Origin of the sequence: Pseudoalteromonas sp. PS5, assembly GCF_004103255.1 — a bacterium.
Classification (GTDB): domain Bacteria; phylum Pseudomonadota; class Gammaproteobacteria; order Enterobacterales; family Alteromonadaceae; genus Pseudoalteromonas; species Pseudoalteromonas peptidolytica.
The window spans coordinates 1-57,671 of sequence record NZ_RCSQ01000087.1; the positions used below are offsets into that span (position 1 = coordinate 1).

General features: G+C 41.4%; 49 protein-coding genes and 1 pseudogene (1 of these 50 running past the window's edge). 32 read left to right on the forward strand and 18 right to left on the reverse strand.

The window, feature by feature from the left end; translation table 11 throughout:
* A pseudogene (locus tag D9603_RS12130) lies at window positions 1–202 on the forward strand (hemolysin-type calcium-binding protein); the annotation flags it as partial.
* A gap of 738 nt (window positions 203–940) precedes the next feature.
* Window positions 941–2,149 (forward strand): site-specific integrase, encoded by a 1,209-nt coding sequence (locus tag D9603_RS12135; protein WP_128731512.1) that lies wholly within the window; start codon window positions 941–943, stop codon window positions 2,147–2,149.
* Between the two features lie 192 nt (window positions 2,150–2,341).
* On the opposite strand, the gene D9603_RS12140 is transcribed toward D9603_RS12135, so the two are convergent.
* Complete coding sequence (locus tag D9603_RS12140) at window positions 2,342–3,895, reverse strand: PAS domain-containing methyl-accepting chemotaxis protein (protein ID WP_128731513.1); 1,554 nt, start codon at window positions 3,893–3,895, stop codon at window positions 2,342–2,344.
* Between the two features lie 234 nt (window positions 3,896–4,129).
* Between D9603_RS12140 and hemH the strand changes: the two genes are divergently transcribed.
* Window positions 4,130–5,149: a ferrochelatase gene (gene hemH, locus D9603_RS12145; protein WP_125252947.1), complete on the forward strand. Its 1,020-nt coding sequence runs from the start codon at window positions 4,130–4,132 to the stop codon at window positions 5,147–5,149.
* A gap of 194 nt (window positions 5,150–5,343) precedes the next feature.
* Here hemH and D9603_RS12150 read toward each other — a convergent pair whose 3' ends face one another.
* The 3 genes from D9603_RS12150 to D9603_RS12160 all read right to left on the reverse strand — a co-directional run bounded on the left by D9603_RS12150 (window position 5,344) and on the right by D9603_RS12160 (window position 11,558).
* Entirely contained in the window at window positions 5,344–7,902 is a 2,559-nt protein-coding gene (locus tag D9603_RS12150; protein WP_128731514.1) for an EAL domain-containing protein, read from the reverse strand.
* A gap of 564 nt (window positions 7,903–8,466) precedes the next feature.
* Window positions 8,467–9,876: a TIGR00366 family protein gene (locus D9603_RS12155; protein WP_128731515.1), complete on the reverse strand. Its 1,410-nt coding sequence runs from the start codon at window positions 9,874–9,876 to the stop codon at window positions 8,467–8,469.
* A 92-nt stretch (window positions 9,877–9,968) separates the two neighbouring features.
* Window positions 9,969–11,558, reverse strand: coding sequence for a sensor domain-containing diguanylate cyclase (locus tag D9603_RS12160; protein WP_128731516.1), 1,590 nt, complete (start codon window positions 11,556–11,558; stop codon window positions 9,969–9,971).
* A gap of 227 nt (window positions 11,559–11,785) precedes the next feature.
* Between D9603_RS12160 and D9603_RS12165 the strand changes: the two genes are divergently transcribed.
* Window positions 11,786–11,995 carry a hypothetical protein gene (locus D9603_RS12165; RefSeq protein ID WP_128731517.1) on the forward strand — a complete coding sequence of 70 codons (210 nt, stop codon included), beginning with the start codon at window positions 11,786–11,788 and terminating at the stop codon, window positions 11,993–11,995.
* A gap of 402 nt (window positions 11,996–12,397) precedes the next feature.
* Here the strand turns inward: D9603_RS12165 and D9603_RS12170 are convergent, their stop codons facing one another.
* Entirely contained in the window at window positions 12,398–13,582 is a 1,185-nt protein-coding gene (locus D9603_RS12170) for an ectonucleotide pyrophosphatase/phosphodiesterase (protein WP_128731518.1), read from the reverse strand.
* Window positions 13,583–13,824: 242 nt separating this feature from the next.
* Here D9603_RS12170 and D9603_RS12175 point away from each other — a divergent pair, with 242 nt between their 5' ends.
* The 3 genes from D9603_RS12175 to D9603_RS12185 are packed head-to-tail and all read left to right on the forward strand — an operon-like array spanning window position 13,825 to window position 16,724.
* Window positions 13,825–14,370 carry a MarR family transcriptional regulator gene (locus D9603_RS12175; protein ID WP_125252941.1) on the forward strand — a complete coding sequence of 182 codons (546 nt, stop codon included), beginning with the start codon at window positions 13,825–13,827 and terminating at the stop codon, window positions 14,368–14,370.
* A 16-nt stretch (window positions 14,371–14,386) separates the two neighbouring features.
* A complete protein-coding gene (locus tag D9603_RS12180; RefSeq protein WP_125252940.1) occupies window positions 14,387–15,733 on the forward strand; it encodes a cytochrome ubiquinol oxidase subunit I in 1,347 nt (448 codons plus the stop codon).
* The gene (locus D9603_RS12185) at window positions 15,726–16,724 is read left to right on the forward strand and encodes a cytochrome d ubiquinol oxidase subunit II (protein WP_128731519.1); all 999 of its coding nucleotides are present in this window, start codon (window positions 15,726–15,728) and stop codon (window positions 16,722–16,724) included. The genes D9603_RS12180 and D9603_RS12185 overlap by 8 nt, the downstream gene beginning before the upstream one ends.
* Window positions 16,725–16,801: 77 nt before the next feature.
* On the opposite strand, the gene D9603_RS12190 is transcribed toward D9603_RS12185, so the two are convergent.
* Together D9603_RS12190 and D9603_RS12195 are read right to left on the reverse strand one after the other, a co-directional pair.
* Window positions 16,802–17,806 carry a lytic murein transglycosylase gene (locus D9603_RS12190; RefSeq protein WP_128731520.1) on the reverse strand — a complete coding sequence of 335 codons (1,005 nt, stop codon included), beginning with the start codon at window positions 17,804–17,806 and terminating at the stop codon, window positions 16,802–16,804.
* Window positions 17,807–17,815: 9 nt separating this feature from the next.
* The gene (locus D9603_RS12195; RefSeq protein WP_125252937.1) at window positions 17,816–18,097 is read right to left on the reverse strand and encodes a YcgL domain-containing protein; all 282 of its coding nucleotides are present in this window, start codon (window positions 18,095–18,097) and stop codon (window positions 17,816–17,818) included.
* Window positions 18,098–18,232: 135 nt separating this feature from the next.
* On the opposite strand from D9603_RS12195, the gene minC reads away from it, so the two are divergent.
* The 3 genes from minC to minE are packed head-to-tail and all read left to right on the forward strand — an operon-like array spanning window position 18,233 to window position 20,014.
* Window positions 18,233–18,937 carry a septum site-determining protein MinC gene (gene minC, locus D9603_RS12200; RefSeq protein WP_128731521.1) on the forward strand — a complete coding sequence of 235 codons (705 nt, stop codon included), beginning with the start codon at window positions 18,233–18,235 and terminating at the stop codon, window positions 18,935–18,937.
* 5 nt (window positions 18,938–18,942) lie between these two features.
* The gene (gene minD / locus D9603_RS12205) at window positions 18,943–19,752 is read left to right on the forward strand and encodes a septum site-determining protein MinD (RefSeq protein WP_128731522.1); all 810 of its coding nucleotides are present in this window, start codon (window positions 18,943–18,945) and stop codon (window positions 19,750–19,752) included.
* A gap of 1 nt (window position 19,753) precedes the next feature.
* Window positions 19,754–20,014 carry a cell division topological specificity factor MinE gene (minE, locus tag D9603_RS12210; protein ID WP_128731523.1) on the forward strand — a complete coding sequence of 87 codons (261 nt, stop codon included), beginning with the start codon at window positions 19,754–19,756 and terminating at the stop codon, window positions 20,012–20,014.
* A 195-nt stretch (window positions 20,015–20,209) separates the two neighbouring features.
* Here the strand turns inward: minE and rnd are convergent, their stop codons facing one another.
* The 3 genes from rnd to D9603_RS12230 all read right to left on the reverse strand — a co-directional run bounded on the left by rnd (window position 20,210) and on the right by D9603_RS12230 (window position 24,169).
* Window positions 20,210–21,337 (reverse strand): ribonuclease D, encoded by a 1,128-nt coding sequence (rnd, locus tag D9603_RS12220; protein WP_128731525.1) that lies wholly within the window; start codon window positions 21,335–21,337, stop codon window positions 20,210–20,212.
* Between the two features lie 79 nt (window positions 21,338–21,416).
* Window positions 21,417–23,069 carry a long-chain-fatty-acid--CoA ligase FadD gene (gene fadD / locus D9603_RS12225; RefSeq protein ID WP_128731526.1) on the reverse strand — a complete coding sequence of 551 codons (1,653 nt, stop codon included), beginning with the start codon at window positions 23,067–23,069 and terminating at the stop codon, window positions 21,417–21,419.
* 245 nt (window positions 23,070–23,314) lie between these two features.
* The gene (locus D9603_RS12230) at window positions 23,315–24,169 is read right to left on the reverse strand and encodes an alpha/beta hydrolase (RefSeq protein WP_128731527.1); all 855 of its coding nucleotides are present in this window, start codon (window positions 24,167–24,169) and stop codon (window positions 23,315–23,317) included.
* Window positions 24,170–24,343: 174 nt separating this feature from the next.
* Here D9603_RS12230 and D9603_RS12235 point away from each other — a divergent pair, with 174 nt between their 5' ends.
* Entirely contained in the window at window positions 24,344–25,636 is a 1,293-nt protein-coding gene (locus D9603_RS12235; protein WP_128731528.1) for an alkaline phosphatase, read from the forward strand.
* A 142-nt stretch (window positions 25,637–25,778) separates the two neighbouring features.
* Here the strand turns inward: D9603_RS12235 and D9603_RS12240 are convergent, their stop codons facing one another.
* From D9603_RS12240 to D9603_RS12260, 5 genes are all read right to left on the reverse strand, one after another.
* Window positions 25,779–26,075: a hypothetical protein gene (locus D9603_RS12240; protein WP_125252930.1), complete on the reverse strand. Its 297-nt coding sequence runs from the start codon at window positions 26,073–26,075 to the stop codon at window positions 25,779–25,781.
* A gap of 43 nt (window positions 26,076–26,118) precedes the next feature.
* A complete protein-coding gene (gene tsaB, locus D9603_RS12245; protein ID WP_125252929.1) occupies window positions 26,119–26,805 on the reverse strand; it encodes a tRNA (adenosine(37)-N6)-threonylcarbamoyltransferase complex dimerization subunit type 1 TsaB in 687 nt (228 codons plus the stop codon).
* Window positions 26,795–28,633 (reverse strand): ATP-dependent DNA helicase, encoded by a 1,839-nt coding sequence (locus D9603_RS12250; RefSeq protein WP_128731529.1) that lies wholly within the window; start codon window positions 28,631–28,633, stop codon window positions 26,795–26,797. Before D9603_RS12250 ends, tsaB begins: the two co-directional genes overlap by 11 nt.
* 182 nt (window positions 28,634–28,815) lie before the next feature.
* A complete protein-coding gene (locus D9603_RS12255) occupies window positions 28,816–29,160 on the reverse strand; it encodes a hypothetical protein (protein ID WP_128731530.1) in 345 nt (114 codons plus the stop codon).
* A 154-nt stretch (window positions 29,161–29,314) separates the two neighbouring features.
* Entirely contained in the window at window positions 29,315–29,560 is a 246-nt protein-coding gene (locus D9603_RS12260; RefSeq protein ID WP_128731531.1) for a hypothetical protein, read from the reverse strand.
* Window positions 29,561–29,896: 336 nt separating this feature from the next.
* Between D9603_RS12260 and hisG the strand changes: the two genes are divergently transcribed.
* The 12 genes from hisG to D9603_RS12320 all read left to right on the forward strand — a co-directional run bounded on the left by hisG (window position 29,897) and on the right by D9603_RS12320 (window position 40,434).
* Window positions 29,897–30,796, forward strand: a complete 900-nt coding sequence (gene hisG / locus D9603_RS12265; RefSeq protein ID WP_128731532.1) for an ATP phosphoribosyltransferase — start codon at window positions 29,897–29,899, stop codon at window positions 30,794–30,796.
* 4 nt (window positions 30,797–30,800) lie between these two features.
* The gene (gene hisD, locus D9603_RS12270; protein WP_128731533.1) at window positions 30,801–32,096 is read left to right on the forward strand and encodes a histidinol dehydrogenase; all 1,296 of its coding nucleotides are present in this window, start codon (window positions 30,801–30,803) and stop codon (window positions 32,094–32,096) included.
* Complete coding sequence (gene hisC, locus D9603_RS12275) at window positions 32,089–33,156, forward strand: histidinol-phosphate transaminase (protein WP_128731534.1); 1,068 nt, start codon at window positions 32,089–32,091, stop codon at window positions 33,154–33,156. Before hisD ends, hisC begins: the two co-directional genes overlap by 8 nt.
* Window positions 33,153–34,214, forward strand: coding sequence for a bifunctional histidinol-phosphatase/imidazoleglycerol-phosphate dehydratase HisB (gene hisB, locus D9603_RS12280; RefSeq protein WP_128731535.1), 1,062 nt, complete (start codon window positions 33,153–33,155; stop codon window positions 34,212–34,214). Before hisC ends, hisB begins: the two co-directional genes overlap by 4 nt.
* Window positions 34,211–34,801 carry an imidazole glycerol phosphate synthase subunit HisH gene (gene hisH, locus D9603_RS12285; protein WP_128731536.1) on the forward strand — a complete coding sequence of 197 codons (591 nt, stop codon included), beginning with the start codon at window positions 34,211–34,213 and terminating at the stop codon, window positions 34,799–34,801. The genes hisB and hisH overlap by 4 nt, the downstream gene beginning before the upstream one ends.
* Window positions 34,802–34,812: 11 nt before the next feature.
* Window positions 34,813–35,547 carry a 1-(5-phosphoribosyl)-5-[(5-phosphoribosylamino)methylideneamino] imidazole-4-carboxamide isomerase gene (locus D9603_RS12290; RefSeq protein ID WP_128731537.1) on the forward strand — a complete coding sequence of 245 codons (735 nt, stop codon included), beginning with the start codon at window positions 34,813–34,815 and terminating at the stop codon, window positions 35,545–35,547.
* Window positions 35,529–36,302 (forward strand): imidazole glycerol phosphate synthase subunit HisF, encoded by a 774-nt coding sequence (gene hisF / locus D9603_RS12295; RefSeq protein WP_128731538.1) that lies wholly within the window; start codon window positions 35,529–35,531, stop codon window positions 36,300–36,302. Before D9603_RS12290 ends, hisF begins: the two co-directional genes overlap by 19 nt.
* Window positions 36,299–36,910, forward strand: a complete 612-nt coding sequence (hisIE, locus tag D9603_RS12300) for a bifunctional phosphoribosyl-AMP cyclohydrolase/phosphoribosyl-ATP diphosphatase HisIE (protein WP_128731539.1) — start codon at window positions 36,299–36,301, stop codon at window positions 36,908–36,910. The genes hisF and hisIE overlap by 4 nt, the downstream gene beginning before the upstream one ends.
* Window positions 36,911–37,129: 219 nt before the next feature.
* The gene (locus D9603_RS12305) at window positions 37,130–37,630 is read left to right on the forward strand and encodes a hypothetical protein (RefSeq protein WP_125252917.1); all 501 of its coding nucleotides are present in this window, start codon (window positions 37,130–37,132) and stop codon (window positions 37,628–37,630) included.
* A 391-nt stretch (window positions 37,631–38,021) separates the two neighbouring features.
* A complete protein-coding gene (locus D9603_RS12310) occupies window positions 38,022–38,813 on the forward strand; it encodes a dermatopontin-like protein (protein ID WP_128731540.1) in 792 nt (263 codons plus the stop codon).
* A gap of 115 nt (window positions 38,814–38,928) precedes the next feature.
* On the forward strand, window positions 38,929–39,690 hold the full coding sequence (locus D9603_RS12315; protein ID WP_125252915.1) for a glycosyltransferase family 25 protein: 762 nt from the start codon (window positions 38,929–38,931) through the stop codon (window positions 39,688–39,690).
* A gap of 195 nt (window positions 39,691–39,885) precedes the next feature.
* A complete protein-coding gene (locus tag D9603_RS12320; protein WP_125252914.1) occupies window positions 39,886–40,434 on the forward strand; it encodes a YkvA family protein in 549 nt (182 codons plus the stop codon).
* A 72-nt stretch (window positions 40,435–40,506) separates the two neighbouring features.
* Here D9603_RS12320 and D9603_RS12325 read toward each other — a convergent pair whose 3' ends face one another.
* On the reverse strand, window positions 40,507–42,285 hold the full coding sequence (locus D9603_RS12325; protein ID WP_128731541.1) for a PDZ domain-containing protein: 1,779 nt from the start codon (window positions 42,283–42,285) through the stop codon (window positions 40,507–40,509).
* Window positions 42,286–42,461: 176 nt separating this feature from the next.
* Here D9603_RS12325 and D9603_RS12330 point away from each other — a divergent pair, with 176 nt between their 5' ends.
* The 6 genes from D9603_RS12330 (at window position 42,462) to D9603_RS12355 (ending at window position 50,065) form a co-directional block, all read left to right on the forward strand.
* Entirely contained in the window at window positions 42,462–43,994 is a 1,533-nt protein-coding gene (locus D9603_RS12330) for a GGDEF domain-containing protein (protein ID WP_128731542.1), read from the forward strand.
* Window positions 43,995–44,098: 104 nt separating this feature from the next.
* Window positions 44,099–45,442: a nucleotide 5'-monophosphate nucleosidase PpnN gene (gene ppnN, locus D9603_RS12335; protein WP_128731543.1), complete on the forward strand. Its 1,344-nt coding sequence runs from the start codon at window positions 44,099–44,101 to the stop codon at window positions 45,440–45,442.
* Window positions 45,443–45,447: 5 nt separating this feature from the next.
* Window positions 45,448–46,218: a flap endonuclease Xni gene (gene xni / locus D9603_RS12340; protein ID WP_128731544.1), complete on the forward strand. Its 771-nt coding sequence runs from the start codon at window positions 45,448–45,450 to the stop codon at window positions 46,216–46,218.
* 562 nt (window positions 46,219–46,780) lie between these two features.
* A complete protein-coding gene (locus D9603_RS12345; protein WP_125252909.1) occupies window positions 46,781–47,164 on the forward strand; it encodes a DUF3192 domain-containing protein in 384 nt (127 codons plus the stop codon).
* Between the two features lie 5 nt (window positions 47,165–47,169).
* Window positions 47,170–48,861, forward strand: coding sequence for a hypothetical protein (locus D9603_RS12350; protein WP_128731545.1), 1,692 nt, complete (start codon window positions 47,170–47,172; stop codon window positions 48,859–48,861).
* A gap of 196 nt (window positions 48,862–49,057) precedes the next feature.
* Window positions 49,058–50,065 carry an isocitrate dehydrogenase gene (locus D9603_RS12355; protein WP_128731546.1) on the forward strand — a complete coding sequence of 336 codons (1,008 nt, stop codon included), beginning with the start codon at window positions 49,058–49,060 and terminating at the stop codon, window positions 50,063–50,065.
* Window positions 50,066–50,186: 121 nt separating this feature from the next.
* Here D9603_RS12355 and D9603_RS12360 read toward each other — a convergent pair whose 3' ends face one another.
* Window positions 50,187–53,174, reverse strand: a complete 2,988-nt coding sequence (locus tag D9603_RS12360; protein WP_128731547.1) for an immune inhibitor A domain-containing protein — start codon at window positions 53,172–53,174, stop codon at window positions 50,187–50,189.
* A 368-nt stretch (window positions 53,175–53,542) separates the two neighbouring features.
* Between D9603_RS12360 and D9603_RS12365 the strand changes: the two genes are divergently transcribed.
* The 3 genes from D9603_RS12365 to D9603_RS12375 all read left to right on the forward strand — a co-directional run bounded on the left by D9603_RS12365 (window position 53,543) and on the right by D9603_RS12375 (window position 56,373).
* On the forward strand, window positions 53,543–55,264 hold the full coding sequence (locus D9603_RS12365) for an acetolactate synthase 3 large subunit (protein WP_128731548.1): 1,722 nt from the start codon (window positions 53,543–53,545) through the stop codon (window positions 55,262–55,264).
* Window positions 55,264–55,761: an acetolactate synthase small subunit gene (gene ilvN, locus D9603_RS12370; RefSeq protein ID WP_125252904.1), complete on the forward strand. Its 498-nt coding sequence runs from the start codon at window positions 55,264–55,266 to the stop codon at window positions 55,759–55,761. The genes D9603_RS12365 and ilvN overlap by 1 nt, the downstream gene beginning before the upstream one ends.
* Window positions 55,762–55,872: 111 nt before the next feature.
* Window positions 55,873–56,373, forward strand: coding sequence for a DUF4240 domain-containing protein (locus D9603_RS12375; RefSeq protein WP_128731549.1), 501 nt, complete (start codon window positions 55,873–55,875; stop codon window positions 56,371–56,373).
* A 22-nt stretch (window positions 56,374–56,395) separates the two neighbouring features.
* On the opposite strand, the gene D9603_RS12380 is transcribed toward D9603_RS12375, so the two are convergent.
* Window positions 56,396–57,671 carry the 3' portion of a methyl-accepting chemotaxis protein gene (locus D9603_RS12380; protein WP_128731550.1) on the reverse strand. Its footprint extends 713 nt past the window's final position, so the window shows 1,276 of its 1,989 coding nt (coding positions 714–1,989); its start codon lies off the right edge, out of view; it ends in the stop codon at window positions 56,396–56,398.

Here is a 57,671-nt window from a genome sequence, read left to right on the forward strand (position 1 = left end):
GTTAGACTTAGTGGGTGAGCATAGCGTAAATTGGGCTTCGGGTCTTGCAGTGAGTAGCGATGGCACATTATATGTGTCTGGGCGTAACAAAGGTGAGGATGCAAAACTTTATACGCTAGATGCGAATACAGGCGAAGCGACTTATGTCATGGACGCACCGGAGCATATTAACGATTTAACCTATGTCGCTAATTGCCAATAACCATTAATGCAGCAGCGGTAACATAAAGGCGAGGAGAGTCCCTCGCTTTTTTATAAATGAACGTTCACTCTAAGGTGTTGAAATATATGGTAGCATTGAAACGTTGTGGCCACACAGTCCACTTCCCATAACATGTGTGATGTCTGACCGCGTAAGATTTGAAATATTTTAGCGAAAGCTCTTGCTAGAATGTTCAGCTTTTTCTTAGGTTCAAGCCAAGATTCAAAAAACAAAACCAACAGCTTGTTAAGCAAGTTTAAGCAGAGTGTTCATGCCTAGATTTTACCCCAGTATGGTCGACCCATTAAGTTTGATGAAGCCAATTTACATCTAAAGCAAATAATCCAAATTTCTACAAAATCACACAAGGATCTCGTGGGGCACATTCATACTCGGGTGTTTACAAAAGCAAGTGCAACAAAAACACAGCTTTTAGATGATTTATGTAGTTCAGTGGTAACCCCTATTGACCAAGGCGAGAAGATTATACCTGTTAGAAAATGTTTTGATGAAGTTGTAACTAAGAATGGGTGTTCGTACATTGGTAAACGAGGTGGGTGAACTCAAGTTATCTACCAAGATAATAAGAATACAGCGCACGTTGCGAACAGTAGAAGTCAAAATGTCTCATATTTATCTATTTAACATAACGTAAATTATGGGTTGTTTTGTTTGGGTTGCATTGTGCGCGTTATCGTTACTATAATATGTCCAATACTAACCAATATCGGACTTTTTATGGTTCTGCCTTTAGTCGATACTTTTAAGCAACTTAGGTATCAAATCGCGCATCTAGAAGATAATACGTTAGCACATGAATATCCAGAGTTGGCTAAATTCTTAGTCGTGCATAATAAATCTTTGCCTGTTGAAGCGGAACTGCAGTTTCTATTTCAGTTTTTATATGTTTACGGTCGTAAATCAGAGGCTACTTTTAATCGGTTCCGTAATGAGCTTGAGCGTTTTTATTTGTGGTCATGGCTGATAGCACAAAAGTCTGTATTTGATTTAAAACGTGAAGATGTTGAAGCATATGTTGATTTTGTTGTTGAGCCGGACCAAGCATGGACGCAAACTTCTGTTCAATGGCGCTACAAACAAGACCAAGGGAACCGTAGAGTTAATGAGAATTGGCGCCCTTTTGTCCTAAAAGAAAATGGTGCGAGCCAACAGACATTGGCCGCAATGTTTACGGCACTTAACGTGTTTTATAAGTTTGCAATTTTGGAGGAAAAATCATTCACCAATTTTGTTCCTGTGGTAAAGAAAAATAGTCCCTACTTGGTTGTACAGTCACAAATAAACCTTCCCGACACATTGAGTGATCTGCAGTGGGAATACGTATTCGGAGTCACCCGTGACTTATGTGAGCAACAACCGGATTTAGAGCGAAACCTTTTCGTTCTTGCGTGTTTAAAAGGTTTATATTTACGTATTTCTGAACTGTCAGATCGCCCTCATTGGTCTCCTGTTATGAGCCACTTTTGGCAAGATCAAGATGACTTTTGGTATCTCAGGATCATGGGTAAAGGTAATAAGTTGCGAGACGTGACATTAAGTGAAGATTTTATTGGTTACTTAAAACGCTATCGCCACTATCGAGGTTTAAGTGCCCTCCCACGTGTTGATGAGCCATATCCGATTATCCATAAGTTACGCGGACAAGGTGGTATGAATGTTCGCCAATTACGCCGTATAGTTCAGCAGAGCTTTGATTTGGCTGTAGATAAGTTAAAAGAGGATGGATTCACAGAAGAATCAGAGCAATTACAAGCCGCAACATCACATTGGTTGAGGCACACTGGTGCGACTCACGACGCACAGCATCGCCCGCTTAAGCACCTATCAGAAGATCTTGGGCATGCAAAAATTGCAACTACAGACCAAATTTATATTCAAACTAATATTAAAGAGCGAGCAAAATCTGGGCTAAAACGAAAAATATAGCCTAATCAATACAATTTAGAACTGCTGCTACAAAAAATTAAAAATGGTGTCTAACCTACTGTTTCTACGAGTGTTACAACAGGTATGGCTACGGGAAAAACGAAGAGGAATACTTACTCATAGGTTAAATTAGCGTAACAAAATGCCACACATTACTTAATGTGTGGCATATGGATGTTCATATTATCACGGCTAATTACGCTTGAATCGTACAATTAATTCGTGCATCTCTTTTGCAATTGACTCTAAATCTTTACTTTCTTGATGCACTTTATCTGCACTATCTAGACTATTATTTGCAAGTTGAGCAATATTGACTACCTGTTGGTTAATATCGTCTGATACGGTTGCTTGCTGTTCAACTGATGTTGCAATTTGCATGGACATATCACTTATCTGTATTACAGCTTGAGTAATTTGCTGAAGCATGTCAGTACTTTGGTTCAGCTGATCAATACCGTGAAGAGATTCTTCCTGACCTTGTTGAGCGATATTAACAGATGCTTGTGTGCTGCTAGTTAGCTCTTCGATGATAGCGTGGATCTCTTTTGTTGACTCTTGAGTACGCTGTGCTAGATGCCTTACCTCGTCTGCGACTACGGCAAAGCCCCTACCTTGCTCTCCTGCTCTTGCAGCTTCGATGGCGGCATTTAGTGCCAACAAATTCGTCTGCTCTGCAATTTGTTCGATAATTTGTGCGGCTGCCGCTATTTTATCAGTTTGTTTAGAAACGCCTTCAACGGAGCTGCGAATATCCGAGATTGTGTTACTCAGGTCGCTAAATGCGACTTTGGTTTTGTTGGCGATTTGCTCTGTCTGAGACGTCAACTCCAATGAATTTTGTGCATCTTTGGCGCTCAGCTGAACGCTATTTGAGACATCATTAATAGTTGTAGTCATTTCATTCATTGCTGTTGCTACAAGCTCGGTTTCAGATTGTTGCTTTTGTAGGTCTGCGTAGGTTGCTTGTGCTTCGTTACTGGCAGTATGTGCACCTTTTGAAACGTTTTGCGCGGCATGCTCTACTCTGGTAAGGATAGTGTCAAGATGGGCGCGTTCGCTTTTTAAGCGTACTTGGATAGACGCCATCGTGCCATCCCAAGTGGAATAAACTTGTTGTGAAATTTCGTCGCAAAAGCTATGAGCAAGCTCAGATTCTAAGCGCTTTAGTTGCTCTTTATCGCGCCAAGTTGCATAAGCCGAGTATCCGAGCATATTTGCCATTAGCCAGAAGAATCCGGCGGACTCGGAAACAAAATACCACAGCAATAATGATGAGATAATGTTGAAAACAGGCCAGATGATCCGTAGTTTCGGCAGGCCTATGCCACCGCTTTTGTTACTGTTTACGCTGCTATATAGCTGGCTTGCACGTTCAACAGTTGACCTATCAGGGCAGCTCCTCACTGACTCATAACCAACAATTTGGCCATTTTCAGTGATTGGAGTCACGTACGCGTCTACCCAATAATGATCGCCATTTTTACATCTGTTTTTTACGATCCCCATCCACGGCTTACCAGTTTTAAGCTGCTTCCACATTGTAGCAAAAGCAATAGGCGGCATATCTGGATGGCGAACAAGGTTGTGAGGCTGACCAATTAACTCGTCACGCGAAAAGCCGCTAATGTCGATAAATGCTTGATTACAGTCAATAATATTGCCTTTTAGGTCAGTGACTGAAATCAGTTTTACGTCACGAGAAAACGTTTTTTCTCTTTGAGTTATTGGGTGGTTGGTTCTCATTTAAATATTCCAAAACTACAGATATTTTATTTTCCTTTTGTGAATGCAGGAAAATACGCCCTCACACACTGAATAGCAATAGAGAAGGGATTAATTAACGATAATTACAACTATAGTGTGAGAGATTTCGCGGCGCAAATTGATTTGATCGAGTTTAGATCTAAATTGGGCTTACTCACGTACAAGCTTTCTTGTAAAATAATAGCACTTGAATAATAACCTAAGGAGCGTTTGGTGTCTCGCTTTTCAGCAATTACTGATAACCCACATGAAGGTAGATTTAACTCCAAAACAGGGATTTTGATAACCAACTTAGGTAGCCCTGATGCACCTACTGCAAAAGCCCTTAGGGTCTATCTAGCTGAGTTTCTCTCTGATCCACGCATCGTTGAAATTCCAAGGTTGATTTGGCTGATGATTTTGCACGGAATCATCCTTCGGGTTCGTCCAAAGAAATCAGCCCACGCCTACCAGTCTATTTGGACCGACGAAGGCTCACCGCTCATCACCATTAGTAAAGCCCAAACTGCTAAGATCGAGAAGCAACTTCGTGATGAAGGCTTTAACGATATAGAAGTCGAACTGGCGATGCGTTATGGAAACCCTTCCATAGAATCCGGCTTGGAAAAGCTGCGAAATAAAGGTGTGACTCGAATTATTATCGTACCGCTATATCCACAATATTCCAGTGCCACAACGGGTTCAACCTTTGATCAGGTGTCTAAAGTCTTGCGAGGATGGCGTTGGGTTCCCGAGCTACACTTCATAAATGGGTATCACAAACACCCTCTGTACATAGAATCACTGGCGAACTCTATTAAAGAAGATTTAGAAGTGCATGGAGAGCCAGAAAAATTGGTATTTTCATATCACGGTACTCCGAAGCTATTCTTAGATAGGGGCGATCCGTATCACTGTTTTTGCCAACAAACGACCCGCCTTGTGGTTGAAAAGCTGGCGTTAGACAAAGATAAAGTGATAACTACGTTCCAGAGTCGCTTTGGTAAGGCAGAATGGTTGCAGCCATATACTGACAAAACGTTAGAAAGCCTTCCAAGTCAAGGAGTAAAAGATGTGGCAATATTGAGTCCCGCTTTTAGTGCTGATTGTTTAGAAACACTGGAAGAGCTTGAAGTTGAAAACAGAGAGGTTTTTGAGTCATCAGGTGGTGACAAATACCGCTACATTCCAGCGCTTAATGACCGTGATGATCATATCAAAGCAATTACGGCGCTTATTAAACCGCTACTTTAGAACAATTGCAATTAACCAGAGGATTTACCGATGAGTTAAATCCTCTATCCTCACCGTGTGGTGTCATGTTATCGTTATTGTATCAGTGTGGACTCGTTATTGATTATTGGGCGGATACACGGTATTTCTTTATTTAAAAGCAGCGTATTACCCTAATGAAGTTGTTTAACTCTGAGCAGCTGACATCACTTCATTTATCGTTCAGCTGCAGTTTCACGCTCTGCACCAGCAAACTCAACAAAAGCATTGGTTTGTAAGAGTGTTAAACATGCTTCGATTGGCTTTGCCGGACTGTAGAAAAACCCTTGTATGTGGTGACAGCCTAGCTCTCGTAATTTCTCCAGTTGGCTTAGGTGCTCCACACCTTCAGCTATGACGTCAATACCTAACTTGTCACTAAGTTTGATCAGGCAATCTATCATAACTTGCTTGTTTAAATCAGACATCAAGCTGTCGACAAAGCTCTTATCAATTTTTAGATAATCCACTTGGTTTTCAATCAAGTTACTTAAAGAAGAGTAACCGGTGCAAAAGTCATCAAGTGATACTTTTACTCCATGCTTTCTCAACTCATTTAATGTTCTCCAAGTATAGCGGTTTGTTGCCAGAGATTCTGTCACTTCAATCGTGATTGAATCATAAGGGATTTGAGCATTTTCAATGGCACTGGTGATTAACTTTACTTGATTAATACTGGCTTTAAATTCACTTACCGAGCGGTTGATTGAAATTCCCACATCCGAAAAGCCTGCTTTATGGATCTGCGCTAAATCTTGGCAGCTTTTTTCGAGCACAAATTGACCAACTAAGTGTATCAGTCCAAACTCTTCCGCGATGGGGATAAACGTGCCTGGCGATACCATTCCATACTCATCATCAAACCAGCGAACAAGCGCTTCAAACTTGGTAATATGATGAGTATCGGCGTTCACGATAGGTTGATAGTAGACAGTAAGCGTTTTCTCTTTCAATGCTTGTTTCAATCTATCTTTGAGTTTTATTTTGTTCAGATAAGCATTTTGTATGGTGGCATTATGGAGTGCAACTTGACCTCGCTCTGTTTTTTTCACACTGTTGAGTGCATGTGCTGCATTTCTTAACAAGTTAGCTGCGGTGATCCGAGAGCCAGCCTCAAGTTGCGCTACGCCTGTTGAGCAAGTCAATTCTATTGTTATTTCACTAAATACATATGGTTGAGATAATTTTTGTGATAACTTTTCAGCAATTTTTAATGCACTCTCTACATCACTATGGCTAAGTAATAATGCAAACTCATCGCCGCCATATCTGGCGATAATATCATTTTGCCGCACGGCATTTTTGAGTCTCTTTGCGACTGATATAAGAACCTTATCTCCAATTTCGGGACCAAACACGTCGTTGACTTCTTTAAATCTATCGAGTCCAATAAATAATAATGAGCAACTTGTGTTATTGCTTCTAGAACCAGAAATTTTCTCCTCTAAACGCTGCATAAAGCTACGACGATTTAGTAAGGCCGTAAGTGGTTCATGATTAGCATAAAAAGTAAGTTGTGACTCGTTCCGCTTCCATTCGGTAATATCTCGGAATATTCCGACATAGTTGGCTATTTCACCGCGTTCATCTTTTACTACACTCAGTGTCAGCTCTTCTGGATAAATTTGGCCATTTTTGCGGCGGTTTTGAATTTCACCTTTCCAGTGGCCATGTGTATAAAGCGATGACCACATTGACTCATAAAAAGCTTTATCCTGCTTTCCAGATGACAATACTGCTGGATCTTGACCTATTAATTCATAGCCGGTGTAACCAGTTAGTCTTTCGAATGCGCGGTTTACCATAATGATCTTATTTTTGCTATTGGTGATCATAATGGCTTCTGTTGCATGTTCAAATACAACGTTGGTTAATTCAAGTTGCTTATTGAGCGAAGATATATAACTAATATCTTGGATTGTCGCGGTAAACGCCAATTCGTCACCATGATGCGGGTCATTTTCAACCTGACCAATAATTCGCAGTAAACCACTATGGTCATCACGCGTTATTAATGAGACTTGTAAATCCACATACCTTATTTCACCAGACTTTACCTTGTTTAATGCGCTTTTGACCCGCTCACTATCCTCAGGTGTTAATTTCTCTAATAGCAACGACAATGTAGGAGCTGTTGTATGAGATTTTAATAGGTAATTTAGGTGCGTGGAAAAGTAATGTTTATTCTGTTTAAGTTGCCATGTCCAAGTCGATAAGTTTGCAATTTGTTCGCCCTTAGCTAGTTGTTTAAGGAGCAGCCCTTGTTTGGTCAATTCGATGTTATGGCTTAGCTCAGTCGCTATTAGGTGGCCAAGTTCTTGAAACCACTCTTTCTGCTCCGTTGTTATTACCTTTTCTTTATTAAACATACAGACCAAAATACCAATAGGTTTATGATCTAGTGCTCGCAAGGTAACGCCAAGATACCCTTCAATACAAAGTACACGGAGAATATCATCTTGTTCATATAGCTGTTGTAGGCCACATGTTACGTTGCAGACATCACTACTGGCTTTAGCATCCGAGCACGGTGTACCCTCAAGGTCGTAGATAATATTGTCAACTTCTTCACCTTTTTGTAGATACATTAGTGTTTTTACACGGGTATCGTCATCAATAAATTTGCCTACAAAACAATGATCCGCATCAAACAGTTGATGCAGTTGGTTCAATGCAAATTGATACCGTTGGGAAGTAGAAGTCAAATTGTAAAATTGGCTAAAGGTTAAATTCATAACATTCTGTTTGGCTAAAGATAGCGGCAACTTTTTTTGTTTAGTAGGTAATAGTAGCTTATAAAACTACAGACAATATAAATGCAGATCAATAAATTTGCTTTAAGTGGCTTATGTTTGCCTTAAAATTTTAGGTTTTTAATGACGCTATACTTCTATCATCTAGTCTTAATGCTTGTGCTCGTTTTTAGTATATCAGGCGCGAGCTGTATATTAGTGTGCTTTGCTTGCAAGGGGTTAGGCCTTTGAGCGCCAGCCGTGTAATACCTAATAGTTGCTCAATTTGAAGCTAACTGCGTCAAAAACTTCTTATTCAGAGCAACTAAGTAGCAAAATTTTTGCCTTGCCTACTGAGCTAGGTACTTTGGCGATAGCAGGGTACGGTAGCGGAGTTATCGCCAAGATTTTCATGCCGAAAATAGCTCTCTTCATTAAGCCAGTTGATATGAAGAAATCGCTGAAAATGTTATTTGAAGAAGGTGTTTGGAAAAATATCACTTGCGATGAGCAAGCTGACTGTAGGATCAGGTAATGCAGCTTGCATTACCTGATTTACTTTTGGAATTAGCTAACTAACTGTGGCTGTACATCAAGTCCATAGCCAAACATGACTGCAAGCACTAAAACAGTAGCCGCAGCAAACATTAACTTAGCCATCAATGGTAAACAAAATCTAAACCAGTGTGTATACGGGACGCCAGCCATTCCTAAAATACCCATAAGTACGGCATTAGTTGGCACTATCATGTTAGAGAAGCCATCACCAAATTGATAGGCTAATACGGCAACTTGTCTAGGCACACCAACTAAGTCACCAACAGGTACCATCAATGGCATAGTCACGTAGGCTTGTCCTGATCCAGAAGGAATAAACATGTTTAACAATGTTTGGATAAGTAGCATCCCGACAGCAGAAATTTCAGCTGCAACGTAAGACAGAGGTGTCGATAACCCATTCACTATAGTATGAAGGATTTGGCCGTCTTCCAGAATTAAAGCAATACCACGGGCAACACCAATTAATACAGCGGTTGTGACAAGATCAGAAACGCCTTCGATAAAGCGGTTTGCAGCTTCATCAGCTGAAAGTTTACCTAAAATAGAAATAATGATACCCCAAGCAATAAACAATCCGCCTAGCTCATAAAGATACCAGCCTTGCGTTGCTATGCCCCAAACCGCGCATACAAGAGTAATGATAAATGTAGCAAGCACGGCTTGGTGTCTGCCGTTAAGCTGTGGGTAACTAGGTTGTGTTTGTCCAGCTAACGGACACGGAACATCTTTCATCATCGAAGCGTTTGGATCTAATTGAACTTTTTTAGTGTAGCTCCAGACATGGTGAAAGCCGATCAATACAAAAGGAACAAAAATAGCGAAGCGCAGCCAAATACCTGAATAAACAGGAACCTCGGCAATTTGTTGTGCAATTAACACGGTAAACGGATTAAACGCTGAGACGCCATAACCTATACCATAACCGGCAATTATCATGCCCACAGCCGTCATTGCGTCAAGTTTCATTGCTTTACAAAGCGCAACGAGAATAAGTACAAATGGGATATACTCGCCAGCGGTACCAATCGCACTCGAAGCAATAGCAAAGCAAAACACAACCATAAAAATAAGCTTTTGCGGCTTATCTCCATGTTTTTCCAATAACCTTCCAATTAATGCGTCTACTGTGCCAGTTGCACGAGCTATGGCAAGTACACCACCCACAATCATTACAAAGAAGATTACATCTTGCGCTGCTGCAAAAGCACGGGGAATTGCTTTTAACAAGTCCCAAGGGGTGAGTTGTACAGATTCTTGTGCAATATGGTAAGTACCAGGTAATACAACTTGTCGACCTGACTCTGTAGTCGCAGTATCAAAAAAGCCTTGAGGGATAACCCAAGTAGATATTAGTGCAATAAGCATCATACCCAAAAGTAACACTAAGGTATGAGGAACTTTCAATGTTTTTGCCATGGAAAGTACAGCTCCAAAAAGGTAACGATAAAATTGCTCAGCATCTTACCGATATTCGGAGCATATTTCACTTTTTAATAGTAGATTTTAAATTAGGCGGCATTGTGATTAGCTAAAACAGCCTGCTCAACTCTATTTCTACCGTTAGCTTTGGCTTGATATAAACTTCTGTCAGCAAGTTTTAACGCATGATGTAAATCCTCAGAGCATGTCGGCCAATGTGATACGCCTAAAGAGATAGTAATATGTCCGGCATCAGCAAATACGGTGGTTTCAGTACAGTGACGTAACCGTTCGGCAATTTTGGTTGCTTGACTGATCTCAACATGAGGCAGAAACATGAGAAATTCTTCCCCACCACTTCGACATAAATGGTCTTGCTCTCTGGCATTGCGACGCATCAATTCTGCGAGTTTTTGAATGACGGTGTCGCCAATATGATGGCCAAAGGTGTCATTCACGCGTTTAAAGTGGTCAATATCTAGGGCAATAATACTAAATGGGGTCGCCTGTTCGTATGCTGTTTCGAGCCATTTTTCCATCCCGCGGCGGTTAAATAAGAGGGTTAATTGGTCTTGCTTTCGTTCATCATCAAAACGCTGTACTTGCGCTCCTAGATGTTTAACACTGCCGTGCATAGCCTGATATAACCATGTAGCTTCATAATACCAAGTGGCTACGTGCGGGAAGTCGATGTTACGCCCATCTTGTACCTGCTCTGATAATTTAGCCAATCGCCATAATGGTTTGGCTATTAGTCCTCCAAACCCCAATACGCAGATAAGCAAAAATACTGTAAATGGAACAGTGGTTTTTAGTACATGGCTCATGGTGTCAGAAAGCTGCGACATCGTAACCGCGAGAGGACGCTGAGCTACAACTCCCCACCCGCTAGTTTCAACAGAAGCATATCCAGCCAACATTTCAACCCCCTGTGTATTGATAATCTGGTTTGCGCCTGAACCTTTTCGAGTCAATGAAGTTACGACCTCATTTGCAGTGACATCCTGGCCGATCCGATGATCGTCGTGATGATAAATAAGCTTGCCATTAGGCCCTGTTACATAAACATAGGTTTTATCTTGGTGGTGATGATTTGAGAGTAATTTACCTAAAATATTATCGCCTTTGAGGTAAATCCCAGCGGCGATAAAGCCTAAATAGTTGCCATTATTATCAAATATGGGATGAGTTGGGCTAACCATTAAGTTGCCTGCGGGTGAAATAAATGGGCCTACTATATAGGGAGTCTGTTTACGAAGCGGAGATGTTTCTACCTCATTCTTTAGCATCGTTCCGGTGATCCCCAGAGAGCTTGGTTGTGCGCCAATTATTTTGCCACTAGCACTAACGAGGACAACAGAGTCGAAGCTATTGGTGCGTACCAGCATTTGTTTTAACTCGTTATCGATCTGTGCACTATTATTCAGGTTTTGGGCAATCACATTACTTGAGGCCTTTAATTGCATCAAAACAGATTGTAAAAAAAGGTCTGTCACATCTGCCAGCTTGGTAGCGTATGCACGGTTCGCTTCCAACGTGTCAGTTACCATCACCTGCTTTTGTACTTGATAACTGGAAAACAAGGCGTTTAATAGTGAGGTAAATATGCAAAGTGACGCGAGGATAAGTATCAACTTTTTAAGATCTAGCCAGTGTGTTGCTTTATTTATTTGTACCACTAAAAATTCTCTTTAATGTACGTCCATGACATTTTAGCTATTCAAATGAGTGATACAGTTAATCTATATCAAACTATGATCTGAGCAATAGCTTATCTGTTTGCTAAAAGATGTATGCTTGCATTATAACCAGTTAGCTAAAAATATTTAGTTTTCTTAACGGATTGTTGGAATTGTCGTCGTTATAGGGTGTAAAATATTCTGAACATGAATACAGCGAAACCCTGATGAAAAAAAAGAAAACGAACCCGTTAGTCGGCCATTTTACTTTTGCTTGCTTGGCACTAGCGGCAATTTGGATGTTTGTGATAGATAAAGATACATTGGTTGTCCTTAATTCCTTGGTTTTAGTTTATGTGGTATTCGCATTAGGGCGTCGTTTGATGCAATTTTCAAATAAAAAGCCAAGCCCTCCAACCTCAAAAAAATCGAAATGATACTAGCTCACCTTATGTACGGATAAGAGATCTTCTAACTCATCAGTACTAAGCCATAACTTAATTTTTTCCTTGTCCAGCCAGAGCGTTTTAGGGTGAAGTCGCTTCGCGCCCTGCTCTCGCTAATGTGCCTAGATGCTGTAGGCAAAGCTAATACCAACTTGACTTAATACTTACTCAATTTGAAGGAGTAAGTCTGACGCGGCCAGTGCTAAAACTTGCAGCTAGAACGGTGTTAATTCTCCGTGGTTAAGGTTAGCTATATTAAGCGGTTGAACATTTTTAACGCAGCTAATACGGTAATCTACCTTTGGACAATAGCTGTAAAATTAACGTGATAGCTAGAATACGAGCTGAGGATTAGCTCGTATTCCTTAATTGTTTTAGCGACAAAGTAGGCGACTACTGCCTGACTAACTTGAGTAAGTTCTCACCTTTACTATCAAGCTGATTAAGCGGCTTTAATCCCATTATGTGGGCAAGTGTCGGATACACCTCTAAATTACTTGCTTGTTCAACAGAAACGCCAGATTTAAAAGCAGGTCCTTGTGCAACAAAAAAGGCAGCCATATCGTCTGTAATCTCATAGCCATGGGTTCCATAATAGCTATGTTTCCCTTGCTGCATAAATACAATAGGTGCTTTGGCTTGCAAGATAATATCGCCAATACGAGGTGAGGTGCCTCCGTGCAATTGTATTTTTCGTGACTTTGAGAGCACCTCGAAGCGCCCTTTAGCTTTATCCTTTAGTTTTTCCTCTAATGCTGAGATATCTAAATTCTTATCATGATAGGAGTATAGGGACAAACGGGTGCCACTATTTTTAATCATCCACCCTTTTGGTATCTCTAACTCATCAATGAAAACTGACTTTTCAGGCAAGACTTCGGCCATCCCATGATCTGAGACCAACACCAAATTGATTTTAATATCGTCTTTAGCAAGTTCATTGACGAAATCGCCTATAAGCGAATCAACATATTGCACCGCTTTTTTAGTTTCGTCGTGATCAGGTCCAAACTCGTGTCCTTTACTGTCTACTAAAGAGAAATAGCTGGCCACAAATAAGGGTCTTTGTGCTTTTGGAAGTTTTAACCAATTATGGATCTGATTGAGACGGTTTTTATAATCCGCTTTTTTTGAGTAATGGTAGTAATAATCAGGTGTCATGCCATTTACTCTAGCGTCTGATTCTGGCCAAAAGTAAGCTGCTGATTTGTAACCGTGCATTTTAACCAAATTCCAGAGGGGGATCCCTGCTATCCAAGTGCTATCGACTTTACCCATCCCCATTTTATAACAAGCTTCACGCTGCTTATCACAAAAGTAATTATCGACGATACCATGGTTGAGAGGCTTTAAGCCTGTGACAATAGAAAGGTGATTTGGGAACGTTTTACTTGGATATTGCGGCCACATCTTTGTAGCGCGAACACCGGTGCTGGCGAGCTTTGCGATATTTTTGGCATCATGTTTTTCGATATAATCCCATCGAAAGCCATCAATCGAAATTAAGACAGTTGGCACCTTCTGCGCACATACCGCGCTACTGAATAAAGTTAAAATGACAAAAAGTGTTTTGAGCATGTGTGGTTCCCTGTGTGATTAACTACCGATACGTGAGCATGTGTTGCACCCGCTTACGATCGTATGCCGCATTAAATCACAACAATATGAAATTGCTATTTATTTGCGTTAAATAGATCACAAAAGTGGATATTAGGAGAAGGTTCACTTTTGCTCTGTTCTAATTGAGCATAATTAATGCTTGATCTAAGTCAAAGTGAACTATATATTAAAGTTTCAATAATTACTGAAAGTTTAAAAGTATGAACTTGTCACCAAAAATAGAAAATTTTGTACTCCACTGCGGTGAAATGGGCAGCCGTTGGGGTTTTAATAGAACAATTGGGCAAATGGTTGGCTTGTTGGTTATTAATGAGCAACCATTGACAGCGAATGAGATTGCAGATGCGTTAAAAATATCTCGTGGTAACGTTAGTATGGGGATCAAAGAATTACAATCTTGGCAACTCGTTAGAGTTCATCACATTCCTGGTGATCGCAAAGAATACTACTCTCCAAATGGGTCTATTTGGGATCTTGCAAACCGAGTCTTTGAAGAAAGAAGAAAAAGAGAAATAGACCCTACCCTTACTCTACTGAGAGATCAAATTCTAGATAGTGCAAACTCACCAGAAGAAGTGTATGCACAACAACAAATGCAAACGATTCACGACCTACTTGAAACCGTTACTAAGTGGTCTGCTGAGCTACAAAGGCTGTCTCCAGAGCAATTACAGTCACTAATGAAGCTCGGGTCGTCAGTTAGTAAGGTAATAGATTTAAAGGATAAATTATTACGTAAGTCTTAAAAGTGCGAGGTGCGTCATGCTTGATACATTACTGTTGTCGCGAATACAGTTCGCGGCAAATATTAGTTTCCATATACTTTTTCCTACGATCACCATTGCATTAGCATGGTTCCTCGCTTTCTTTAAAATCAAGTATGACTTAACTGAGCATCCGGTTTGGTTAAGAGCCTATCGCTTCTGGGTTAAAATCTTCGCGCTTACCTTTGCGCTGGGGGTGGTTAGTGGTATTACCATGTCGTTTCAGTTTGGTACTAATTGGCCAGGGTTTATGGAGAAAGTTGGAAATATCGCGGGGCCACTTTTGGGTTATGAGGTACTCACCGCCTTTTTCATGGAAGCGACCTTTTTAGGGATAATGCTGTTTGGCATGAAGCGTGTCCCTCCTAAAATCCACACACTGTCCACTTTTATTGTTGCAATAGGCACTACACTCTCGGCATTTTGGATCTTGTCTTTAAATAGCTGGATGCAAACACCTACAGGTTTTGAGCTTAGGGACGGTGTAGCATACCCTACAGACTGGTTCGCGATTATATTTAATCCGTCTTTTGGTTACCGCTTTTTTCATATGTTGCTTGCAAGCGCATTAACTGCGTCATTTTTAATAGCAGGGGTAAGTGCTTATCGCTTACTTAAAAATGACGACAAGCATGCTCCAAAAAAAGCATTGACTGTAGCTTTAACAGTCGCAGCCCTTCTCACTCCAATACAAGCTTTTGTCGGCGATTTACACGGTCTAAATACGCTCAAACATCAACCACAAAAGATTGCAGCAATGGAAGGCGTATGGGAGACAGAAAAAGGTGCACCGCTCTTACTCTTTGCAATTCCTAACGAGGAAGAAAGGCGCAATGAATTTGCAATAGGCATTCCTAATATGGCGAGCTTTATTCTTACCCACGACGTTAATGGTGAAATTAAAGGGCTTAACGAATTTAAAGGTGAACACCCACCAGTTAAGCCCGTCTTTTTCGGCTTTAGAATTATGGTTGGAATGGGGATGCTGATGATTTTAGTCGCGTTTGTCACCCGATTTACGCTTTGGAAAAAGGGCGAGCTACCCAAGTGGCAGCTAAAAGCGCTTGTAGCGATGACCTTTTCGGGCTGGGTAGCGACTCTTGCAGGATGGTACGTCACGGAAATTGGACGTCAACCATACATTGTGAGTGGCATTTTACGGGTAGAAGATGCAGTGACCAACATCGCTTCAGAAAATGTCTTGTTCACGCTCATAGGATACCTAACGATATATGCCATATTGCTTTATGCCTATATCAGGACATTATTTCACACTGCGAATAAGTCCGTTGAAGTTGAAGAGTATGATATGAAAGAGTTTGCAGCGGAGGTATCACGTGTTTAATCCCGAATATTTATCACTAATCTATGCAGGGTTAATGGCACTAGCTATTGTGGTTTACGCTATTTTAGATGGCTATGATCTTGGGGTTGGCATGTTGATCCCGCTAGATGACAAAGAAACAGCCGATACCATGATCGCATCTATAGGTCCATTTTGGGATGCTAATGAAACATGGTTAGTCTTGGCAGTAGGCCTTGCATTTATCGCGTTTCCTCAAGCGCATAGTATGATTTTACAGGCCTTGTATATACCTGTTGTATTTTTGTTGTTCGGTTTAATCATGCGTGGTGTTGCTTTTGACTTTAGAGCAAAAGCCCGAGTTAAACGACAAAGGCGCTGGGATAAAGTATTTAAGTTTGGCTCGTTACTGACAGCATTTGCACAAGGTTATATGTTAGGGCTCTATGTCGTAGGTTTTGACGATTCGTTGCTAGCCCACGCATTCGCGGCTTTTAGTGGAATTGGTGTGGTTTGCGCATATGGATTAATTGGCTCAGCATGGCTCATTATGAAATGTGAAGGTCAACTACAGCTAGCCGCTATAAAGTGGTGTAAGCACTTTTCTCGTGTCGCTTTCGTTGGGGTGATCTTAGTTTCTATCATCAACCCGCTCATAAATGAATGGATATATGAGCGCTGGTTTAGTTTACCGATGGCACTCATTGTGCTACCTGCACCTATAATCTGTTTGCTACTTTTTGTGGTCTTGGAAAGCGTATTGCACAAATTACCCAAAGCGACAGAAGCAGGAGCTTGGCTTCCATTCTTTATTTCAGCTTTTATCTTTTTACTGTGCTTCTTTGGTCTGGTTTACAGCTTTTATCCATACGTGGTGCCAGGAAAGCTGACTATATTTGATGCCTTAGCAGATCCCTCCGCACTCACTTTCTTATTATATGGCGTGGTTGTCGTCGTACCGACGTTAATTGCCTACACATTATTTTCGTACCGAGTCTTTTGGGGCAAGGTTCAGCCTTTGTCTTATTATTGACACTTGCATACATTAGCCCAACCAAAAGGCAGCTTGTTGGAAGCTGCCTTTTTTATAATGCTAGAGTAGCGCGCGATTTATATTTTTGGATAACCGATCCGATCAGACAAAAAGCCAACACTGGTCGCAAAATAGTAAGAGCGATTCCAGTTCATCAATGCTTTGTAGTTATCATAGGCAAGATACATACGGCCATTTGCATCGTCAGGCATTACTAATGCAGCACTAATATTAACATTCGGTAGATCACTACCATCCATTCTGCGCAGTCCAAGGGCTTGCCATTCTTGTAAAGAACGTTCTGATTTACGCCACTCTCCTAGCCACTCTTTATGTGACTTAGTACCGCGTTTTAAAATATAACTTGTGTCAAAGCCTTCAGGTAATTTCACTTGGCGACCCCAAGTTAGATTGTCATTCCAGCCAACACTTTTAAGATAATTTGCTATTGATGCAAATGCGTCTTCTTGGGTTGTCCAGATGTCTTTTCGACCATCTTGATTGTAATCTACAGCATAAGAGGTAAAAGAGGTTGGCATGAATTGAGTTTGACCCATCGCACCTGCCCAAGAACCTTTGAAGTTGTTTAGATCAATATGGCCATCTCTTAAAATATCTAATGCAGCCCATAATTGACGTTTGTATAAGGCTTCTCTTCGACCGTCAAAAGCAAGCGTCACAAGTGCGCTAATTACAGGGTAGCCACCTTGAATACGACCAAAGTTACTTTCTAGACCCCAAAGTGCGACAATAAAACGAGCTTGTACACCATATTCTTTTGCAACTTTTTCTAGCGTGCTCTGGTGTTCTTTATATAGCTTCCGCGCTCGTTGGATTTTCCATTCAGGAACACGTTTAGGTAAATATGTCTCGAGTGTTTCAACAATTTCTGGCTGTGTTTTGTCTGCCTTTATCACTTTCTCTTTGAAAGTAGCGGTAGCAAAAGCGTCATCAACTAATTGTTGAGAATAGCCTTTATCAATCGCCTCTTGCTTTAAATTATTGAGATATTCATCAAACTTAGCCTGAGTATTGGCAAAGACTGAGGTAGACAGGCAAACTGAGGCTACTAATAAGGAAATTTTTTTTTATCACGTGTCTGTTACTCCATTTTGCTTTCTAAATTCATCTAACAAACTTTCAGTGTGTGGTGGAAGCTGCAAGTAAAACCCATCATCTGTTAACTTTTGCTTAACTGTGTCTAGATCCGCAATTCCTAGTTTTTCTCTTCTAGCAAGATCCACAATCATGACATAGATTGGTGTACCGAAAGTTTCCATTAAAGGTGCAGGTACGCTGGAAAAATCATCTCTTTTAGAAACAAACAGGTAGGTATCCGCTTTTTTTGGACTTTTGTATATGGCAGTGAGCATTATAAGCCTATAAATTCTTGCTAATCATTGGCGGTCACTATACCATGCTATTAGTAAGTTGTGGAAAGTTTTACTACCCGCTAAAGTCAAGTAAATAAGGCGCTAGCGGCGGTTGTAACAGAAATTTGAGTGCATATGTCAAAACAAACATTCGAACTAAAAGGAAATCTATTTACACTCTCTGTGCTACAGTTGTTTTCTTTAGATTTAACAAAATTACGACAAGAGCTAGATAGCAAAATATCGCAGGCACCAAAGTTCTTTTTGGGTGCTCCAATTGTGGTTAATTTAGCTGAAGTTCAGGAACAAAATGTAGAATTCAAAGAGTTAAAGCAGACACTAATTGATTTACAGCTCAATCCGGTAGGTGTATGTAACGGTACTCAAAGTCAACACGACTCAGCTAAAGAGGCGGGGTTTTCTGTACTAAACTATTCAAGGGATGTGCAACCGAGTACCCCTTCACAATCTCAAGCGGCTGAAGTAGTAGAAAAACAAGTGTATCTGCCAGCGCAAATTGTGAACGGAACGGTACGCAGTGGTCAGCAGATTTATGCAAAAGACCGTGACTTGATCGTACTAGGTGCGGTAAGCCATGGAGCGGAAGTTATCGCAGATGGTAACGTACATATATACGGTACTTTGCGTGGTCGAGCAATCGCTGGTGCACAGGGCCAACCAGACACCAGTATATTTTGTCAGCGCTTAGAAGCTGAGCTAGTGTCGATTAATGGGAGTTATTGGATCAGTGATTCGTTACAAGGCGAACACTGGGGTCAAGCTGCTCAAATAACACAACAAGACGAATCATTAAAAATTACAGCTTTGGTCAAAGGATAAATCAGATGGCAAAAATTATTGTCGTAACTTCGGGTAAAGGCGGTGTTGGTAAGACAACGTCGAGTGCAGCAATTGGTACAGGCTTAGCGCTAAAGGGTTATAAAACAGCCATAGTCGATTTTGATATTGGTCTAAGAAATCTTGACTTAATTATGGGTTGTGAACGCCGTGTGGTCTATGACTTTGTTAATGTCATTAATGGTGAAGCAAACCTCAACCAAGCACTCATCAAAGATAAACGGGTTGAAAAACTATATATTCTTCCGGCCTCTCAAACCCGTGATAAAGATGCGTTGACACGTGAAGGTGTTGAGCGAGTTTTAAATGAAATGAAAGAAGACTTTGATTTCATTATTTGTGACTCACCTGCAGGTATTGAAGCTGGGGCAATGATGGCACTTTACTTTGCAGATGAAGCTGTTGTCACGACGAACCCGGAAGTATCTTCTGTACGAGATTCCGACAGAATTTTAGGTATCTTACAAAGTAAATCTCGCCGAGCTGAGCTAGGTTTAGATCCAGTAAAAGAACATTTGCTGCTAACTCGATATAATCCAGAGCGTGTTGATAGCGGTGAAATGCTCTCAGTTGATGATGTAAAAGAAATCTTAGCGATTGATTTGCTTGGCGTTATCCCTGAGTCAAAGTCTGTATTGAATGCTTCAAACTCAGGGCAACCTGTGATCCTTGACCAAGAATCAGACGCAGGCCAAGCTTATAGCGATGCAATCAGCCGTTTGTTAGGTGAAATCGTCGATTTTCGTTTTTTACAGGTCGAGAAGAAAGGTATCTTCAAACGGATCTTTGGAGGGTAATGTGTCTTTACTAGATTATTTTCGTTCAGAAAAGAAAAACAGTGCGTCGTTGGCAAAAGAGCGACTGCAAATAATTGTCGCACATGAGCGCTCCAAACGAGGAACGCCTGACTACCTGCCGCAGCTAAAGCAGGATATTTTGGATGTTATCCGAAAATACGTGAAGGTAGACTCAGATGCGGTAAATGTTCAGTTTGAGCAAAATGAAGACGATTTAGCTGTGCTTGAATTAAATGTGACACTACCTGAAGATGAAAAGTAATACCAATTAGCTTAATTAAGTGCTCTATTTTGAGGCGAGAAAATATAGTTGATAACCAGGCAAAAATTTTGTTATTTAGTTGTTCTAAATGAGAAATTTTTAACGCCGTTGGCGTCATATTTGCTCCGCTAAATTAAACAGGTACTAAGTGAACTTGGTATAAATATAAAAAAGGGCTTTTATAGCCCTTTTTTATTACCACCAGTTCTTTAGTCTGTCTTCAAGTAGCTCAGCACGCCAGCCTAGTGCTAGGTCAGGTTTCATAAGTAGCTTTTTTTCTGCCTCAGATTTTTTCCACGACCAGCTAATCACTTGATTGATTTGCTTTTTAGAGGCGAAAACATCGGCTGGGATCTGGTTTTCTTTTGCGACCTCAGTGATGATAAGCTTTATTTCTTTACATGCGGCTTTATAACCTTTGAAATCAATGAGCCGCTTTACGCGTTGTGGACAATCTTGCTCGACAATTTGCTTGCCCTTTTCAATGCAAGCAAGAATTTCCTTACCCGATCGATTTACTTCCATAGGCTCAACCCCAGGCACATTACGCAAACTACCGAGTGTACTTGGACGGCGTTTGGCTATCTCAACCATATTATGTTCTTTTAGTACAAAATTAAGCGCCAAGTTTTTTTTCTCAGCTTTTGCACGTCGCCAAGCTGCCAGCTCCTTTAAAATTGCGAGATCTCTTGGCTTTAATTGCCATACATTTTTAATATCTAAATAAAGTAGTGGATCTGGTTGGCGGAAGCTACGTTTTTGTGCAAGCAGCTCACTTTCTTTCAATACTATGTTAAATAGCTGTTTTTCTTCGATTTGGCTAAGGATTTGCTGAAAGCATGGTAGTAAATGAAAAACATCTGATGCAGCGTAATCTAATTGCTTTTGCGTTAATGGACGGCGCAGCCAATCTGTTCGTGATTCGCTCTTATCAATATCGACATTGCTTAGCTGTTTCACCATATTGGCAAAGCCAATGCAGTTGCCCTCTCCTAGTAACTGTAGCGCAAACTGAGTATCAAAAATTGGTGATGGTATAAAACCTGCGAATTTCAAAAATACCTCAATATCCTCTGAAGGAGAGTGAAGCACTTTTAAGATATCTGTATTGGCAAATAAAGCCCAAAGCGATTGAAAGTCCATTTCAATTAATGGATCTATCAGAGCAAGATGATTTCCATCGAATATTTGTAGTAACGCGATTTCGGGATATAAAGTGCGACGACGCATAAACTCGGTATCAACAGCAAGTATTTTGGCGGTTGAAATTTTAGCTACAAACTCATCTAGCGCTTGCTGGCTTTCTATGACTTGATACTGCACTTTTACTCCCATGCAATTATGTGGCTAACTGGTGCAAATCGTTAGCGATAAAAAAGCCGGCTGGTGCCGGCTATCTTTGTTATTCTTTTAACGCTCTACGCAGTATTTTACCTACATTGGTTTTCGGTAGTTCATCTCTAAACTCCACCAACTTTGGTACCTTATAGTTCGTTAGATTATCTCGGCAATGCGCAATTATATCTTTTTCTGTTAAAGAAGGGTCTTTTTTAACGATAAAAACTTTTACTTGCTCGCCACTTACTTCATGTGGCACGCCGACAGCTGCAACTTCAAGCACACCTTCGTGCATCGCAACAACTTCTTCAATTTCATTAGGAAATACGTTAAAGCCAGATACCAAAATCATATCTTTTTTACGATCCACAATATAGAAGAAACCATCGTCATCGTAAGTTGCAATATCACCAGTCGCAAACCAGCCATCTTTTAAACATTCAGCTGTCGCATCCGGTCGGTTATAGTAACCAGCCATTACTTGTGGGCCTTTTACGCACAACTCACCGGGCTCACCTTTAGGGGTTTCATGACCATTTTCGTCGATTATCTTAATGTCAGTACTTGGCGCTGGTAAACCTATTGAGCCGTTATACGCATCTAAATCGTGCGGGCATATAGTAACTAATGGCGCACATTCGGTTAATCCGTAGCCTTCCATCAGTTTCGATTTGGTTACTTTCTGCCAACGCTCTGCTACAGGTCGTTGTACGGCCATGCCGCCACCCAAGGACATTTTCAAGGTCGAAAAGTTGAGATCAGCAAATCCCGGTGTGTTCAATAAACCATTAAATAGCGTATTTACGCCGGTAATTGCTGTAAATGGATATTTTGCAAGTTCTTTAACAAAAGCAGGCATATCACGAGGGTTGGTGATCAAAATATTATGACCACCGTACTTCATAAACGTCAAGCAGTTCGCCGTTAACGCAAAAATATGATAAAGCGGTAAAGCCGTGATAACGACCTCTTTGCCTTTGTCTAACACTTTGTCTAGACAGCCGGAGACTTGTTCTAGGTTAGCAACCATGTTGCCATGCGTTAACATCGCTCCTTTTGAAACTCCAGTTGTTCCACCTGTGTATTGTAAAAAAGCAAGGTCGCTAAGCGAAATATCTGGTTTGTTGTATTTTGCAGGATCTGCTGCAATTACATGTTTGAAAGGGATTGTGTTCGCCAAGCTAAAATCTGGAACCATTTTTTTGAAGTGCTTCACAACAAAGTTTACTAGGTGCTTTTTCAATCCGCCCAGCATATCGCCAATTTCAGTTAGCACAACATGTTTAACCTGCGTTTTAGGCAAGGCTTGCTCTAAAGTGTGAGCAAAGTTCGCAAGAATAAAAATGGCCTTTGATTCAGAGTCATTCAACTGATGCTCAAGCTCTCGCACTGTATATAGTGGGTTGACATTAACAACCGTACAGCCAGCACGCAGCACACCCAAAATCGTAATTGGGGTTTGTAGTAAATTCGGCATCATTACAGCAACTTTGTCGCCGCGACCAAGTTTTAATTCATTTTGTATATAACTAGCAACTGCTTTTGTTTTTTCATCAACTTGCTGATAAGTCAGTGTTTTACCCATATTCGAATAGGCTGGGTACTGTGCATAATCGGCAAAACTTTTTTCAAATAATTCAAGCAATGAGTTGTAATGCTCTGGGTCGATAGTTTCAGGCATACCCTCTGGGTAGCGCTTCAGCCAGATTTTTTCCACTCTTAGCTCCTGTGTTCTCGTTATTTTTATATTCACCCTAAACCATAAACGATGTAAGGCACTTTAACAATTGAGCAAATACTCTAAAACCGCCATGTTCCCACAATATTTGAGGATTTACAATCAAGATGCTGTTGAAACGTGGCCTTTAACGCTCATAATGGTATTTCTTTCCTTCATTAGTTTATTCTTTGAACTCCCTTTTTTATCAATAGCCAAGTATTGCGGTGTCGGTATCTACAGCTTTAAGAAACTGACACCGACCTTTGGTGTCGTGCAATTAGCTTACAGCATATTTCGGGGTTTTCCATATGGCAATGATGACCTCCTGAAACTTTTTCTATTGTTAGCGAATCAAAACATGATTTAAATAGTTGGTACTGTTTATCAATCATTGCAAAACCCTGCTCAGCCAAAATTAATAAAGTAGGTACAGGAATCCCCTCAAGTGCTGACCTTGCTTGCGTCACTGAAAAGCGAAAACCGGAGTGTTGCTTCAGTCTAGGATCAAGAGTAAGTTGGACGCCCTGCTTATGTTGTTTGGTGTTTCTATTCATGAGTAAAGTCGCAATGTCTATGGATACACCGCTGACCTTACAACGTAGCTGTGCTAAAGTATTTATATCAGGATACACTCTGGGTGTAGATTGTTTTAGCTTATCTCGGGAATTAAAAGCGTTGATGAGTTGTTTCTTCGTTTCAGGCTCAGGCGTGTTCACTATGCCAACACCTTCAATAAGGGCAAGTGATAGGCACCGTTCTGGATAACAAGCGGCAAATAGATTCGCTATCATCGCTCCCATCGAGTGTCCGACGAAATGACACTGGGCTAGCTGTGTAAGATCTAAAAAACTTTTTAGATCATAAACGTAGTCTATAAAGTAATAGAAAGCGTCCTCACTTTTCCAGTCTGAGCGGCCATGCCCCGGTAAGTCAATCGCAATGTGAGTATACAACTCTTCAGAAAACGGTTGAAACGGTAAAAAGCTGTTACTGTTATCCTGCCATCCATGGAGGTAAATGATAGTTTGCTTGCCACTGCCCCATGTTTGGTAGGCAAATGGCCCGATTTTTTGTTCTTTTATCGCATATAAAGACATCAAAGAATTCTTTTTGTGTTCATCGTTGCATCATTGATTTATTATCTTACCGTGACATATTTGAACTTACTACTTTGATTTGTAGAAAATTTTGCTCAATACAATTGGTTATTAATTTAGTAATAGTAAAGTTTAGATAAAACATTTTCTTTATGAATGTACACGGGAATAACAATGAATTTTAAGACTCGCCTTTTAGCATCAGTGATAGGAATGCTTGTTGCTGCTCCAACTGTTGCAGCTCCAAAAAACATCATTTACATGATAGGTGATGGTATGGGACCAACATACACAACCGCATATCGATATTTTAAAGATGATGCTGCAACAAAAGTTGTTGAACCAACCGTTTTTGACTCCATTTTAGTCGGCATGGCGCATACCTACCCTGATGACGACACGATTGTAACTGACAGCGCCGCTGGTGCAACGGCATTGAGCACAGGAACAAAAAGCTACAACGGCGCTATTGCGGTAGATACTCACAAAGCGCATTTAGAAACCATGCTGGAAGTTGCTAAGAAGAAAGGTAAAACAACCGCACTAGTTGCGACATCGCAAATTAATCATGCAACCCCAGCAAGCTTTGCTTCTCATAACGAATCTCGTCGCAACTACGACGAAATTGCCAATGACTATGTAGATAACAAGATAGCAGGTAAATTACCTGTCGATCTTATGCTCGGTGGTGGTACCAAATACTTTATTCGCGAAGACAGAAATTTGGTTAACGAGTTCAAAGAAGCGGGTTATCAATACGTAGACGATTTATCCAAACTTGACACGTTAAATAAAGTCCCAGCAATTGGTTTATTTGCCGAGGTCGGTCTACCGTTTGCTATTGATGAACAGCCACAGCGCTTAACGAAAATGACCCAAACGGCACTATCGTTATTGGAAAACCAAAATGACAAAGGGTTTTTCTTAATGGTAGAAGGTAGTCAGATTGACTGGTGTGGGCATGCAAATGACATCGCTTGCGCGATGCGTGAAATGGATGATTTTGCAGAGTCAATCAAACTTGCAAAAGCGTTTGTTGACAGCAACCCTGATACTATTCTTGTTGTGACAGCTGATCACTCCACAGGCGGCTTAACTCTTGGTGCAAATGGTCAATATCGCTGGGAGCGTGATGTGATAGCCAACGTAAAGGGCTCTGCTGGTGAGATAGCCAAAGCACTCGTGGATGCAAAAGATGTAAAGGCTACATGGAAAGCTCTGACGGGGCTTGAGTATGATAGTGCGACTGAACTGAAAGTAAAAGAAGCATTGTCACAAGGGCCAAAAGCGTTGAGTACGGTCGTTAAAGAATCAATTAGCGATGCGTCGTTCACTGGTTGGACAACGAGCGGTCATACTGCAATCGATGTGCCTGTATTTGCTCACGGTATGGGCAAAGAAAGGTTTATTGGTTCGCAAAATAACACTGCGATCGCCGATAAATTAATTGAGTTTATTAAAAAGTAACGACATCTCTGTCGGTTGCGGAGTGATGGACAAGATTTTCTCGCCTCAAAATAGACCACTTAATTAAAATAATTGGTATAAGCTTAAAAACAAATAAGGTCAGCATGTGCTGACCTTATTTACTTCAAACGCTTTAGAGGTATTACGCGTAAACCGACACCCCAATCATATTTTTAATCTCATCTCGCCTTGCTTCCGTGGCGATTGCTTTGTATTCACTAATGGCTTGCCCAGTGCGAAAATTCGGACGATCATAAATAGTAGAGCGTTGCTGCGCTTGAAATTGCTCAACGAGTGCAATGCCCTTTTCGCTGGTTTTGATTTGGGCGGTGTTGAGCTTCGCAGTATTTCCCTCTTCAATAGCAGGACTCACCGCCTTTTTAGGCTGTGGTTTTACTTGGTAAGTACCAGCTTGTTGTACTATTGAATTTAATTTCACGGCTTAACTCTTAAATACACTGTGCTTGTTTAAAAATACGCCTTTATTCTCGGCCTGGCAACTTTTTCCATGTCACCGTGTCTCGAACATATTGTGGTTGTGCTTCGGCAGCATCAACTGATAACCCTTTAGTGAAGGCATCATCTGCTATAAATAGCATGTAATAGGCGTCTGGTAGTGTAATGCTATCGAGCTCCTCACAGGCAAGCTGCGAAGCTAGCTCAGGAAAAGCTTGCCATCCTGTTCCAACACCTACCGCACCGCTTACACTAAAGTCTATGTTTTCGGGTTTTATTACAGTTTCTTCTGATGTCGCTTGGATAACTCTACCGTTTAGGCCATTGTACTGGCAAAGGTAAATCTCCCCCATACGCGCATCTATTGCTGAGACTACGCTATCTTTACCGGTTTCCATCCATACCTGTTGTGCCATGGCGTGTAAGGTAGAAACACCAACTAATTTTAACCCTGATGAGTATGCCAGTCCTTGTGCCACTGCGGTACTTATTCTCACTCCGGTAAAACTTCCAGGGCCGCGGCCAAACACAATACCATTAAGCTCGTTAAGGGTTATGTCGGCTTCGCGTAAAATCCTCTCCACCAGCGGCAATATTTTTTGGCTGTGCTGCTGTGGGCAAACCTCAAAATGGCGAATAAACTTGCCTTCGTAATGCAGGGCGATACTGAGTGCTTCAGTGGAGGCGTCTATGGCCAATAGGTTATTTTTCATTTTTGTCTATATTCTCTAAAAATCGAATTGCCTTGCTCAAGTCTCTAGTTCGAGACATGTTAGGCAAACTACTTAAAAACGTCTGGCCGTATTTTCTCGTAACTAAGCGATTATCGCAAATAATCAGTACACCTTTATCGTTAGCATCTCTAATTAAACGCCCAACTCCCTGTTTTAAAGCGATAACAGCTTGAGGTAATTGTATTGCATCAAAAGGCTCTAAGCCACGCATCTCAGCGTCTCTCATTCGAGCTTGCAATAATGGATCATCTGGTGATGCGAAAGGTAATTTGTCAATCATAACGCAACTTAGGGTATCACCACGTACATCAACGCCCTCCCAAAAGGAAGCTGTGCCCAGCAGTACCGCATTACCATGGCGGATAAACTGTTCTAATATGATGCGCTTGGAAGCTTGTCCTTGCATAAATATCGGGTATTGCAATGCGGTATTTAGCCCTTCATAGACTAAGTGCATAGCTCGATAGCTAGTAAAGAGTAAAAATGTGCGCCCTTTTGCTGCGTTGATCACTTGCTTGGCAAGCTTTACTAGGGCGTGTGGCATTAAGTCATCACGGGTTTCTGGGAGATAGCGCGGCAGACAAAGTAATGCTTGGTGCTTGTAGTTAAAAGGACTTTCCACAATAAACTGTGAAGTCGGACTTAGCCCTAAGCTACGACTAAAATGCTCTAATGAATTATCAACAGATAAAGTTGCTGAAGTGAAGACAAAACTTGCCTCTGTAGTCTTTATAATGTCGGCAAATTTGCTTGAGACATCAAGAGGTGTCACGTGGATAGATAAAAACCGCCTTGTGGTTTCAAACCAATAACTAAACCCGGTTTGGCTAGTGTCAAATGCACGTTCAAACTGATTTTTAAAGTTCATCACCTTTTCAAAGGGGTGTTCTATCTTGTCACTTCTATCAAGGCAGAGCTTTAGCACTTTATAAAGAAAGTCTAAATTACCGATCACTCGGTGCATTGCATCGCAAATTGGTTTATTTGCCAACGCCTCTCGCCAGTCACCTCGAGCACCATCGGAGCCAAAAACCAAGCGCAAATCTGCGACACTGGTTTCGAGTTTATTGAGTGTTTTACCAAGTTGTAACATATCGGGAATGTCTGAGCGGTAAATAACTCTGATATCATTGATTAGTGCCTGCAGTGCTTTGGTGCTTATGGTTTCACCAAAATAGTCACTGGCGATCTCTGGTAATTGGTGAGCTTCATCGAAAATATAACAATCAGCGGTTGGCATCAGCTCGGCAAAGCCGGAGTCTTTGACAGCCATATCAGCAAAAAATAGATGGTGGTTAATGACGACAACATCAGCATCGGCGGCTTTTAGTCTGGCTTTTCGGATATAGCAATCTTCGTAGTCAGGGCACTCTTTACCTAAGCAATTGTCTGACGTTGAAGTGACGTAAGGTAAAACTTTTGCGTCTTCTTCGATACCGACACAATCTGCCAAGTCGCCGCTTTGTGTTTCAGAAGCAAATTTTGCCACCATAGCAAGCTGGTGCATGACATCTGGATCATCGGTTGGTACATGGCTTACATGCTGTGCTAAGCGATATGGACAGAGATAGTTACTTCTACCTTTCAACAAAGTTACATTTTTACCACTGGTGAGTACCTTTTTTAGTGTGGGTACATCACGATGAAATAATTGCTCTTGCAACGCTTTGGAACCGGTAGAGACGATGATTTTACCTTTGCTCTCAAAAGCCGGTATCAAATATGCGAATGTTTTACCAGTGCCGGTACCAGCTTCCGCGACGCATTGGCCGCCACTTTGTAAGGTTTCTTCCACTGCTACGGCCATATCAATTTGTGGCTGCCTTGGTTGATAGCCTGGAAAATGTTGAGCTAGTGGGCCCGCAGAAGAAAAAATAGATGATACAGCCAAAGTAATGCAAATATACAAACAGACAGGTCGCGAAATTGTATGTGGCTATGCACCAAATCGCAACCGCTGTTTAGCAATAATCGAAGCTCGAACTCAGGTTAATGAACCGGCTGCGTTTTAATTTTAATAATACCTATCACTGTTATGAGGACATAAATAAGGTATAAGCCTATTTTACTAGACCATGTAGATTCTGGTGAAGGTATGACAACACGTAAATAATCGTTTAAAAACAGCATGCCGACCCCAACAATGATGGCAGTAAATTTAAAGTGGCGGTAGCTGGCTGAAGAAATGGTAAATAAAGACACAAGCAAAAGTGTTAGGCTTATATAAAACGCCAAAACAGCCATACTACCTGGCACAATACTGGGAGCTAGCGCCAGTACAGATAAGGTAACAACGCCCCAACCTGCAAAGGTTTTTACTGATTTATGCGCCATGTGATTTCTCCTTAAAAAAATGGCGGTTTGCTGCGGTACATCTACTATAACTTAATAGAATTATCAGTGCTCTGTATTTCGTAAAATAAGCGGATTAAGCTATACAGCTGACTCATTGAAGGTTTGCTTAAATTTTTATTTGCGACTGAAAAGGTTACGCCCAAGTATCTAAATTTTCGCCTTTGCGCTCCTCGTGCGATTTTTCTTCTTCGTCTTTCTCATCATCGTCCTCTTTAATTTTTTCATGTTCAGCCGTTTGATGCCTAAGCTCGACATCGGCTTTTTGATCTTTTTTAACCTTTTCAATTTTATAATGCTGTACACCAGCTACATGAAATGCAGACTTATGAGTTACATCTAGCCGTACGATTGGGCCTAAAAACGGTTTAAACGCATCCATACACTCCCCCTCTAACCTACTGGTGAACTTACTTATTATCGGCCGTTATATGCTATTCTTTAATTTGCATTAAAAAATGGTTGCCAAAGAGAAGATTATTATGTTTATCTATAAATGAACTTTTTAAACAGCAGATATATTACAAAGGTAACATCATGCTAAACACACTGACAGCACTTCATCACCATCATCATCACACGGGATAACCTGTCAGTTATTTCGCTGGTGGGTTATTCCTTAAAGGAACCTCCGGCGAAACATAAAGTATAGTCAAAGTTTATTTCGCCCCGAGGTTCCGCCTCGGGGTTTTTCGTTTATAGAATTAGGAAATAAATAATGAGCAACAGTAACCGTTTAAGAATTGCAATCCAAAAATCAGGCCGCCTTTCAAAAGATTGCCAAGCTTTACTCAAGCAACTTGGCGTAAAGCTAAACCTGCGTGAACAGCGCTTAATTGCACACTCGACTAACATGCCTATTGACGTACTGAGAGTACGTGATGACGATATTCCTGGTTTAGTGATGGACGGGGTTTGTGACCTCGGTATTGTAGGTGAAAATGTTCTAGAAGAGGCGCAAGCTGAGCGCCTTCGTAACGAGCAGTGTGCTGAGGTAAACAAGCTGGCTAAGTTAGACTTTGGGTTTTGTCGTTTAGCGTTAGCTTGGCCGCAAGAACTTGGGCAACAAGATAAAGCTTGGTTTAACGGTAAGCGTATTGCAACCACCTACCCTGAAATATTAAAACAGTACCTTAAGCGTGAAAATATCGACGCGAGTGTCGTAATGTTAACAGGCTCTGTAGAGGTGGCACCGCGCGCAGGACTTGCTGACGCTATCTGCGATTTAGTATCAACCGGTGCAACCCTTGAAGCCAACGGACTGATGCAAGGCGATACCATCTTAGAATCTAACGCCTGTCTTATCCAAAATGCTGCGCTTACTGCTCAAAGCAAACTTGCACTTATCGATAAACTCATGCCGCGCCTAAAGGGGGTAAAACAGGCAAAAGAAAGCAAATACATCATGATGCATGCACCAAAGAATAAGCTAGATGAAGTTTGCGCACTGTTACCTGGTACGGGTCAACCTACTTTGCTTGCACTAGCCGGAAGCGACGAATATGTCGCACTTCACATGGTTAGCTCTGAGACGCTATTTTGGGAGACCATGGAAGAGTTAAAGGCGCTTGGTGCAAACTCTATTCTAGTTATGCCAATAGAAAAGATGATGGAGTAATAGCATGTTTGATTGGCAGTCAGCTACGAGTGTTCAGCGAGCCGAATGCTTAAGTCGCCCAGCGGTGAAAGTAGGTGATAAAGTAAAGGCGGCGGTTGAGAATATCATCGATAATGTTGCGAAAAATGGTGATAAAGCACTGCTTGGCTACGCTAAGCAGTTTGATGCTCGTATCAGCCCAAGAATAAGAGTATCAGATTCAGAAATCATACAAAGTGAGTTTGCTTTGGAACCTGATCTGAAAAACGCCATTGATCAGGCATACAGCAATATCAAAAGGTTTCACCAGTTGCAAACTCCTCAAAGTAAACAGATTGAGACTCAACCGGGTGTTATTTGTGAACTTAGATTTCAAGCGATCGAAGCGGTTGGGTTATATGTGCCAGGTGGAAGCGCGCCGCTGCCTTCTTCTGTATTAATGCAAGGTGTTTGTGCGCAGCTAAGCGGCGCGAAAACAATTGTATTAGCAACCCCAGTCAAAGGTGATAGTCAGATAAACCCTGCGATTTTATACGCGGCTAAACTCTGTGGCGTTACTGATATTATTGAATGTGGTGGTGCTGGTGCAATTGCCGCGATGGCCTTAGGCACAGATAGTGTGCCCAAAGTGAACAAGATATTTGGCCCAGGTAATAGTTTTGTCACCATGGCAAAACAGCTGCTTTGTCAATCAGTACCTGGATTGGCAATTGATATGCCTGCGGGTCCGTCCGAGGTGTTAGTGATTGCTGATAAGGGCGCGAACCCTGAATTTATTGCCGCAGATCTGCTTTCTCAAGCAGAACATGGTGAGGACTCTCAAGTTATTTTGTTAGCGACTGAGGCTCAGTTAATTAAGGACACCGAAGTTGCGATCGAACGCCAATTAAGAGTCCTTAGTCGCGCTGATATCGCCAGAGCCGCACTTAAAAATAGCACGCTGATTTTAGTCGAGAGTGTTGAGCAAGCGTTTGAAATATCGGCAGAGTATGGGCCTGAACACCTTATCTTACAGATTAGGGAGGCTGAGCGCTTCTTACCACTTGTGAAAAATGCAGGTTCAGTGTTTGTTGGAGACTATACGCCAGAGTCCGCGGGTGATTATGCGTCTGGTACCAATCACGTATTGCCAACCTACGGTTATTCAAAAACCTACTCAAGTTTAAATTTGATGGATTTTTACAAGGCTTACACTGTACAAACCATCACCAAGGAAGGTCTGCGTGGTTTGAGTTCCGCCATTCTACCTTTAGCTCAAGCTGAAGGGTTAGACGCACACGCAAATGCCGTTAAAGTAAGGCTGGAGAATAATAATGACTAATATTGCACTACCCGAAAATATAGAAAAGTTGAAAGCCTACAGCTCTGCAAAAAGTGAAAAACTGACAGGGAACACATGGCTAAACGCCAACGAAAGCCCTTACACTCGTTTACTTGAAATGCGTTTTGATAACTTAAATCGTTACCCTGATCCGCAGCCACAAGCTGTGATCGAGGGTTATGCACGCTACGCACAAGTTGAACAAAGTAATGTATTGATGACTCGTGGTGCCGATGAAGGGATCGAGCTTTTGGTAAGAACTTACTGTGAGCCAAGTAAAGACAGTATTGCGATTTTTACGCCAACATACGGTATGTACAAAGTCACGGCGGATACACATAACATCGTCATTAACGAATTAAGTCAAGAGCAGCTTGCCAATGAGGACACGGACACACTACTCCCCGCAATTGGTGAAGCTAAACTCGTATTTGTGTGTAATCCAAATAACCCTACAGGAGCATTACAACCAATACGCAAAGTTGCGGCTCTTGCTGATAAGCTTAAAGGCCGTGCGATTGTCGTCGTTGATGAAGCGTATATTGAGTTTTGTGAAGACAAGAGTTGCGTAGAGCTTATCAAAACATTTCCTAATGTCGTTGTACTACGCACGTTATCTAAAGCGTTCGCACTAGCAGGGCTTCGTGTGGGTTTTATGTTAGCAAGCGAATCGCTATTAGCGCCGATCAGAAAAGTTATCGCACCCTACCCTGTTTCAACGGTAGTAGCGCAAATTGCAGCAACTGCACTAACGTCTGATGCGCTAACGCAGATGCGCCGTCAAGTCTCTATTTTGAACCTAGCAAAAAAGAAGCTTATACAATGGCTACAAAACAGCGAGTTCGTAAACGCAATACTATGCGGCGAAGGCAACTTTGTTACTTTGCAGCTAACCGACAAGCAATTTGTACAGCAAGCGATGCGCCAAGGCTTAATAATGCGTCCATTTGTGCTGTTTGGCGAGGACAATTGGTTGCGGATCTCCATCGGCAACGAACAAGAACTAAAACAAGTAGAAACCTGGCTTAAACAATGCCAAGTCACTGAGGAAGTATCATGAGCGCCCCATATTTATTCATAGACCGTGACGGCACCATTATTGAAGAGCCAATGATTGACAAACAAGTCGACAGCCTTGAAAAGCTGGCATTGTTGCCGAATGTGATCCCAGCGCTGCTATCGCTGCAAGCCTTTGGCTACAAACTGGTGATGGTATCGAATCAAGACGGCCTTGGGACTGAGAGCTTCCCCACAGCAGATTTTGATGTGCCTCAAGATAAAATGATGCAAATTCTAACTAGTCAAGGGATCCGTTTTGAAGAGGTGTTGATATGCCCTCACTTTGATGAGGATAACTGTCAATGTCGTAAACCTAAAACTGGGTTACTCACGGAGTTAATGCGCTCTGGTAAAGTGGATTTGAGCAAGTCATTTGTTATTGGTGATAGACAAACCGATATTCAGCTAGCTGAAAATCTGTGTATCGAAGGTATTCTCTATGACAATAACTGGCCTGCGATTGTAACGCAATTAACCACATTAAATCGCAGTGCACAAATTGTCAGAAATACCAAAGAAACTCAGATCTCGGTAGCGATAAATTTAGATCAACAAGCCAATGGCGAGATTTCAACGGGTCTTGGATTCTTTGACCATATGTTAGATCAAATAAGAACTCACGCTAATCTGGGCCTATATATTCAAGCCAAAGGGGATTTGCACATCGATGAGCACCACTTAGTAGAAGATATAGGTATTGCCCTTGGTCAAGCATTCAGAACTGCGCTTGGCACCAAATCACAAATCGCTCGCTATGGCTTTGCATTGCCTATGGATGAGTGTAAGGCAGAATGCCAACTGGATTTGTCTGGACGCGCTTCTTTTGTACTGAATGCCGACTTCACTAGAGATAAAGTCGGTGATTTGGACGTTCAAATGGTTGAACACTTTTTCAAGTCTTTTGCAGATAACGCGGCGGTAAGCCTAATCTTGAGTGTAAGTGAAGGCAACGCACACCATCAGGTTGAGGGCTTATTTAAGGCATTCTCACGAGCTATACGCATGGCAATTGCAACGGATGCGTCGCAGCAAACGGCAAGTTCGAAGGGGTGTTTATGATTGCAATTATTAATACCGGTTGTGCCAACATTAACTCAGTACGATTTGCATTTGAGCGCCTTGGTGTTACACCAGAAGTGATCACCACACCTGAGAAACTATCCAGTTTTGAGCGTGCTATTCTACCCGGTGTAGGCCACGCCAATGTGGCAATGAAGCGGTTAAATGAACAAGGTTGGACGGAGGCAATAGCTGACTATCAGCGGCCTTTGATGGGTATTTGCTTAGGGATGCAGCTGCTTTGTGAATCGACTGAAGAAGGCAACGTAGCTTGCCTAGGTCGCATTCCTGGTAAGGTTGAGTTATTGGAGACCAATGATTTAACAGCGCCGCATATGGGTTGGAATAATCTTCGTGTGGTGAAGTCTCACGCGCTCACTGCAGGACTCAGGGAACAAGACCAAGTGTACTTTGTGCACAGTTTTGCGCATACCGTCAATCGTTCGACTTTGGTTTCGGGTGAGTACGGTCAAGCGTTTTCTGCGATTGTTGCAAACGACAATTATGCCGGCATGCAGTTTCACCCAGAGCGCAGCGGCAGAGTCGGTGCACAGCTTTTACAAAACTTTATTAATTGGCAAATTTAAAAGGACGAACAATGATTATTCCCGCTTTAGATGTATTAGAGAACAATATTGTTCGTTTGTATCAAGGCAAATATGAAACCGCACAGTTTTACCCATTTGATTTAGCAGAACGTTTGCTAGAGTATCAAAATGCTGGCGCAACCAAGCTACATTTAGTGGATCTGGAAGGGGCGCGTGATCCGAACAAAAAGCAATGGCGCACCATCCAAGCCGCGACTCGAGCGTTGTCTGTTCCGTTTCAAATAGGGGGCGGTATTCGCAGTATTGATGATGTAAAGCAGTGGCTTGAAGCTGGTGCCGCTCAGGTCGTAATCGGTTCGATGGCAGTAGAAAAGCAGCAAAAAGTTGCTACTTGGATAAAAGAGTTTGGTGCAGATAGATTTGTTATTGCACTGGATGTTAATAGAACTGAAAGTGGTTGGTCTCCTGCTACTCACGGCTGGCTTAACGATGCAAAAACTGACTTGTTTGCATTATTAGATTTTTATGTTGAGCAAGAGGTAGTAGATTTTTTATGTACGGATATCAGTAAAGACGGCACTATGGCAGGCCCTTCTTTTTCTTTATATGACGATATTACCAAGCACAATAGCATAATTAAAGTTCAGGCTTCTGGAGGCGTAAGCTCACTGGATGATATTGCCCGTCTTGCCAAACAACAAGTGGGTGGAGTGATACTCGGGAAATCACTGCTTGAGGGTGTATTTAGCGTTGAGGAGGCACTGGCATGTTATCAAAACGCATAATTCCTTGTTTAGATGTAAAAGACGGCCAAGTTGTTAAGGGCGTAAAATTTCAAGGTCATGAAGTAGTTGGGGATATTCTTGAACTTGCGGAGCGTTATAGCGCCGCAGGTGCTGATGAATTGGTGTTTTACGAAATCAGCGCCAGTGTGGAAAAGCGTTTATTAGACGTAAATTGGGTCGCTGAGATTGCCAGGCATATCGATATTCCATTTTGTGTTGCTGGTGGAATTAAGTCGGTGGCGGACGCCGCTCGGGTGCTTGAGCAAGGAGCAGATAAAATTTCTATTAACAGCCCATCGATTGCGCGTCCTGAACTTATTAAAGAGTTACATGACGAATTTGGCAAACAATGTGTAGTCGTTGGTATAGACAGTTTCTATGATAAGCAAACCCAAGAGTATTTAGTGTACCAGTTAACAGGCGATCCGAACGCCGCAAGTCGGACTCGATACAAAACCCAAGAATGGGTGAAACAAGTACAAGCGCTCGGAGCGGGAGAAATTGTGCTCAACTGTATGAACCAAGATGGTGTGCGTAATGGCTATGATATAGAGCAGCTCAGCGCAATTAGAGAATTGTGCAAAGTGCCGCTTATCGCCTCTGGCGGTGCAGGCAGCATGCAGGACTTTGTTGATGTGTTTACACAAACGAATGTTGATGGAGCTTTGGCGGCAAGTGTATTTCACAAAGGTGTAATCGAAATTCCTAAGCTCAAGCAGTTTTTAATAAATAATGATGTGGCAGCACGACAATGATAATTAATAAACAAAACATGGCAGAAGTGGATTTCGAAAAATCCGAACTTATACCAGCAATAGTGCAAGATGCGTTGACAGGCGTAGTATTAATGCAGGGCTTTATGAATAGAGATGCCCTTGAGGTTACATTAGACAAACGGCTTGTTACTTTTTATTCGCGCTCCAAATCACGCCTGTGGACAAAAGGTGAAACGTCAAACAATGTTTTAGAGTTGGTAGAAGTACACACAGATTGTGATAAAGACAGTTTACTGATCTACGCCACCGCGCAAGGTCCAACTTGCCATTTAGGCAGCGAAAGCTGCTTCGCAGACACCATGCCTAAGCTTGCATTTTTAGGAAAGCTTGAGCGTGTAATTGCACAAAGAAAAAATGCCTCACCGGAGAGCAGTTACACCGCCTCTTTATTTGCAAAAGATTTGAGCCGCAGCTGCCAAAAAGTTGGAGAAGAAGGAGTTGAGGTTGCGCTGGCTGCGATGAAAAATGACAACGAAGAGTTGCTCAATGAGTCCGCAGACTTACTGTATCATCTTATTGTCTTATTACAGAGACAAGGGCTTACGCTCAGTGATGTGGTCAATACGCTCAAAGATAGGCATAAGTAAGTTGCCCTTTGGGTAAGTAATCCTTACGCCTATCTTTTCGTTGGCTTGTTCCAGACATCGTGCAGTAACAAGCCAACCTACCACAATCGGGATAAATCTGTAATTAGATCAACACCTGTTCATATAAATAAGGTAAACTTCTCATAGTCTTATAACTATGCAGTGGCAAAATATTAGTCTAACTTTAACGGTGCGATTGCGAACAGTATGGAACGGTTTATGAAAACAAGATTACTTGGTCTAATGCTGGCAGGGTTGACAGCTGCTGGATGTTCAACATTGACCCCTGAGCAACAAGAGAAGCTCGATGATATGTCTAATTGCGAGAAACTTAATGCACTTTTAAGTGCATCATCCAATGGGTTTTCTGTGCTTAAAGGTGCTGAAGTCGGCGCAAAGTTTATCAACTCCTGGCAGGCCAAGGCACATCTAGTTGGCAATAAATGCCAAATCATAGAAAGCGCTTCAGGAAAATCAAAATATACCTGTTCTGAGCAGTTCAAGGAATATGAAAACGCGGTAAAAATCCATAACTATGCGCAGAGTCTCGCAAAGCAATGTTTAGATGGCTCTTGGGTTGGTGATAGCCAAAAGAGTGGCCAGCTAATGCGTACGCAAATTATGTCACCGAACTCTACTAGCAAAATTGCAATTGAACTAGGCAAAGGCCTCGACAAAGTCACGCCATGGATCGTTACGTTTAATGTGACTGAAAAATAAGATGTAAAATACGGAGAAGCGTTGTGCTTCTTCTACCCTCTCCCCTAGCATTCCTCTTTTGCAATCCACTTCACTTTGTCTGTTTGAGCGTTAATAAATTTTTCATTGTTGCTTTACTCGATTCTAATGTCATTTCGCGTTGCGTCTTTTATATGAAAATAGTGAATAGTAATTGTGGTGTAACGAGATAAAAGTTTAGAAAAAATAAGCAGTATATATTTTGAGCGGAGTTGGGATCTGCAACAGTCTATATTTAATTGATGCTTATTATGCATTTCTTTGGTTTTTATGTGTTAATAAAAAGCTTGTTTATTAAAAAAAAGTAGCATTTAATTTGGCTGCTATTTTTTTATTAGCACTAAATTAACTACTATTTTTTAAAGGAATTAAGATGAACACATTGATAAAGTTTTCTGCTCTATCCCTCTCTGTTGCGATGCTTTGTAACCCTGCTTCGGCTAATGAACAAGCTAAGCCATTTGAGTATACAGTAAATGGCAGTGTATATGAGATCCCCGCTTCTCAAGCTAAGAATCTAGATGAGATAATTGTGCTAATAGAAACTAATAACGATGTTTCAGGTTATGATGTTACTGAGACTAAGTTAGCAAAAACTGAGCGCACAGAAATTGCCAGTGATTTTTCAGCGCTAGCTGGTGGTAACTTACGTGTTTATAGTGAACTCAATACGGGGTATTTAAATGATTTTGACCAAGCATTTACTTACACTTGTCCAAGTAATATGTTTATTAAATCAATTTCAAGCTACCATCAAGATAAACAAGAAGACAGACGTTTTAGCTTAGTCTGTGCAAAATTTACAACGGATAGCGGTAGTCGCATTTATCGTAAAACGACAAAGTGGAGCGGTTACGTAAATTCATATGATCAAGCGTTTAACTTTGTTTGTCCTAATGGTCAATTCTTTGTCGGAATGTCAAGCCGTCACGATAATGGCACCGAAGACCGTTTGTTTAACTTTAATTGCGCATCTATGGCAACCTCTAGTACAGGCGCTGCACTATTCGCTGAATCATGTATTACAACACAATACACAGGTTACGACCAACCTTGGACATTAGGTGGTAATGGTGCAATCATCGGTATGTCAAGTCGCCATGATAACAGAACGGAAGACCGTCAGACTGCAGTGAGTTATTGCTCAGCTGCGAGTGATTGGTAATACTGCCCTATAGAGTAGGGTTGATACCCTACTCTATGTAAGAGTTTCGTCATTTCACTGTCATACAAAAGCCGCACACTCAAAATGTAATTAGTTAGCGGATTTAAGACTTATCATGACCAAACCGAATATTTTTCTCATCAATTTAGATTCTTGCACTGATAGACTCAAGGAATCTACTCTCCAGTTTGATCAGTTCTCACTACCCTTTGAAAGGATAAGCGCTGTAAAAGGTGCAGAGTTGAGCGAAGACGTTTTAAATACGAGCTATTGTAAGTTAAAAAACGCTAAGCAATACTTCCGGCCTTTAACGTTAGGAGAGATAGGCTGTTATTTAAGTCATATAAAAGTACTGAGCAAAATTGTTGAGTTAGAACTGCCCTATGCTTTTATTTTTGAAGATGATTTCCAACTACACGACGACTTAGCACAGATTGACCAACTGATCGCTTCATTGCCATTTGATTGGGATATGATCAAGCTATTCCAGTCTCAGAAGAACAAACGCACTCCGATTGCAAGTTTTCCTCTAAATAAATCGTTATCGTTATTTATGCAAAATAAGGTACCTGCCGGAACCGTTGCCCAGCTTGTAAGTCTCAAAGGAGCAAAGAAAATATTATCCAAATCAATTCCTTTCGGCAGACCGATTGATATTGATTATCAACATTTTTGGGAAAAAGATCTAAGTGTATTCGTAATGAGCCCTTGTCCTGTTAGCCATGGTGAAAAGTTTGCGAGTACCATAGATAGAGCTCCAAGTGTTACAGGATCAAAGCGGTATTTTTGGCGCAAACAATTGCTTCAGATAAATAAGTTTATACAAAACAAGTTTTATCGCGGGCTGGTTCTTAAACGCTATCAACAACACTTCTAGTTATATGATTCGAAAGCCGTTGTACGCCTTTTGAACAATGGGTTTTATACTTGTACGTAATAGAGAAAAATTCGTGTTAAAAGTGTAATTTATGGGGAGACTTCTGAAAAAGATGTGCTAGTATCTAAGATTATTGCAATAAGTTTAACTTTTTGCTTAAACCGTTAATAATAACAACGTTGAGGGAGCACAGACGTGTCTATAGAAATCAACTTTGAACTCTCTGATTCAGATCTTGAACACTTCCGTGGAATGATGAAAGCCGCTATTGAAAAAAGTGGTGATGTAAGTGATGCTGAAATTATATCAAAAGCACGCGATTTAGTCGCAACGATGGAAAAATCCAACCTTCCTGAGTTTGTGAGCACTCGTCTTATTTCATTACAGACGTTAATTGACGCTGTATTAGACGAAGAATGGCAAATGCCTGATGACGAAAAACGTGAGATTATGGCGTCGCTAGCTTATTTCAGCGAGCCTGAAGACATGGTGCCAGATCATATTCCGGTATTAGGTTATGTTGACGATGCAATTATGATTGAGCTGGTGCTGCAAGAATTATCTCTAGATTTAAAAGCGTATCGTGAGTTTTGTGGATTCCGTGCAACGGAGGAAGCAAGACGTGGCGATGCTGCAAAGGTTGACCGTGAAAGTTGGTTAGCTGGTACTCGCTCCCAGATCCGCTCTTCTATGCGTAGAGGTCGTTCAAAGAATCGCTCTCGATTCTTCTCTCGCATCATGTAGTAAAAGCCTAGTATTTTTTACTGAGGTAGAAATTATAAAGGGCTGATAACTATCAGCCCTTTTTGTTGTTAGCTATTTTTTCTCATTAGGGTGTGCGACGCCCATCCAAGCTTTGTATAGCATGGCTTGTTTTGCTGATGGCGTTTCAGTGAATGTGATTTTTTTAGGCTTGTCGTAACCACGGTTTAGTGTCAACTCTGTAGTCATTAATTTATCCCTACGAATAAAATCAACTTTCACCGTTTGTTCAGGTACAAAATGCGCTAAGCTAGCCGATAAGCTATCCCTCACGTGGTGCTTATCAAAGGCAACGATTAGATCTCCAGCAGTAAGTCCGGCTTGCCAAGCGTTACCATCTCTAGCCACATGAAGCAGCTTCAGAAGTTCACCTTGTTGTTTTGCTTTCCCTTCAAGGTTAGCTATCACACTTGCTGATTTGGGATGCTTATATTCTAATCCCACTTTGTCGAATAACGCATTAAAGTCTATGTTCGCTGGTTTATCCACATGGTTGACCCACCAAGTGTGATAATCTCGTCCAGTCAATTGTTTTAAAATGCGTTTAACGTCTTCACTTGTAAAGCTATTAGGTAATTTATGTTGTTTATATAGCTGGCTGTGTACGTCACGGTAACTTATTGTTCCATTTGATTTCTCAATTAGGTCGATGTCCAGCGCCATCGAGACTAATGCCCCCTCTGAATAGATGTTGGTGCTATAGTTAACACCATGATCGCCACCTTGATTTATCCATTTATCAAAGCTGCTTGCGGCAACAGATTGCACCTGACGCCCCGGGGTATCGAGATGACGGTTAACGCGTTTGGTAAGCATATTGATATATTCGTCATTGGTGGTTATTCCTGCGCTAAGTAGCAAATAGTCTTCAAAATAGCTTGTCGAACCTTCAGCCAACCACAACAGATCAGTATAATTTGGAGCAACATAATCATACGGAACCATACCAGCGGGACGGTAATTTTTAACATTCCAAGTGTGAATAAATTCGTGCGCTGCGGTTGAAATAAAGCCGATATAATCATCACGGTTTTTAAAGCTATCTCTGTGCCTTTGTATAATGGTCGAATTTAGGTGCTCCGTGGCACCACGAGCGCCACTCGTTGCATGAACCATAAATACGTAGCGCTCATAAGGGTAGTCATGCCATATGAGAGTGCCGGTTTTGACCAGTTTTTTCAGATCTGTCAGCATCAGATCAACGTCGTAATTCCCCTCCCCCCAAATTACCAATTCGTACTGACGACCATCTACTTGGAACTTATGTAGTTGGTTAATGCCGGTTTCAATCGGAGAATCAAGTAAAATGTCATAATTATCAGCTTTAAAGCTGTGTTTGGAATCGGCAAAGTCCATACCTGAGACTGAACGCCACTCCATTGGTACGTCTAAGTCGATCTTTATGGGTTCTGCTCTAAAAGACTCGCTGAACATAAGGAACCCGGAGGCATCAATAAACGCATGGGTGTCATCAATATGTCTCGCCCGAAGACCGAGTTCATTTGCATATACTTGGTATTGTACTTTCAGTTCTGTCGGCTCAGATAGATGTACTCGCCACGTGTTTTTATCCATCTTCTCCCACTTTAGAGCCTTTCCATCGTGTCCTTCTGCGGCGAAGAAACGAATGCCGTTTGCCAAATTCAATATCTCATAACGCCCGGTGCGCCAGTCCGGAAGCTGCACATCTATACTAGTTTGTGTTGAATGCGGGAATGTCACTTCGACATCAGCTAAGTGATGCTGCGGCTGCGTGATGGTGACTTGATAGTTGACGTCGGCGTGAGCGTGTAGTGCGGTAATACAAGCAAGTGCTATTAGGCTTTTTTTCATCGTATTAAATGTCAGTTATGAATACGATTAATCTATCAAATCAAGACCTTCTAGGCGAAGTAATATCGACGAGTGAACAGCAAAGCCGGACATGTTACAGCCATAAATTTATGCGCATATTGGCTAAATTTGTTGTAGACTAAGTATCTAAGAGATCAAATCATAACTGGAAATCTGTGACTGATAACGCCGTAATGCTCGAGCAAAAGTTAAAACAAGCCATTGAAGCAAGAAAGACGCTTGAGGACGCAAGAAAACAACAAGTAGAGCTATTAACTCAGTTTGCTGCAAAGCTTTCTCTTGCCTGTAAGGGGCAGGATGTTTCTCTGGACAATCAGCTAGCTAAGTTTCGTATCGCACTCAATAAAGGTGTTGACTTTGAGCAGCTTGCTCCCTTTATTGACGGTATATCGGAACCATTAAAAGCGCAGGAAGCCATAAACTCTACGAATCAAAAGGCGTTACAAGCTTCAATCCGCCACAGTGGTAAACTCTTGCAAAAGCTCAAAGGTGTACCAAATGAGTCGCGCCGAAAACTGAGACACTTATTAGACGTTGAATTACAGGACATCAGTTCTACGAACGCATATCTTCCAGCACTAGAGACCTTGGTCTCAATTTATCAAACTGTGTTACAGGCAAAAACAGAAGTCAATGATGTTGCCGCAGGGAGCAGTCAACCTCAACTCGCGGCAGAGTTGCAAGCGCTAATCAACGAACTTATTTTTGAAGACGATGCTGTCGACAAAGTAAAAGAGATCAGAGAGGGAGTCGCTCAGGATGACACCTTAGACAACCTATACAGCGCAGCAACCGAAATAATTAGAATTATTGCTCAGACCATTGCTCGAGAGCGGCAATCTGCGCAGGGCTTTTTAGTTTCATTAAATCAGACTTTAGAAGAGTTGCATCGTTCTATTGTTGAAACAACAGCTCGGTCTAAATCAGCATCACAAGAATTAAAGTCTTTGAACAGTAAGATTGAGCTAAAAATTCAAAATCTCAATGAGCAAACTCAAAATGCAAGTTCTATTACTGCACTAAAGGCGCTAGTTGATAATGAGCTCAAGTTATTAAGCGCAGATTTAATAGCTAGAGAAAAGCTGGAAAAAAATGAGCGAGATGCACTTCTTGATTCATTCGATGCGATTAATAATCGTATTAATATGCTCGAAGCGAAAGTGTCGAGTTATCAAAAGCGGCTGAGTGAGCAAAAATTTAAAAGTTTACTCGATAGCCTTACTAAGTTGCCGAACCGCGCTGCATTTGATGAGCGTTTGACCCATGAAATGCACTTGTTTGAAGTCAATGACACCGAGGTTACGCTCGTTGTGATTGATGTTGATCATTTTAAATCTATCAATGACAAATATGGACATAGTGCTGGCGATAAAACCTTGCAAGTGATAGCTAGAGCCTTGAAAAAATCGATCCGTAAAAGCGATTTTATTGCTCGTTATGGTGGTGAGGAATTTGTCTTATTGATGCCTGGAATGCCCGTTAGCCAGGCACAAAAACCGCTAGAAAAGGTACGGCAAGTTGTAAAATCTATTCCGTTTAAATTCAAAGAAAAGCAAGTTGAAATTACAATTTCTCTCGGTGCAACACAGTTTAAAAAAGGAGACACGACTTTGGGTGCCTTCGATAGAGCTGATGCTGCACTATATGACGCGAAAAATAGTGGCCGTGATAGATTGTGCTTCAAATAACACAAATCTTTGGGCTGTTGAAAGGAAATGGTGGTGCGATTAAATATGGATAATTTGTAAGAAGTTAGCACTACCCTATTCGCACAACAAAAAGGAGTAAGCCTATGCAAATAGAGCTAAACCCAACAGGGGTTCTTAACTTATTATCAAAATTAGAAGTTGACTTGCTACAGCAGTCGACCACCAGTGAAAGATATAGGCTTTTTAGAAACTGTGCATTAGCTGTACTTAACGTTGGCAGTCATACTGACTCTAGCTCTGAAATTTATGATAAATATGAAGATTTTGATATTCAACTGCTTGCTCGAGAACGTGGTATCAAAATTGCGCTGAATAACCCTCCAGAGTCAGCTTTTGTTGATGGCAAGATTATTACTGGTATTCATGAACATATCTTTTCAGTAATCAGGGACATTCTGTTCATCTGTCAAAAATATCATGGTGAAAATAAAACCCCGGTTGAAATCACACACATGGTGTTCGATATGCTCAGAAACGCAGATGCGTTAGAGGTGAACAAAGATCCTAATATGATTGTGTGCTGGGGAGGCCATTCCATCAATGAAGTTGAGTATAAATACACCAAAGAGGTCGGCTACCAGTTGGGGCTTCGCGGGTTAAATATTTGTACCGGTTGTGGGCCTGGTGCGATGAAAGGACCAATGAAAGGTGCAACGATTGGTCATGCTAAACAGCGTGTCTCAAGTAATCGTTATCTTGGCCTAACAGAGCCGAGCATCATTGCAGCAGAGCCACCTAACCCGATAGTGAATGAATTAGTTATTTTGCCGGATATCGAGAAACGCCTTGAAGCTTTTGTCCGCGTTGCACATGGCATTATCATTTTTCCTGGTGGTGCTGGAACCGCTGAGGAGCTACTGTACCTGCTTGGGATCTTACTGCACCCTGATAATGAGAAGCAGTGTCTTCCGGTTATATTAACAGGTCCAAAAGAGTCAGCTGCCTACTTTGAGGAACTTAGCACGTTTGTTGAAAAAACCTTGGGTAAGGAAGCATTGTCTAAGTTTGAGATCATTGTAGATGATCCGGAGCTAGTGGCTAAAAAGCTTAAAGCATCGATGATAACCGTTCGCGAATATCGTAAATCACAAGGTGATGCGTACTATTTCAACTGGACGCTTAAAATTGAGAATGACTTTCAGCACCCTTTTGCGCCAACACATGAAAATATGTCCGCGCTAGACCTGCATCTAGCACAGCCAAAACAGCAGCTTGCCGCTAATTTGCGGCGTGCATTTTCTGGTATTGTTGCGGGTAATGTTAAAGATGAAGGGATAACTGCAATCAAGCAACATGGACCTTATGAGTTAACTGGAGATAAGTCTCTTATGGCTGATATGGATAAACTGCTGGGGGCGTTTGTTGTTCAAGGGCGAATGAAATTGCCGGGAAGCAAGTATATACCTTGTTATAAAATTAAAGCTTAAATTGAATGAAAAATTTGTTGTTAATTGATGCGCTTAACTTGATTAGGCGCATTTATGCTGTTAACGAACCAAAGCACAGCGAACATCAACAGGCGCACATCACAGCCTGTTGTCAAAGGGTAGAGCAAGCCGCAAGAAGCTTGCTTAAGAAATCAGCTGCGACCCATGCCGTGGCTGTATTTGATGGCGACAAAAGCTGGCGCTATCACTTTTACTCAAAATATAAAGAAAACCGACAGCCCATGCCCGAGTCGCTAAGCAGCAATCTCGACAGATTCGCCACTGCATTTACTAATACAGGTATTAAGTGTTTTAATCCGGTACATGATGAAGCCGACGACATTATCGCTACATTAGCAACGAAGGCGGCAAAAGCAAATGTCTCCGCGATTATTGTTTCCACAGATAAAGGCTTCCTCCCCTTAATTAGTGAGGAAATTGCTATTTATGATTACTTTAAAAAGTCAACAATCTCTCTTGAAGACATTAAAAGCCGATTTTCAGTTACACAAAACAAGCTTGAAATCTTCTGGGCGTTGAGTGGTGACAAAACCAATAATATTCCTGGAGTGACAGGAGTTGGTGTGAAAACAGCGCAGGAGCTATTAGCAAAGCACAGTCGTCTTGATGATATGCTTATAGATGATGAGATAAAGCCCGCTGTTAAAGCCAAGCTTGAAGCAGGCGTTGAAAACTATATTACTAGTCTGGCATTGGTCACGTTAAGAAAAGATATCGAGATAGGGTTTAGTCTTAAAGATATTAGAGTTGGATAGTAATATAAATTGTGCAGCTAGGTGGCGTAAAGGAGCCATTTTGAGCAAAGGCCAGCGTGCAAAATATTGCTACATCACTGTGTCGTTTTGCATTCTTTCTCAAGCGTTAGGTATTTCTTAAGACCTTTGATATATTAGCTAAAGATTAAGATGTTTTTCTTTATAAATTATTGTTTTTAAAGAAAACCTTGCATTTATTATTGTTTAACCTGAAATTTGGATAAAGAATATTCTAACTCATTGTTGCTAAAGCACAGTTTTGTTTTTTCACTTGTCTAGTGAGAGAGTTTTTGCGAAACATCGCTTCCGCGTCCTGCTCTCGCTAAGGCTCCTACATGTTGTAGGCAAGAAGAATTTAAGCGCCAGTAGCTGGCTATTGGAAATGAATTCAACGCAGTTAGCGTGGAAACTGGCTGCTAGAAAGGCATAAATTATCCGAACATCATGTTGTTTAGTTAGTCTGTACTGAGCAGATTATCTGTTAAGACGAAACGGCATGTTAATATCTTAATCTCTGTACGTAGCGTATGTTGGTGATTATACATTTTTGTTGAGCAGTTAGATGATTAGAAAGATTTTACAGTACATATTTCTAGGCCTTGCGGTATACGTTTCTGTGGTCTTTCTTGTTATTAACTACTACAAAGATGATCCTCAGGCAATGATATGGCAAGACAGAGAGGCTTTTAATAATCGCTTTATCGGGAATTTAAGTCTAGAACAACCCGTGAATATTGATGTTGTGTTGGATACACTCGGTAGTCCTGATTTAACCTATGTGAAGAAAAGAGCAGATAACACCGTCGTGCAAATTGTTTTTTATCGGACTCAGCTGGTTAAACCTGATGGTATCACCACCGAAGATGAATGTACCGGTTTACTGTTTGAAAATGGTGTTTTGACGCTTTGGGGCCCAGGTGCCAGAGTGACCTTTGATAAAGTGTAGAGTTAATGGAATCTAGGATCGTAACAAGTAAAACGCTATTTGCTTTGACACAAGGAACGCATAAAGTATTACGGCTTTACTACCAAAAGGAGCGTTGGTCGTCGATATACCCTACTCTGGTAAAGCTGGCACAACTATATATGGACTGCTATGAACATTCACCAAGTAGCATGCACGCTCAGCTTGGATTATATTCTCAAAACTTAGGCTACAACACTAACCTTGTAATTAATCAAAATGTGCTAATTTGTATGGCTTGTCACAGTTTGCGCTATTCAAGAGCAATCACTGAGGAACTATTACTTGCCAGTTTTGCCGATTATTTATGTGTGGCGCGAGAAAGTGATCAATTAGCTTGTGGGAAACCATTGAATCCTCAGCAAGATAAGCTCTGGAAAGTTAGGCACCAAGTGGCAGTCCAGATCCTCAGTGATGGGAAAACACCAGACCTACAGTGTCTTCGTGTCTTATCGCGACTTTCAAGCTATGACAGCAAGCTCATTTCAAAAGCGCCACAGCGTTTTAATGATCATGCTTCTTTGATAGTGGCATTAGCGCATCGACTAGCTAGTTTAATCACGCCAACAAAGCAACAGCCAGCCTTTCCACTCGATAAGGCGATAAAGCTACTTTATTCTCGGCTTTCCTATCACTACGCACTTAAAGTACTATCCGCAATGTCCGACGCAATGGTAAAACATCCAGCAGGATTATTATGTGACATAAACAAAGAGCTAGGACTTTTAGTCGTTCAATGTAACAAAGAGAAAGTCATCGCTATTATTGATAATGGACAAGCTAAAAAGCTTGCCAAAGCCAGCCGAGCGTTTGATTTTCGCTGTGGGGTTACTTTTAGCTCAGATGCTAAACTGCTATACAATGTTTGGGACAGAGCACCAGCACCAGAGCCCACCTCTTTTGGTGTTGATAACACGCATTTGCTAGAGGCGGTAAAGGCTCTTTCTTTTAGTCAATTTCAAAGCATTCGGTCATTAGAAAAGCTGGTATGTGAATTCGAGTCAGTTTCTCTAGCGTTACAAGTTGCGGCAAAACAGTATAATCGAGAAAATCTAAAAGCCGCTTCGGTACGACATTCACTGGCGATGGTGGGTCTAGATGCTGCCGGTTTATTAGCACAGCGAGTATTGTTAGAACAAATCATTGCCCGTCACAAAACGCCTTTCACCGATGATGTACTTCATAAGTATGGAGTGATAAGTCAAGTTATCGCTTTGTACGTAGGTGATAGTTATGGTGAAGAATTTGAGCGTTTACTCTCTCCTTTTGCCGCAGTCATTGCATTTTTGGTGCTGAAGCAAGGCGTAGAGATCCAACATACCACTGCATTACATACCCGGGATTTCTCAGAAGCGCAGATATCAGTGGCCAATTTGTTTGGCGTTAGAGCGTTGGCACAAGACAAATTTGTTGAATTTAATCATTATTATTTTGATAAAAGCATCCTACATAAGGCGATGCTAGACAGTGAAACACTCAAGAAATCCCAAGCAAATACGCAATGCAAGCTTTTTACTTTTATCAAACTAGTGGTGTTAAGTGTTATCTCTCCTAATTTTGTTCCTACGGCGTGGCAAAAACAATTGATTGATCAAATACTGTCCGATAGCCACTTTGCAAATGCACAGAATTTTAATGCAGCACTACTTGAGGTTGGTTTTTACTCAGCTATTGAGTGATATTTATTCTATAAATAATATCAATAACAAGCATAAATCTTATGTATGTGGTTTTTACATTCCATACTGGAATAAGACCTAATTAATTGCTATAAAACGCGGCTTAAACAAGCGAACGTACACCGTTGTTAATTTCTACTAGACTTAGTCTGTAATTCTTTTCAGGTGTATCACAACTTTTGATAAAGGAAAAAACATGGCACAGCAAACCATCACAGTTATCCGTGGCGACGGCATTGGCCCTAGCATCATCGATTCAGCTATCGAGATCTTAAAAGCCGTAGGTTGCGACTATGAATACGAATACGTAGACGCAGGTTTGGCTGCTTTAGAAAAAACAGGTGAATTACTTCCTGCTGCAACGTTAGAGGCAATCGAGCGTAATAAAATTACGCTAAAGGGTCCACTTACAACACCTGTTGGCGAAGGTTTTACTTCTATCAACGTAACATTACGTAAGCAGTTTGGTCTTTACGCAAACGTTCGCCCAGTTAAGTCTTTTGAAGGGACTAAAGCGCGTTACGATGATATTGACATCATTACTGTTCGTGAAAATACACAAGGTATGTACTCTGGTCTTGGCCAAGTAGTATCAGAAGATGGTAGCGAAGCAGAAGCAATGTCTAAAATCACGCGTGAAGGCGCTGAAAAGATAGTGACTTTTGCTTACGAGCTAGCAAAGCGTGAAGGTCGTAAAAAAGTAACTGCAGTTCACAAAGCGAATATCCTAAAGTCTACATCAGGCCTTTTCCTTAAAGTGGCTCGTGAAGTTGGTGAGCGTTACCCTGAAATTGAGTCAGCAGAAATGATTGTTGACGCAACATGTATGAAGTTGGTGATGACACCAGAAGAGTTTGATGTAATTGTGACGACAAACCTATTTGGTGACATTTTATCTGACCTTTGTGCGGGTCTTGTTGGTGGCCTTGGTATGGCTCCTGGTGCGAATATTGGTAGCGATGCCGCTATTTTTGAAGCAGTACATGGTAGCGCACCAGATATCGCAGGTAAAAACTTAGCTAATCCAACTTCAGTTATTTTGGCGTCAATTCAAATGCTTGAATATCTTGGTGAAGCAGAAAAAGCGGAAAGAATCCGCAGTGCAGTTGCTGATGTGATTAAGAGCGGCGATCGTACTACTCGTGACTTAGGCGGTAGCCACGGTACAACTGACTTTACTCAAGCTGTTATTGAGCGCCTGTAGTATAAATTAGCTTATATAGCCGAAGTTTAAAAATCTAGAGCAGACTTCGGATTATTTAAGCGCTGCCATTGATAGGGAGAATATCTCCCTATCAATAATCTATGTTAGCTATAATGCTACCTTAACTTTGCTTTCTTTTTAGTCCCATTACTATTGCAATTAGCAAGAGCAACCATCCCATAGCACCACCAGATGAACTTTCATTAGTGTTGTCTATCGTGTCAGGTTGTGTTGTTGGTGCTGTGACTACGACGTCAACGTTTGCATTGACGCTTTGGCCTAAACCATCCGATAACGTTAACAACACACTATACGTCCCTGCTTGGTTATAACTATGCGTTGTTGATAACCCCACGCCTTGCATACCATCACCAAATTGCCACTGTGCTTGGTAGTTGCCGTCCCCCCCACTAGCGCTAGCGTTAAAGTTAGCTTGTAAATTAGAGATTGTTGCTGTTGCATCTACTTGTAAAGGCACAATAACATCTACACTTTTTGTACTACTAACAGTGGCTCCATCGGCATCTGTTACATTGAGTGTGACAGTGTAGTTGCCACTGAACTCAAAGCTGTGTTCAATCGGATTTACAGCTGCGGTTTGATTATCTCCAAAATTCCATTGAAGTTGATAAGGAGGCTTTCCGCCATTGATGTCAGCATTAAAGAGGATCCTCTCTCCATTAGCTGTAGCGGCAATTTGGTTGATACTAAGTGGTAATACGACGACATTACCAACGTTAGCGATTGTATTTAATGAAGAGCTTGAACCGTCAATCTTTGTTCTTGTGAATAAAACAGAGTAGCTCCCGGTATTTTGATAGCTATGGGTTGGCGAGAGCGCATTACTTGTTTGGCCATCGCCAAAGTTCCAACTAAAAGTGTCTGACTCATTTAGCGCAAGCCCTTTTACACTAAAAGTTACGGTGTTTTGTGATTGTGCTTGCGCTTGCGCAATTTGAGGGTCGTTAGTATAAACCAGACTTACTTCTGCGCTACTGGCGTCTTCTGATATCGATTTTAGCAGTACTTGAACTCCAAATGCTGGTAAAACAACACCAGACTCTTTCTGTTGGGTAAACGAGTAATCTTGAGTATCATTAAATATGCTGATAGCTGCGAGATTTTGATCGCCAAGCCCTGGCTTTTGTTCATCTAACCTAAGCGTTGCATCTTTAACTTGTATGACACTGGTGGCAAGTGAAGCACCGTCGCTTTTGTATATTGGGTTTTGATCCTGATCAACCACTAACATATCACCAGAGCCTGGATGTAATGATGTGGAGTTGTTGCTTTCGTTATTATTGCTATACCATAACAATACCCCAGAGTTGTAACCGGTTAACGAAAGTCCCGAATCAATTCCCCTAAATGAGCGTAGGTGAGCGTAGTATGCGTTACTTTGTTTTGCTCTATATCTCGATATTTTTCGAAAGCCACTGTATTGCAGCTGGTTTGTTGACTCTGCTGTGTTGAGGTATACCTGTGCACCGTCCGCGATAACTTGGATGTTGTCTATCAATACACCTTTGAGGGTTTCAAATGCGTCAGTCCGGTATAATAACCCAATAGTGACGGTTTGGCCTTTATATGGCGAGAGATCGAAAGATAAGGTGATGGGGTTTGACCCAAATGCAGATGATTCACCATCCATGTAATTAGTGATCCCTGCATAATTTGGATGTGTTGCTTTGGTCGTGTTACCTGAGATTGGTTGTCCGTTTATAGTAACTTGGAAAACATCATAATTTAGTTCAATGCTATAGTTTGCCAACATGGTTAACGAAATGTCAGCCGCATTTGGTAATGTAAGGGCGAAGCTGGCACTATTATTCAACTTATCACCTTGACCTGAATAGTAGTGATAATTGCCATCAAGTGGTGCAATAAATGGCTCTAACTCAGCAGGTAAAGTGATCTTAATTTGGTTTGTGGTGCTTTCATTTACACCAATATCCGTCAGTGAGATTGTTTGCTCAGTATTTATATCATCAAGTGTATATTCTGATTGCGCAATCCAGTTACCTGCGTAATTTTGTTGTAAAAACTCCAAACTTTTGGGGGAAAACTGGGTTGGCTGTGAACCACTTAATTGCCCTAAGTAGCTACCTGAAGACATGACTGACCATAGTGCGACGGGCTCGCCGATGTCGTTGGAGTTTAAGTCATACTCATCTGGTAACCCTAAATCATGACCAAACTCATGAACAACTACGCCGATGGCTGCGTCTATTGGATTGATTGTGTAGTTATAAATCTTATAGTTTGTGTTAGGGATTGATTTAGGTTGATTGTTTTCATCGAAGACGAAAAAACGGTGAGACCAAATTGCATCACCATCTAGTACCCCTCCGCCCGCTTCTTGACCAATGCTTGAGTGGAATAACATCACATGGTCTACTACCCCGTCAGGTTCCAGTCTGTTGCCGTCACCATCAATATCATTGAGATCGGTTTTGTCGTATTCAGATAAATCAATATTAAATTCAGATACTGCTTTTGTTACAGCTTCAAAGACAAGTTCTTCGGGTCTTAAATCGCGAGTATTGCCCTCTTGCCTACCATAATAGGCGGCATTCTGATCTGCGCTGACCCAACCAAAAGCATTACCCACTATCTTAAAGCTACCTCCTGATACCGCTTGATAGTATTGTGTGGCAGATTGCAGAGCTTCACCATTGGGGCCTGAGTAGCCATTGTTTGAATATAAAAGCCCTTGGTAGTGCGACACGGGGTAACTTGCGTAGTACATGTCTGTGTCGTTCGGATTTAGTCGGTTTTGATTATAAGGTAAGTCAGGGAAGTCAACCAAAATAGCGAGCACTTTAGCTTCATTGAGCACCTGTGTCGTCGCAGGTGTATTATATTGCTTGCTAAGTTTGCTTATGCCTCCCAATGCACTTTTTATAGCATAGGGAGTCTTTATACCTTGAGTGATAGGCTTGCCTTTGATGTACTCGGATAAAACCACGCCACGCTCATAGTCACTAAGTGCTCGTCCAAGTTTCTTTTCCTGCCAGTAAATCACTTGATCTCGATACAAAACTTGCGCAGGTGCGGCTGTGGATACCAGTAGCATTGCGCACAGCATGCCTAAATTGAAAATATTCATTCCAATACTCCAAAGCGAGTTAGAGTGTTAAGTTTAGCAGTTGTACGAATTTGTTCAGAGAAAGAGCCATATAAATAAAAAATTCAAATGAAGATAAATTTTAAATTGAAATGTAATATTTCAACAATTGAAAGGTAGAAAGGTAGAATTTATATCTAATCATGTGTAGGCTGAAGTTAATTTATTAATTAAGGCTTATTCAATGACACACTTTTTTCAAGTAATCGTTCTCGTGGTGGTACTGGTCTCTTCTTAGAGTTCAGCGGGGAGCTATTAGTTGAAAGAAATATACAAGCCCCGCAATCAGCGGGGCTTTTTTTGTTTAAAAGAATTAGTATCAGGCAGCACAATCGACGAGGAATGAGGTAATGGCAGAGCAATATAACGGCTCAGAGTTGGTAGTTAAAGCGTTGAGCGCATTAAAGGTTAAATACATATTTGGTTACCCTGGCGGTTCAGTATTGGATCTTTACGATGCACTTTTTCAGCAATCTGAAATTGAACATATACTAGTGAGGCATGAGCAGGCTGCTACACATATGGCAGATGGCTATGCAAGAGCCACAGGTGAAGTTGGCGTAGTGTTAGCCACTAGTGGTCCTGGGGCAACAAACTGCATTACCGGTATTGCCACAGCTTATATGGACTCAATCCCAATGGTGGTATTGTCAGGACAAGTTCCATCAAATCTCATTGGCGACGATGCCTTTCAGGAAACAGACATTGTTGGTTGTTCTCGCCCTATCGTTAAACATAGTTTCAACTGTCGGAATGCCATTGATATTCCAGAAGTGTTGGCAAAAGCATTTTATTTAGCAAGCTCAGGAAGACCCGGGCCAGTAGTTGTTGAGCTTCCAAAGGACATTTTGAATCCTGCTTTGAGTTTTGATTTTGTTATGCCTCAAGATATTGATATGCGCACATATAATCCGAGTGTAAAGGGGCATTCCAAACAGATCCGAAAAGCCGTCGAAGCAATCATAGAAGCAAAACGCCTAGTTATATATTCTGGTGGCGGTATTGTACTTTCTAATACTTCTGAAAAACTGACCGAGCTGGTTGAAAAACTCAATGCACCAATCACAAATACGTTAATGGGTCTTGGCGGGATAAGCGGCGAACACCCAAATTTTATTGGTATGTTGGGTATGCACGGTAGTTTAGAAGCAAATAAAGCGATGGCGAACGCAGACGTTATTTTGGCACTCGGTGCGCGATTTGACGATAGAGTGACCAATAACGTCAAAAAATTCTGCCCCAATGCAAAGATTGTCCATGTTGATGTTGATCCAACGTCTATTTCTAAGACTATTGTGGCACATATACCGGTTGTAGGCTGCTTGGACACAGTTATGGATCAACTTTTAAGGGGTATTGAAAAATGCGAAAAACGAATAGATAGAGCTGCTCAAGAAGACTGGTGGCAATGTATCACCAACTGGCGCTCGCAAAATTGTTTGGCTTTCACTCCTGGTGTAGACAAAATAAAACCGCAAACCGTTATCGAAAAACTTTATCAATTAACGCACGGAGAAGCTTATGTTTGCTCTGATGTAGGTCAGCACCAAATGTTTGCAGCTCAGTACTATCCTTTTAAAGCACCACGGCAATGGATTAACTCAGGAGGCTTGGGCACAATGGGGTTCGGACTACCTGCTGCAATGGGCGTTAAAATGGCATTTCCGAACAGTGAAGTGTTGTGCGTGACCGGAGACGGTTCCATCCAAATGAATATTCAAGAGCTATCTACTTGCTTGCAGTATGGTCTGGCAGTTAAAGTCATTTCGCTTAACAATCGCTCGCTTGGCATGGTGCGTCAGTGGCAAGACATGATGTATGAAGGGCGTCATGCGAGCTCGTATATGGAATCGCTTCCAGATTTTGTCGCGCTCGCCGAGAGTTATGGGCATATTGGCATTAGAGTAGACACACCTGAGCAGCTTGATTCTGCGCTAGAAAAAGCAATGTCAATTAAAGATAGGCTCGTATTTTTAGATATTTTGGTCGATGAGTCTGAGCATGTATATCCGATGCAAATCAAGCAAGGTGCAATAGACGAGATGTGGTTAAAAAAAGGAGTAAAAGCATAATGAGAAGAATACTATCGATTTTATTAGAGAACGAGCCTGGCGCGCTTTCTCGTATTGTGGGATTGTTTTCTCAGCGTGCATACAACATAGATAGCTTGACTGTAGGCACCACCGCAGATAAAACGTTGTCACGTATTACTATCACTACTCAAGGTGATGACCGTATTGTTGAGCAAATTACAAAACAAGTTAATAAACTGGTGGATGTGCTCAAGGTGATTGACCTAACGGATATGCAGCATATCGAAAGAGAGTTATTATTAGTAAAAGTATACGCCAGAGATGAGGTAACTCGGGCTGCTATCAACCGCGTTGCTGAGGTTTTTCAAGCCAGTATTATAGACATGGGCAAGCAGAGTTACTTATTGCAGATGGTAAGCTCTGCTGAGCGTCTTGAATCCTTCCTAGATTTACTGCGCCACGAAAGCGATATTATCGAATTGGTACGTTCAGGTGCCGTTGGTATTGGTCGCGGTGATAAGGCACTGAAAGGCTAGCCATATTCAAGTGACGTAGGCTGGTGTATATGAAAACTCGACGCCTGCGTTCGTTTACTCAGCGCAGGTTACTGGCTATAATCGCCGCTTTGTACGCTTTAGATGAAACACATGGAACTTGACCGCTTCTGGGAGCTAGTTACCGCCCCTAATAATACACAAGATTGTGACTATTTAAAAACACGTTTATCAGCGCTTAGCTGCGAGGAACTTGCGCAGTTTGATGGTATATATACAAAAGAACTCAGGGCTTTGTGGCATTGGGATAATTGGAAAGTTGCCTATGTAATTGCTGGCTGTAATAGCGAATACGATTTTTTAGATTTTTGTAACTGGATCATTAGTCGCGGGTCTGAAGCGATAAGTATTCTTATAACAGAGCCTGATGAGCTTGCTAATAAATTTGCTATTGCAACTAAGGATGACTTACCTTACCCATTTATCGATGAGTTAGATCTCGTGGCTGGACTACTATATGAAGAGAAAAACCAAGAAGAACTGCCTTATCATAGTGTGGTGAACTTTCCCCCGCAGGGCAAAAAGTTTAAGAATAAGCCCAAATTACTTAAAGCTGAACTTCCTCAGCTGTTTAACCGATATTGGCTCGGTTAAACAGCTGAGAAACCGTGTTTGATTAATTTTTATCGATTTTAAATACATCCATTGTTCGTTGTAATGTATCACTATTGAGCTTCATGTCTTTAAAGATTGTGTTTAATGCTCTTGAGGTATCTAATTCATGATTAGCAGCTTCAAGCACGGCTGCCGTATTTTGCGAAATATCATTTGCCACTTCAGACTGCTGTGAAGCTGCTGTTGCAACGGACATGGTAAGTTTTTCAACATGAGAACTGTGCTCATTTACTCGCAGTGATACTTGTCGGGTCTCTTCCACTTCGGCCATGGTATTTTGTGTAAGGCGAGTATTGTCTCTAATTGACTTTACGACGTTTTGACTAATTTCAGATAAGCTGATCAATAATGTTGATATTTGCTCTGATGATTGCTTACTGTTGTTAGCAAGCCCCCTAACCTCATCTGCAACCACTGCAAATCCTCTTCCGTGTTCTCCAGCTCTAGCAGCTTCAATTGCGGCGTTTAATGCAAGCAAATTGGTTTGCTCCGCGACACTACGAATAGAGTCAAGGATGGTATTAATTTCAGATACTTGCTTTTCCATGCTTGCAGCCATTACATCAACATCATTCATGCTGTTTGATAAAGTTTGCATCGTCTCTAAATTCTTTTGGTTGTCCGATAATAATTGCGCAGACTCACTATTTAATTGGTCGCTGGCATCGAGTGTTTCCTGAGCTAACTTAGCAATTTCTTGGCTAGTAGTCGCCATCTCTTCAATCGCTACAGCGATGCTAGAGGCCATTTCCTGCGTTTTTTGCGCGTCCTCGTTAACATTCGATGCCGCTGTGTGCATTTTTTCTCCAAGATGTGTGCCAACCTCAACGGACTTTGCCAATCCAACCATAAGATCTTTGAACGCAAAAATAGTGTTATAAATGGACTCTGAAATCTGACCTAACTCATCTCGGGTGTTCAATCGCATGTCCAAAGTGAGATCGCCCTCTTCCGCAACACGTTTAAGTATTGTGGTTAACTTCGAAAGTTCTGAGCGAAGTGAACGGATTAAATGCAAATTAATGAGCGCAATGACGGTGAGTACAACAATGAACAGGCTGAAAATTATGATGCTATCAAACGCAATATCAGCTTTATTTTGTTGGCTATCGTGAATCGTTTCTGCCCATATGTTGTCTAATTTACTTTTTAGCTGAGTAATTCTCTGTGTTGCACTGCTAAACCACTGAGCGCTGGAAGGTAAAGTTTGGAAATCAAGCGGTTGTTGATTTTCAAGTTGATCTAGTATTCTGTTGAACTCAATCGCAGCTGGATCT

Coding starts and splice junctions, on each gene's coding strand:
- D9603_RS12135 (WP_128731512.1), top strand. CDS start 941: ATGGTTCTGCCTTTAGTCGATACTTTTAAGCAACTTAGGTATCAAATC.
- D9603_RS12140 (WP_128731513.1), bottom strand. CDS start 3,895: ATGAGAACCAACCACCCAATAACTCAAAGAGAAAAAACGTTTTCTCGT.
- D9603_RS12150 (WP_128731514.1), bottom strand. CDS start 7,902: ATGAATTTAACCTTTAGCCAATTTTACAATTTGACTTCTACTTCCCAA.
- D9603_RS12155 (WP_128731515.1), bottom strand. CDS start 9,876: ATGGCAAAAACATTGAAAGTTCCTCATACCTTAGTGTTACTTTTGGGT.
- D9603_RS12165 (WP_128731517.1), top strand. CDS start 11,786: ATGAAAAAAAAGAAAACGAACCCGTTAGTCGGCCATTTTACTTTTGCT.
- D9603_RS12170 (WP_128731518.1), bottom strand. CDS start 13,582: ATGCTCAAAACACTTTTTGTCATTTTAACTTTATTCAGTAGCGCGGTA.
- D9603_RS12175 (WP_125252941.1), top strand. CDS start 13,825: ATGAACTTGTCACCAAAAATAGAAAATTTTGTACTCCACTGCGGTGAA.
- D9603_RS12180 (WP_125252940.1), top strand. CDS start 14,387: ATGCTTGATACATTACTGTTGTCGCGAATACAGTTCGCGGCAAATATT.
- D9603_RS12195 (WP_125252937.1), bottom strand. CDS start 18,097: ATGCTCACTGCCATATACAAAAGTCCAAAAAAAGCGGATACCTACCTG.
- minC (WP_128731521.1), top strand. CDS start 18,233: ATGTCAAAACAAACATTCGAACTAAAAGGAAATCTATTTACACTCTCT.
- minD (WP_128731522.1), top strand. CDS start 18,943: ATGGCAAAAATTATTGTCGTAACTTCGGGTAAAGGCGGTGTTGGTAAG.
- D9603_RS12230 (WP_128731527.1), bottom strand. CDS start 24,169: ATGTCTTTATATGCGATAAAAGAACAAAAAATCGGGCCATTTGCCTAC.
- D9603_RS12235 (WP_128731528.1), top strand. CDS start 24,344: ATGAATTTTAAGACTCGCCTTTTAGCATCAGTGATAGGAATGCTTGTT.
- tsaB (WP_125252929.1), bottom strand. CDS start 26,805: ATGAAAAATAACCTATTGGCCATAGACGCCTCCACTGAAGCACTCAGT.
- D9603_RS12250 (WP_128731529.1), bottom strand. CDS start 28,633: ATGGCCGTAGCAGTGGAAGAAACCTTACAAAGTGGCGGCCAATGCGTC.
- D9603_RS12255 (WP_128731530.1), bottom strand. CDS start 29,160: ATGGCGCATAAATCAGTAAAAACCTTTGCAGGTTGGGGCGTTGTTACC.
- D9603_RS12260 (WP_128731531.1), bottom strand. CDS start 29,560: ATGGATGCGTTTAAACCGTTTTTAGGCCCAATCGTACGGCTAGATGTA.
- hisG (WP_128731532.1), top strand. CDS start 29,897: ATGAGCAACAGTAACCGTTTAAGAATTGCAATCCAAAAATCAGGCCGC.
- hisD (WP_128731533.1), top strand. CDS start 30,801: ATGTTTGATTGGCAGTCAGCTACGAGTGTTCAGCGAGCCGAATGCTTA.
- hisC (WP_128731534.1), top strand. CDS start 32,089: ATGACTAATATTGCACTACCCGAAAATATAGAAAAGTTGAAAGCCTAC.
- hisB (WP_128731535.1), top strand. CDS start 33,153: ATGAGCGCCCCATATTTATTCATAGACCGTGACGGCACCATTATTGAA.
- hisH (WP_128731536.1), top strand. CDS start 34,211: ATGATTGCAATTATTAATACCGGTTGTGCCAACATTAACTCAGTACGA.
- D9603_RS12290 (WP_128731537.1), top strand. CDS start 34,813: ATGATTATTCCCGCTTTAGATGTATTAGAGAACAATATTGTTCGTTTG.
- hisF (WP_128731538.1), top strand. CDS start 35,529: ATGTTATCAAAACGCATAATTCCTTGTTTAGATGTAAAAGACGGCCAA.
- hisIE (WP_128731539.1), top strand. CDS start 36,299: ATGATAATTAATAAACAAAACATGGCAGAAGTGGATTTCGAAAAATCC.
- D9603_RS12305 (WP_125252917.1), top strand. CDS start 37,130: ATGAAAACAAGATTACTTGGTCTAATGCTGGCAGGGTTGACAGCTGCT.
- D9603_RS12310 (WP_128731540.1), top strand. CDS start 38,022: ATGAACACATTGATAAAGTTTTCTGCTCTATCCCTCTCTGTTGCGATG.
- D9603_RS12315 (WP_125252915.1), top strand. CDS start 38,929: ATGACCAAACCGAATATTTTTCTCATCAATTTAGATTCTTGCACTGAT.
- D9603_RS12325 (WP_128731541.1), bottom strand. CDS start 42,285: ATGAAAAAAAGCCTAATAGCACTTGCTTGTATTACCGCACTACACGCT.
- ppnN (WP_128731543.1), top strand. CDS start 44,099: ATGCAAATAGAGCTAAACCCAACAGGGGTTCTTAACTTATTATCAAAA.
- xni (WP_128731544.1), top strand. CDS start 45,448: ATGAAAAATTTGTTGTTAATTGATGCGCTTAACTTGATTAGGCGCATT.
- D9603_RS12345 (WP_125252909.1), top strand. CDS start 46,781: ATGATTAGAAAGATTTTACAGTACATATTTCTAGGCCTTGCGGTATAC.
- D9603_RS12350 (WP_128731545.1), top strand. CDS start 47,170: ATGGAATCTAGGATCGTAACAAGTAAAACGCTATTTGCTTTGACACAA.
- D9603_RS12355 (WP_128731546.1), top strand. CDS start 49,058: ATGGCACAGCAAACCATCACAGTTATCCGTGGCGACGGCATTGGCCCT.
- D9603_RS12360 (WP_128731547.1), bottom strand. CDS start 53,174: ATGAATATTTTCAATTTAGGCATGCTGTGCGCAATGCTACTGGTATCC.
- D9603_RS12365 (WP_128731548.1), top strand. CDS start 53,543: ATGGCAGAGCAATATAACGGCTCAGAGTTGGTAGTTAAAGCGTTGAGC.
- ilvN (WP_125252904.1), top strand. CDS start 55,264: ATGAGAAGAATACTATCGATTTTATTAGAGAACGAGCCTGGCGCGCTT.
- D9603_RS12375 (WP_128731549.1), top strand. CDS start 55,873: ATGGAACTTGACCGCTTCTGGGAGCTAGTTACCGCCCCTAATAATACA.